64 protein-coding genes, 1 riboswitch and 2 other annotated features (1 of these 67 running past the window's edge) are annotated in these 57,671 nt (G+C 36.3%); of the genes, 5 read left to right on the plus strand and 59 right to left on the minus strand.

The annotated features are described in order from the left end of the window. The 46 genes from PI85_RS24590 to comGA all read right to left on the minus strand — a co-directional run. Positions 1–501, minus strand: a 501-nt coding sequence (locus PI85_RS24590) for a hypothetical protein (RefSeq protein ID WP_200886550.1), incomplete at its 3' end; no start/stop codon positions are given. Between the two features lie 980 nt (positions 502–1,481). Then, a complete protein-coding gene (locus PI85_RS03800; protein WP_144422571.1) occupies positions 1,482–2,147 on the minus strand; it encodes an endonuclease V in 666 nt (221 codons plus the stop codon). A gap of 36 nt (positions 2,148–2,183) precedes the next feature. Next, positions 2,184–2,636, minus strand: coding sequence for a toxin-antitoxin system YwqK family antitoxin (locus PI85_RS03805; protein ID WP_052323442.1), 453 nt, complete (start codon positions 2,634–2,636; stop codon positions 2,184–2,186). Between the two features lies 1 nt (position 2,637). Further along, on the minus strand, positions 2,638–3,228 hold the full coding sequence (locus PI85_RS03810; protein WP_042737444.1) for a YwqJ-related putative deaminase: 591 nt from the start codon (positions 3,226–3,228) through the stop codon (positions 2,638–2,640). Then, positions 3,201–3,512, minus strand: a complete 312-nt coding sequence (locus PI85_RS24595; RefSeq protein ID WP_200886551.1) for a hypothetical protein — start codon at positions 3,510–3,512, stop codon at positions 3,201–3,203. The genes PI85_RS03810 and PI85_RS24595 overlap by 28 nt, the downstream gene beginning before the upstream one ends. A gap of 606 nt (positions 3,513–4,118) precedes the next feature. After that, positions 4,119–4,616 carry a DUF2247 family protein gene (locus PI85_RS03820; protein ID WP_036127019.1) on the minus strand — a complete coding sequence of 166 codons (498 nt, stop codon included), beginning with the start codon at positions 4,614–4,616 and terminating at the stop codon, positions 4,119–4,121. 13 nt (positions 4,617–4,629) lie between these two features. After that, a complete protein-coding gene (locus PI85_RS03825) occupies positions 4,630–5,469 on the minus strand; it encodes a hypothetical protein (RefSeq protein WP_036127022.1) in 840 nt (279 codons plus the stop codon). Positions 5,470–5,861: 392 nt separating this feature from the next. Further along, positions 5,862–6,314 carry a hypothetical protein gene (locus tag PI85_RS03830; RefSeq protein ID WP_036127025.1) on the minus strand — a complete coding sequence of 151 codons (453 nt, stop codon included), beginning with the start codon at positions 6,312–6,314 and terminating at the stop codon, positions 5,862–5,864. A gap of 24 nt (positions 6,315–6,338) precedes the next feature. Further along, a complete protein-coding gene (locus PI85_RS03835) occupies positions 6,339–7,316 on the minus strand; it encodes a hypothetical protein (RefSeq protein WP_036127026.1) in 978 nt (325 codons plus the stop codon). Positions 7,317–7,357: 41 nt separating this feature from the next. Continuing rightward, the gene (gene cdiI, locus PI85_RS03840; protein WP_036127029.1) at positions 7,358–7,726 is read right to left on the minus strand and encodes a ribonuclease toxin immunity protein CdiI; all 369 of its coding nucleotides are present in this window, start codon (positions 7,724–7,726) and stop codon (positions 7,358–7,360) included. An 11-nt stretch (positions 7,727–7,737) separates the two neighbouring features. Beyond that, a complete protein-coding gene (locus PI85_RS03845) occupies positions 7,738–8,118 on the minus strand; it encodes a CdiA family toxin C-terminal domain-containing protein (RefSeq protein ID WP_042737443.1) in 381 nt (126 codons plus the stop codon). Further along, positions 8,108–8,467 (minus strand): hypothetical protein, encoded by a 360-nt coding sequence (locus PI85_RS03850; protein WP_144422570.1) that lies wholly within the window; start codon positions 8,465–8,467, stop codon positions 8,108–8,110. The genes PI85_RS03845 and PI85_RS03850 overlap by 11 nt, the downstream gene beginning before the upstream one ends. Positions 8,468–8,472: 5 nt before the next feature. After that, positions 8,473–8,751 (minus strand): hypothetical protein, encoded by a 279-nt coding sequence (locus tag PI85_RS24505; RefSeq protein WP_036127031.1) that lies wholly within the window; start codon positions 8,749–8,751, stop codon positions 8,473–8,475. A gap of 872 nt (positions 8,752–9,623) precedes the next feature. After that, positions 9,624–10,007: a ribonuclease toxin immunity protein CdiI gene (cdiI, locus tag PI85_RS03860; protein ID WP_036127033.1), complete on the minus strand. Its 384-nt coding sequence runs from the start codon at positions 10,005–10,007 to the stop codon at positions 9,624–9,626. Positions 10,008–10,737: 730 nt separating this feature from the next. After that, positions 10,738–10,935, minus strand: a complete 198-nt coding sequence (locus PI85_RS24185; RefSeq protein ID WP_152607451.1) for a hypothetical protein — start codon at positions 10,933–10,935, stop codon at positions 10,738–10,740. A gap of 369 nt (positions 10,936–11,304) precedes the next feature. After that, on the minus strand, positions 11,305–11,982 hold the full coding sequence (locus PI85_RS03865) for an endonuclease V (protein ID WP_036127034.1): 678 nt from the start codon (positions 11,980–11,982) through the stop codon (positions 11,305–11,307). A 20-nt stretch (positions 11,983–12,002) separates the two neighbouring features. Continuing rightward, positions 12,003–12,431 (minus strand): toxin-antitoxin system YwqK family antitoxin, encoded by a 429-nt coding sequence (locus PI85_RS03870; protein ID WP_036127036.1) that lies wholly within the window; start codon positions 12,429–12,431, stop codon positions 12,003–12,005. Further along, positions 12,421–13,863 carry a YwqJ-related putative deaminase gene (locus PI85_RS23790; RefSeq protein WP_082011542.1) on the minus strand — a complete coding sequence of 481 codons (1,443 nt, stop codon included), beginning with the start codon at positions 13,861–13,863 and terminating at the stop codon, positions 12,421–12,423. The genes PI85_RS03870 and PI85_RS23790 overlap by 11 nt, the downstream gene beginning before the upstream one ends. Further along, positions 13,863–15,392, minus strand: a complete 1,530-nt coding sequence (locus PI85_RS03880; RefSeq protein ID WP_036127038.1) for a contractile injection system protein, VgrG/Pvc8 family — start codon at positions 15,390–15,392, stop codon at positions 13,863–13,865. The genes PI85_RS23790 and PI85_RS03880 overlap by 1 nt, the downstream gene beginning before the upstream one ends. A 33-nt stretch (positions 15,393–15,425) precedes the next feature. After that, positions 15,426–15,833 carry a DUF4280 domain-containing protein gene (locus tag PI85_RS03885; RefSeq protein WP_008180110.1) on the minus strand — a complete coding sequence of 136 codons (408 nt, stop codon included), beginning with the start codon at positions 15,831–15,833 and terminating at the stop codon, positions 15,426–15,428. A 107-nt stretch (positions 15,834–15,940) separates the two neighbouring features. Further along, positions 15,941–16,498, minus strand: a complete 558-nt coding sequence (locus PI85_RS03890) for a hypothetical protein (protein WP_036127040.1) — start codon at positions 16,496–16,498, stop codon at positions 15,941–15,943. A gap of 24 nt (positions 16,499–16,522) precedes the next feature. Further along, positions 16,523–17,653, minus strand: coding sequence for a pentapeptide repeat-containing protein (locus tag PI85_RS03895; RefSeq protein ID WP_036127041.1), 1,131 nt, complete (start codon positions 17,651–17,653; stop codon positions 16,523–16,525). 31 nt (positions 17,654–17,684) lie between these two features. Next, positions 17,685–19,109 (minus strand): hypothetical protein, encoded by a 1,425-nt coding sequence (locus PI85_RS03900; protein ID WP_036127042.1) that lies wholly within the window; start codon positions 19,107–19,109, stop codon positions 17,685–17,687. Next, positions 19,106–19,783: a hypothetical protein gene (locus PI85_RS03905; RefSeq protein ID WP_235318447.1), complete on the minus strand. Its 678-nt coding sequence runs from the start codon at positions 19,781–19,783 to the stop codon at positions 19,106–19,108. Before PI85_RS03905 ends, PI85_RS03900 begins: the two co-directional genes overlap by 4 nt. 49 nt (positions 19,784–19,832) lie before the next feature. After that, positions 19,833–20,618, minus strand: coding sequence for a hypothetical protein (locus tag PI85_RS03910; RefSeq protein ID WP_036127046.1), 786 nt, complete (start codon positions 20,616–20,618; stop codon positions 19,833–19,835). A gap of 38 nt (positions 20,619–20,656) precedes the next feature. Next, on the minus strand, positions 20,657–23,245 hold the full coding sequence (locus PI85_RS03915) for a molecular chaperone (protein WP_042737514.1): 2,589 nt from the start codon (positions 23,243–23,245) through the stop codon (positions 20,657–20,659). An 82-nt stretch (positions 23,246–23,327) separates the two neighbouring features. Continuing rightward, positions 23,328–24,023, minus strand: a complete 696-nt coding sequence (locus PI85_RS03920; RefSeq protein ID WP_036127049.1) for a hypothetical protein — start codon at positions 24,021–24,023, stop codon at positions 23,328–23,330. Beyond that, positions 24,014–25,291 (minus strand): normocyte-binding protein, encoded by a 1,278-nt coding sequence (locus tag PI85_RS03925; protein WP_235318448.1) that lies wholly within the window; start codon positions 25,289–25,291, stop codon positions 24,014–24,016. Before PI85_RS03925 ends, PI85_RS03920 begins: the two co-directional genes overlap by 10 nt. A gap of 37 nt (positions 25,292–25,328) precedes the next feature. Beyond that, positions 25,329–26,939 carry a serine/threonine protein phosphatase gene (locus PI85_RS03930; protein WP_235318449.1) on the minus strand — a complete coding sequence of 537 codons (1,611 nt, stop codon included), beginning with the start codon at positions 26,937–26,939 and terminating at the stop codon, positions 25,329–25,331. Positions 26,940–26,965: 26 nt separating this feature from the next. Then, positions 26,966–27,805 (minus strand): PP2C family serine/threonine-protein phosphatase, encoded by an 840-nt coding sequence (locus PI85_RS03935; RefSeq protein ID WP_036127051.1) that lies wholly within the window; start codon positions 27,803–27,805, stop codon positions 26,966–26,968. A gap of 6 nt (positions 27,806–27,811) precedes the next feature. Beyond that, entirely contained in the window at positions 27,812–28,339 is a 528-nt protein-coding gene (locus PI85_RS03940; RefSeq protein WP_036127052.1) for an FHA domain-containing protein, read from the minus strand. 35 nt (positions 28,340–28,374) lie between these two features. Next, positions 28,375–28,950: an FHA domain-containing protein gene (locus PI85_RS03945; RefSeq protein ID WP_008181065.1), complete on the minus strand. Its 576-nt coding sequence runs from the start codon at positions 28,948–28,950 to the stop codon at positions 28,375–28,377. Between the two features lie 32 nt (positions 28,951–28,982). After that, positions 28,983–29,417, minus strand: a complete 435-nt coding sequence (locus PI85_RS03950; protein ID WP_036127054.1) for a DnaJ domain-containing protein — start codon at positions 29,415–29,417, stop codon at positions 28,983–28,985. 91 nt (positions 29,418–29,508) lie between these two features. Next, positions 29,509–29,934 carry a hypothetical protein gene (locus PI85_RS03955; RefSeq protein ID WP_008181062.1) on the minus strand — a complete coding sequence of 142 codons (426 nt, stop codon included), beginning with the start codon at positions 29,932–29,934 and terminating at the stop codon, positions 29,509–29,511. 227 nt (positions 29,935–30,161) lie between these two features. Then, the gene (locus tag PI85_RS03960; protein WP_036127056.1) at positions 30,162–32,330 is read right to left on the minus strand and encodes a hypothetical protein; all 2,169 of its coding nucleotides are present in this window, start codon (positions 32,328–32,330) and stop codon (positions 30,162–30,164) included. A gap of 575 nt (positions 32,331–32,905) precedes the next feature. After that, positions 32,906–33,829 (minus strand): serine/threonine-protein kinase, encoded by a 924-nt coding sequence (locus PI85_RS03965; protein WP_036127058.1) that lies wholly within the window; start codon positions 33,827–33,829, stop codon positions 32,906–32,908. A gap of 93 nt (positions 33,830–33,922) precedes the next feature. Then, entirely contained in the window at positions 33,923–35,386 is a 1,464-nt protein-coding gene (gene gcvPB, locus PI85_RS03970) for an aminomethyl-transferring glycine dehydrogenase subunit GcvPB (protein ID WP_036127060.1), read from the minus strand. After that, on the minus strand, positions 35,379–36,725 hold the full coding sequence (gene gcvPA / locus PI85_RS03975) for an aminomethyl-transferring glycine dehydrogenase subunit GcvPA (RefSeq protein WP_036127061.1): 1,347 nt from the start codon (positions 36,723–36,725) through the stop codon (positions 35,379–35,381). Before gcvPA ends, gcvPB begins: the two co-directional genes overlap by 8 nt. A gap of 25 nt (positions 36,726–36,750) precedes the next feature. Next, positions 36,751–37,854 (minus strand): glycine cleavage system aminomethyltransferase GcvT, encoded by a 1,104-nt coding sequence (gcvT, locus tag PI85_RS03980; RefSeq protein ID WP_036127063.1) that lies wholly within the window; start codon positions 37,852–37,854, stop codon positions 36,751–36,753. Positions 37,855–38,119: 265 nt separating this feature from the next. Then, positions 38,120–38,213: riboswitch (glycine riboswitch) on the minus strand. Positions 38,214–38,357: 144 nt separating this feature from the next. Beyond that, the gene (locus tag PI85_RS03985; protein WP_025116055.1) at positions 38,358–38,873 is read right to left on the minus strand and encodes a shikimate kinase; all 516 of its coding nucleotides are present in this window, start codon (positions 38,871–38,873) and stop codon (positions 38,358–38,360) included. Between the two features lie 198 nt (positions 38,874–39,071). Next, the gene (gene comGF / locus PI85_RS03995; RefSeq protein WP_036127065.1) at positions 39,072–39,500 is read right to left on the minus strand and encodes a competence type IV pilus minor pilin ComGF; all 429 of its coding nucleotides are present in this window, start codon (positions 39,498–39,500) and stop codon (positions 39,072–39,074) included. Beyond that, positions 39,493–39,810, minus strand: a complete 318-nt coding sequence (locus PI85_RS04000) for a hypothetical protein (protein WP_036127066.1) — start codon at positions 39,808–39,810, stop codon at positions 39,493–39,495. Before PI85_RS04000 ends, comGF begins: the two co-directional genes overlap by 8 nt. Then, on the minus strand, positions 39,803–40,243 hold the full coding sequence (gene comGD / locus PI85_RS04005; RefSeq protein WP_036127068.1) for a competence type IV pilus minor pilin ComGD: 441 nt from the start codon (positions 40,241–40,243) through the stop codon (positions 39,803–39,805). The genes PI85_RS04000 and comGD overlap by 8 nt, the downstream gene beginning before the upstream one ends. Beyond that, the gene (gene comGC / locus PI85_RS04010) at positions 40,243–40,575 is read right to left on the minus strand and encodes a competence type IV pilus major pilin ComGC (protein ID WP_036127070.1); all 333 of its coding nucleotides are present in this window, start codon (positions 40,573–40,575) and stop codon (positions 40,243–40,245) included. The genes comGD and comGC overlap by 1 nt, the downstream gene beginning before the upstream one ends. 1 nt (position 40,576) lies before the next feature. Beyond that, a complete protein-coding gene (gene comGB / locus PI85_RS04015; protein ID WP_036127072.1) occupies positions 40,577–41,659 on the minus strand; it encodes a competence type IV pilus assembly protein ComGB in 1,083 nt (360 codons plus the stop codon). Beyond that, on the minus strand, positions 41,634–42,653 hold the full coding sequence (comGA, locus tag PI85_RS04020) for a competence type IV pilus ATPase ComGA (RefSeq protein WP_036127075.1): 1,020 nt from the start codon (positions 42,651–42,653) through the stop codon (positions 41,634–41,636). Before comGA ends, comGB begins: the two co-directional genes overlap by 26 nt. Before the next feature lie 324 nt (positions 42,654–42,977). On the opposite strand from comGA, the gene PI85_RS04025 reads away from it, so the two are divergent. Together PI85_RS04025 and PI85_RS04030 are read left to right on the plus strand one after the other, a co-directional pair. Continuing rightward, positions 42,978–43,688: a metalloregulator ArsR/SmtB family transcription factor gene (locus PI85_RS04025; RefSeq protein ID WP_036127077.1), complete on the plus strand. Its 711-nt coding sequence runs from the start codon at positions 42,978–42,980 to the stop codon at positions 43,686–43,688. 117 nt (positions 43,689–43,805) lie between these two features. After that, on the plus strand, positions 43,806–44,048 hold the full coding sequence (locus PI85_RS04030) for a DUF2626 family protein (protein WP_004231035.1): 243 nt from the start codon (positions 43,806–43,808) through the stop codon (positions 44,046–44,048). 46 nt (positions 44,049–44,094) lie between these two features. Here the strand turns inward: PI85_RS04030 and PI85_RS04035 are convergent, their stop codons facing one another. After that, complete coding sequence (locus PI85_RS04035) at positions 44,095–44,739, minus strand: MBL fold metallo-hydrolase (RefSeq protein ID WP_036127079.1); 645 nt, start codon at positions 44,737–44,739, stop codon at positions 44,095–44,097. A gap of 169 nt (positions 44,740–44,908) precedes the next feature. On the opposite strand from PI85_RS04035, the gene PI85_RS04040 reads away from it, so the two are divergent. Next, positions 44,909–45,088 carry a DUF2759 domain-containing protein gene (locus tag PI85_RS04040; RefSeq protein ID WP_008181026.1) on the plus strand — a complete coding sequence of 60 codons (180 nt, stop codon included), beginning with the start codon at positions 44,909–44,911 and terminating at the stop codon, positions 45,086–45,088. Between the two features lie 66 nt (positions 45,089–45,154). Here PI85_RS04040 and tyrS read toward each other — a convergent pair whose 3' ends face one another. From tyrS to rpmG, 5 genes are all read right to left on the minus strand, one after another. Then, the gene (tyrS, locus tag PI85_RS04045) at positions 45,155–46,369 is read right to left on the minus strand and encodes a tyrosine--tRNA ligase (RefSeq protein ID WP_036127080.1); all 1,215 of its coding nucleotides are present in this window, start codon (positions 46,367–46,369) and stop codon (positions 45,155–45,157) included. Between the two features lie 125 nt (positions 46,370–46,494). Continuing rightward, positions 46,495–46,736 (minus strand) — a binding site (T-box leader). A 128-nt stretch (positions 46,737–46,864) separates the two neighbouring features. Beyond that, complete coding sequence (locus PI85_RS04050) at positions 46,865–48,760, minus strand: LTA synthase family protein (RefSeq protein ID WP_036128121.1); 1,896 nt, start codon at positions 48,758–48,760, stop codon at positions 46,865–46,867. A gap of 279 nt (positions 48,761–49,039) precedes the next feature. After that, positions 49,040–49,249, minus strand: a complete 210-nt coding sequence (locus tag PI85_RS04055) for a YqgQ family protein (protein ID WP_036127081.1) — start codon at positions 49,247–49,249, stop codon at positions 49,040–49,042. Continuing rightward, on the minus strand, positions 49,242–49,835 hold the full coding sequence (locus PI85_RS04060; protein WP_036127083.1) for a 5-formyltetrahydrofolate cyclo-ligase: 594 nt from the start codon (positions 49,833–49,835) through the stop codon (positions 49,242–49,244). Before PI85_RS04060 ends, PI85_RS04055 begins: the two co-directional genes overlap by 8 nt. 87 nt (positions 49,836–49,922) lie before the next feature. Then, entirely contained in the window at positions 49,923–50,072 is a 150-nt protein-coding gene (gene rpmG, locus PI85_RS23795) for a 50S ribosomal protein L33 (RefSeq protein ID WP_008408521.1), read from the minus strand. 149 nt (positions 50,073–50,221) lie between these two features. Here rpmG and PI85_RS04065 point away from each other — a divergent pair, with 149 nt between their 5' ends. Next, positions 50,222–50,674, plus strand: coding sequence for a hypothetical protein (locus PI85_RS04065; RefSeq protein WP_235318450.1), 453 nt, complete (start codon positions 50,222–50,224; stop codon positions 50,672–50,674). Positions 50,675–50,677: 3 nt separating this feature from the next. Continuing rightward, positions 50,678–51,163, plus strand: coding sequence for a hypothetical protein (locus PI85_RS04070; RefSeq protein WP_036127087.1), 486 nt, complete (start codon positions 50,678–50,680; stop codon positions 51,161–51,163). Positions 51,164–51,210: 47 nt separating this feature from the next. Here the strand turns inward: PI85_RS04070 and PI85_RS04075 are convergent, their stop codons facing one another. The 7 genes from PI85_RS04075 to pstA all read right to left on the minus strand — a co-directional run. Continuing rightward, positions 51,211–51,783 carry an aminodeoxychorismate/anthranilate synthase component II gene (locus PI85_RS04075; protein WP_036127089.1) on the minus strand — a complete coding sequence of 191 codons (573 nt, stop codon included), beginning with the start codon at positions 51,781–51,783 and terminating at the stop codon, positions 51,211–51,213. Continuing rightward, positions 51,780–53,165 carry an anthranilate synthase component I gene (gene trpE / locus PI85_RS04080; RefSeq protein WP_036127091.1) on the minus strand — a complete coding sequence of 462 codons (1,386 nt, stop codon included), beginning with the start codon at positions 53,163–53,165 and terminating at the stop codon, positions 51,780–51,782. The genes PI85_RS04075 and trpE overlap by 4 nt, the downstream gene beginning before the upstream one ends. Positions 53,166–53,231: 66 nt before the next feature. Then, positions 53,232–53,440 (minus strand) — a binding site (T-box leader). Positions 53,441–53,479: 39 nt separating this feature from the next. Next, the gene (locus PI85_RS04085; RefSeq protein WP_036127092.1) at positions 53,480–54,550 is read right to left on the minus strand and encodes a mechanosensitive ion channel family protein; all 1,071 of its coding nucleotides are present in this window, start codon (positions 54,548–54,550) and stop codon (positions 53,480–53,482) included. Between the two features lie 74 nt (positions 54,551–54,624). After that, the gene (locus PI85_RS04090) at positions 54,625–55,497 is read right to left on the minus strand and encodes a hypothetical protein (RefSeq protein WP_036127093.1); all 873 of its coding nucleotides are present in this window, start codon (positions 55,495–55,497) and stop codon (positions 54,625–54,627) included. A gap of 173 nt (positions 55,498–55,670) precedes the next feature. Continuing rightward, a complete protein-coding gene (gene phoU / locus PI85_RS04095; RefSeq protein WP_036127094.1) occupies positions 55,671–56,330 on the minus strand; it encodes a phosphate signaling complex protein PhoU in 660 nt (219 codons plus the stop codon). A 13-nt stretch (positions 56,331–56,343) separates the two neighbouring features. Continuing rightward, on the minus strand, positions 56,344–57,177 hold the full coding sequence (gene pstB / locus PI85_RS04100; protein WP_008178335.1) for a phosphate ABC transporter ATP-binding protein PstB: 834 nt from the start codon (positions 57,175–57,177) through the stop codon (positions 56,344–56,346). Positions 57,178–57,189: 12 nt separating this feature from the next. Next, positions 57,190–57,671, minus strand: partial view of a phosphate ABC transporter permease PstA gene (gene pstA, locus PI85_RS04105; RefSeq protein WP_036127097.1) — the 3' portion only. 397 nt of this gene lie beyond the right edge of the window; 482 of the gene's 879 nt are visible here — the last part of the coding sequence; the start codon falls outside the window, past its right edge; the stop codon is at positions 57,190–57,192.

A 57,671-nucleotide genomic window follows, 5' to 3' on the forward strand; every position in this document is an offset into this window, starting at 1 on the left:
TAATCCTACTTGGAGCGTATTCAACATATTTTTAGGTTTTACAGCATTTTTCACTGCTTTGGTCGTTGCTTGTGCAGCTTTTTTCACGACTGGTAGTACCTTTTCCTTCACTACCTGCTTCGTTTGTTTGACAGCTGCCTTTACCTGTTGCTTGGCTTTTGTCACAGCCGCCTTTGCTTTTTTCACAACCTTTTTCGTGGTCAGGACCGCTTTTTTAATGGCCTTCTTCGCCCGTTTCACCAATTTACTCTTGGATAAACTATTTTTCAGTTTGCGGGCCTTGGTAAAGAATTTTCCCCACTTTTTCTTCTTCTTTTTTTTCTTCTTTTTCTTCTTTTTACTCGATTTCTTTTGTTTTTTCTTTGTGGAGCTTTTCTTTTTGGAGGATTTTTTTGAGCTCTTCCCTTTCGATCCTCCGCTCTTGCCTTTTTTCGCTCCACTTGGGGAGCCTACTTTCGGAATCATTCCCAGTAAGCTTCCTGCTAATCCTAATAGACCCATTAGGCATCACCCCCACCAACAGGGATCATCCCCATCATGTCTAGGGCGGAATCGAGGTCTGCTTCCTCTTCCTGTGAAGCGACTGACACATCTCTTTAAAATGTCAGTAATGTTCTGGTCTTATTTCAATCTTTAGGGTATGTAAGTGTCCTTCCGTTTCTCTTAAAATATATATGAATGTATACATCGTCACTTTTCCGCATGTGTAATTTATAGCTAAATGTTCCACTATAAATCTTCATTTTCACTTTATATTTCTGCTACAACCATATAAACACGTAAAAATGTCGAATGTGGTACATCCTTATAATCAACAACAAACTTATCTATCCAAACCTCTATTTCCATCGCCTGTTCTTCTCCTTGTATGCAAGTACTTGTATAAAATTTAACACTTAGTACACTAATTAAATAATCGTAATCTTTGTAAGTGTAAATACAAAAATGCACTTGTCGCCTGTTATAGGCAATCAAGTGCTTTAAGATTATAGATTTTCTAAGTTTATTAATATGTGCAAGTTTTATAAGCTAATTTTATATTGACAGTATGACATCTTTATACTACTTGGCAAGTGTAACGTTTAAATCCTTTAGTTTGTTTATTCTCATGTGTTTGTTGCTTACGACATCCATAAAGTGGTCCTTGTAAGTAATATGTCATCTCGCCTATTTTTCAAACTTTTCTTCACAGACCACTGTTTACATAGTACTCCTTGATGGTCCAGCCTTCATGAGTTTTTGAATCAAATATCAGCTTACTTTTTTAGCACAAACTTCTTTGAGTTAAGAAAAAAACCCTGAGAGGCAGGAAGCCTATCAAGGTTATCTCGAAGACATGAAGCCATTTTTTTGTGTAAAACTAAAATCGATAGCTATAAACAGTCAAGGGTTTTGTCAACACTAAATTATATCTCGATACAATTACACTATCGTTATAGTTATCGCATAATATTGAATACAACTTATGGTCTTTCCATAGCCTATTCCTCAATTTCTCTCTCCTTTAATTGCTTTCTTATTTTATGTGTTTCTAAATCTGCTAATCTAACAGGAATAGGTAAACGACTCTCATTATTAATACAGTTCATAACAACTTCAGTACTTGTATCCAAGTCAATCCAGTTCCCACAAGAAACAAAAATAGGTTTAACATTTTTTGTTGTTCTCAATGTTCGACCATAGACTTCATTATTTATTATAATATCGCTGTAAGAGCCTCTTTGATTCTCTGGCATAATAAAATCTACATCCTGGATTTTAAGATAACTTTTTGCCACCCCAATAGTTGGTTTATTTAAAAAGAATGAGGCATGAGTAGCAATACCCATGTGACGATAATGTAAATAACCATTGCCATCAAACATATATATATCTGGTTGCTTCGTTAGTTTTTTAACTGCCTCTATTACTAAAGGCAATTCTCGAAATGCAAGGAAACCCGGAATATAAGGAATTAGTATTTCCCCATAACTGTACACTTTTTCGACAATTCCCTTTGTACTACAATCAATGATTACAATACAGCATGCACCGTACTTCCTTTCATTTATATCCCAGTAAGATAAATCTACTCCTGCAATAATTTGTATATTTTTTATATGAAAATTATTTTCTAATTTAATTCTAGAAAATAATTCACTTTGAATTTCGTAAGCTCCTGTATTAGTTTATTTCCACTAAAATTATTCATTATCATCACATTTAGTGAGTCGAGTAATTAGTTCTAATTCATCTTTTGTCGGTGTATTTTTTTGTTCAATTATATTTCCTTGCTTATCCCATTCAGTATACTTTAAACACACACCAAACTTAAACTCTCCTTCATATTTGAGTTCTTCACTTTCATACCAAATTTTTCTTATGCCTCTTGTTTGCCCTTTTATCATATAATCTGTGGATTTCACTTTTCCATTATAGTGAAAATTAATATAATAACCTTCTTTAAAACCATTTTTATAATAACAGTAATATGCTATATTACCATTATCGTGTAATTCATAAGCTAAACCTGTAAAAGGTTTCCCCCCTTCCTCTTCTGGGTTATCTAGCACTTCATCACTGTATGAGGTAAACCATAATCCCTCATCAAAATCTATACCATGTTCTAATACAAATTCTTTACTTAGTACATCCATCTTATTTTCCAACTTTTTTCACCTCTAAACTAAATTCAAATCCTTCAGTAATAAAATTACAATGTGGACAGGTTGGCATCATCATACCAGCTGGTTTTAATTTTTTACCCGACCTTACGACATGAGTAATAAAATCCGTTGGCTTTGCGTTTGGATTTGCAAGTAATGCCTCATTCAAAGAGTATACCTCTGCATGGGATCCTGCTCCATATGTAAATTTATAACCATCTTTAACACTACTAGGCATATTATATATCCTATCTCCAATAGTTGGGTGCAATGTAACTGGAATATCACTGTGAGTGTTGTTAATTCCAAAGTAATATTTTTCGGTTGTTTTATCAAATGTCCCTGCGACCGCTGGACCCATTTCATTTTTAGTTAACCCTAATGTATTTAGTCTTTCAACTTCTTTCTCCACAGCTCCACGTAAATTAATTCTCTGATTTAATTCTTGTGGAGTAAATCGGCCATATTTATTGTGCAAGTACTCTATTCTACTTAAATTATCCGCACCCTTACTAGTATTACTACTCGAACTGCTGCTATTAGTCTTACCACTTGTTACTCCAGTCGGTTTTGTACTAGACACCCTTTAACTCCCAACACTGAGGTGGCTACGCCAAAAGTATCTAACCAATGCTCTTTCGATAGTGGGTCTTTCGGGTTCACCGAACCTTTTACCATGTCCGTCAAGCCTGATGTTGCATAATTTAAAAAATCAGATGGTGAATTGAACATCTTATCTTTTCTACTTTTTGCACCCGACCAAATGCCATCTACTGCACCTAATGTAAGATAATTTGCAAAATCATATGGGGAGTTAAGTGCTTTATCTTTTCTAGTATCTAAACCATTTTTTGAAATCTTCACCAATTTCCTTGAAGCTATTGAATGACTTAACAACTGGATTTTTGATTTCCTTCGCAACCGTTTTGACAGTCGATTTCAGGCCATCTGGAGTGACAGTTGATTCTGCACTTAAGACCTTGCGTTTATCTGCAATTTTTGTGATTGGTTCACCATCACTGCCGATAACTCTCGTTTTTCTGTGCTCATCTAATAGGGCTATCGGATTATTGGAATATGTGCATGGACAAACGAATATTACTGGGAAATTTGCAGATTTCTTATATTACAAACGATTAGATAAATCGATAAAAAGTGCCTCTTCTAATACATTAAGAAAATTGGTAGAGAAAAGATAAAAAACGAAGAAAAAGATAAGTAATTCTATCCTTATAACACAATAAAAGAAGTCAATAGCCACTTCGTTCTCCTGACGTCGCTATTGACTTCTTTTATTGGGCATGTTGCTCTGTCAGTGCCCGAGGAACTCACAAAATAGCAAATACCTAACTATTCCTCAACCACTTACTACCTTAACATGCCCAACGTTTGTGTTATCCAATTATCTTGTTCTTTTAAATTCTTTTTCCTTTACCCTCAGAATCTATCAAAATAGCAATTACATATTATACTTTAACTGCCGAATCTCAGTTGTTGTTCATCCAAATACTCTTTCCATTTTGTTAATAGATATTCTTCTCCAAAATTAGACTCATTTTCATTAAGTGGAGGTGGCATATAACCAATGATTTTCGATATCACCACAGGATAGTCAAAATCAGCATAAATTCTTTCTACCATTTCTAACGAATTAGGAAATTGTTCTTTATTATCAAAAATCCATTCCAAAAGTACATACAACAATTTCTCTTTTAATTCATCTTCATTAATATCCACCCTATCAACTAATTCCTCGATATAAGGATTAATAGATTCTCCTGTAAAAAGTGATGCTATTTCAAAAACTTGCGGTCTAGAATCATTACTTTTTCCAACCTCTGAAATTGCATATTCTATAGCAAAATCATTATTAAAAAAACTTTTTTCAATACCGTATAGTACAAAATCCCAAGTTACTTTTACAAAATCGGAAACAAATTTATATTTAAGTTTAATGTTATAGGTATTCAATTAATATCCTCCTTTAGGCACTATTAATAAACCTTTGGTGTGTAACTTTTCCTTCAGGGGTCAAAATATATTCATATATTCCTGAATTCCCATCTAGCTCACCTTTAGTTTGTAGTAATGTTCTATTGATTCCGTCTCCACCTTTAATATTAAAAACCTTGCCAGAAGCTAATTGCTCTTCACTTAGGAAGAAGCTAGCTGCGCGATGTATATTATCTTCCTTAAGTCCAGATCCAATACGTTCCGCATTAATACTTTCTTTTGCTGCATACTCAGCACGTAACTTTTCAAATTTTGCAACGTTCTCAGCTCCACTGGCTCCCTTACCAACATTACCCGTACCCTTATCATGCTTCTTCACATACTCGCCTAGTTGATCGATTTCTTTTTGGGTTGTCTTTGCATCCTTTGCCTTTTTGCTATTATTGGCAAGATCGTAGGTTTCTTCTATTCCTTTTTCCCAATCTCTTAAGGCTTCTAATGCATCCTTTCCTTTTTTCGCCTTCCCAACAGGGTTAATTAATGAGAGTGCTGCTTCAAATTGTTCGCCTATTGGAGCCTTTGCATCAGATAATTTGAGATAATCCTCAATAAACATGGAGTAGGTCATTTTAGAGCCTGCCATTAAATATGGATATAAACCGTCTGGAGTGGCAGTTGATTCAGCACTTAATACCTTTCGCTTATCCATAAGCGTTGTGATCGGCTCACCATCACTGCCGATAACTCTCGTTTTTCTGTGCTCATCTAATAGGGCTTTTAGTTCGGCTTCACTTGTTATCCTGTTTTTATCCCCTGACGAAGTTTTTACCTTTGTAATTGAACTATTCGTTGGTCTCAAGCTTTTTAGCATAGGGTAACACTCTTTTATAGGACTGCCTTTATAACATGTTGATTTTGTAAATGTGAGCTTTATTTAACACCTGTACTGTAAAGCAGATATTCTCACAGTAAATATGGGTTGTCTTTTTATTTAACCATGAAAAAACCTTGAAAGGTGGTTAGCCAATCAAGGTTATAATTAATATATCGAAAAGTTTATTTTGCTCTTACTTCAATTGCTCATCACTTCTAACCCTATACATAATTGTTGTGAACAGAAAAATCCACTTTCTAGCATCGATACCTACTAGAACATTTGGTCGTTTTGGCGTCCAAGCAACAATTCCACCTTTAAGCTATCTTCTTATTTCCACAAACAATATTCTTTCTGGATATACTAAATCGTTAAGACTATAAACAAAACTATTCATACAACTGTATATATCTTTCTCGTAAAGGTACATTTTCATTCACCAGTAATTCATCTTGAAGGAGTTCTTTTTTGTTTGCTAGAATCGAAATGAACAATGCATAATAATCACCTGTAGTTGGAAATGAAAATAATCCATACCCTTTAGAAGAAATAATTTTGTTCACTTCTCTTATTTTTTCTTGTAAAAACTCATACTCATATTCGCCAAGTTGCCCAAGTTCTTTTTGTGAAGCTAACTCGATATCATATTTACTTTCATAATCTAAGATAAAGTTCACTATTTCATAGCCTTCTTCCCCTCTAAAATCAAGATAGAGAAACCTTTTAGTGGACATCCCATGTTCTAATATCCATTGATAAATATCTTCCTTTTTGTCTAAATCATTTAGTCCCCTCAATTCACTCTCATCAAAGATTATAGACACTATATCTTTAAATCCCAATTACGATTTCCCCCTAAAATGCTTTTAATTTTGAAAAAGTTCTCCATGTTGATTAGGAATATAGTCTGGATAATTTTTTCGATAAAAGCTATCGATAATTTTCAATAAAGGATCCCAGTCAGAGTAAGGTTCAGGATCCATTATTTGTATTTTAGCTTCTGGCGTATTCATTAAGAAATCATTGAATTCTTCAGGGATAGGTAATCCATTTTTCTTCCTCACAAAAAGTAAAAACAAAATTTCGTATGGGTAAAATCCATAACCAAAATCTCCAAATTCGATAGATTCCCCTAGCTCTGAAGCAAGTGCCATATGGAATATAGACATTTTGTTAATTAAAGGCTCTATTTCTTCTAATTTAGTTGTTGACCATTGTTTTAATACCTCACTATAAATTTCTAACTCCTCGGGTATTAAGCCATATTCTAAATTAGTTTCTTTCAGCTGCTCTCTCACTACAACATTTAAGTTTTGATTTGTCCCCAAAAAATTTTTTTCTTTAAATTGGAGGTATAACTCTAAAAGGAACCATGTATGTTTATTAAAATTATTCGCATTTATCCAACGACTTTCTAAATGCTCTTCAATAAATTTAAATAATATATCCTCCTCTTTCTCCCAAACAAACATTGTAAAATGAATTAAGGTCATAATAACGTCTTGAAAGGAATATTCCAAAGACATTTTAGGATATTTACTTTTATAAAGGTCTTGCCCCATACATTGATGAAAAATAATCATCATTATTTTTTTTAGTTCGTGAGAATTTTCTTGATGATTTACTAATACATTCTGTTTCCATTTTGCCAAATAATATGATTTTATTGTTTCTAAATTTATTAATAGAATATGATCCTTTTCAACTTCATTGAGCTCTATAATATGGGTACTTTCCTTTAAACTATCCATATACTCTTCTTCTACTTCCTCAAATTTTATTCCCTTGACAAAATTTTCACAATATCTATTGTATGATAATTCTAATTTTTTAGGGTTTATCAATATATTCACCTCGTTTTATATGAAAGCTTTATTATTCATTACTAATCTATATTTTTCCTCATATTATCTAAGTACATTTCAATTTCTTGATCATACTGTGGATTCTTCTCAATATACTTTTCTCCTGCTATTTTAAAGTAATGATAAAGGAGTTTATAGCTTAGAATTATTGACTCATTCCCAAGTTCAATTTCAATACCATTAAATTTTTCTTCATAAAGAGTCTTATCATATTCATCTAAGTCACTCCAAAAAGTAAATCCACCAAAATCTATTCCAAAACCAATCCTATTACTCAAACATCTTGTAGCGTCTTTAAATGACCCGACAACATAACAAGCATTAATTAAATCTTCCACTAGTGAGTGTTCTATACTAATCAAATCATTGGAATCTAGTAGTTTATCCATTCATCTTCCTCCTATGGTGTAGGTGTTGTTGGGAATAACGATGTAATTTTACCATTTTCAAAATACCCCACCCATGTTACTCCTTTTGAATCAACTCCAGTCCAAACGCGCGGTAAGACCTCTGTTGATTCTTTTGCTAAAGCATTGTTAGCAGCTTCTATCCCTCTCTCAATAAATTCTTTATCTGAAATTACGTTTGGATCATATATGGTTTTTTTATTAGTCTTTTGATTATAGTTACCAGTGGGTTGTCTTGTTTTAGCATCCAATTCAGCAACGCTATACTGAATCTGCTTAACCCCTAATACTTCACTTCCATTTACATCATAAACTTTATTCTCACTTATAACTTTAACATCATTTTTAAAAAACTCGTTGCTGTTATGTGGCACCCACGATTCCTTTTTTATTTGGGTGTGGTTTTCCATTAGAATCTATTAGCTCTCTATATTTTATATGATTTTCCAATTCTGGTGTTGATTTTAGTCTACTAGGTATACTTGTACCAATTTCACCCGTACCCTTATCCTCAACAGGCTTTTTATTCGAGCCATTTTGTGATGGTTGGGTATTAGACGGTTTCGGACTTGGAGTTGTTATGTTTCTTCCAACTGTTCCTGTATCCTCTGTGTATCTAACGTCTCCACCTGCTCCTGCTAACTCATACCGCTGTGGTGGTCGCACCATCTGACGCAGTTGCTGTTTGACTTCGGCTACTTTGGATTGTATCTGGGTTTTCACGTTCACTACTTGCTTTTTGACTTGTCTACTACACTTCCTACTGGACCTTTCAGCGCTTTTTGAACACCTTCAGTGACACTCTTAACTACCCCGGCACCTTTATTTACTAATTTTCCGCCTGTTGCCGCCCAGCCCGCAAACGGAATCATCGCGCCAAAGGAAAGGGCCGCATTGACCTTGTCACCTCTGGCCAGATAAATAATGCCATTCACGCCGTCGGCTATTTCACCGACACCTGGTATTAACCCTACAAGATTTAATCCTACTTGGAGCGTATCTAACATATTTTTAGGTGTTACAGTACTTACTACGGCTTTGCCTAATGCTCTGGCCTTGTCTCAATCCTAAAGGTATGTAAGTGACCTTCTGTTTCTCTAAAGTTTTATAATATAGATGAATATATACATCGTCACTTTTCCGCATGTGTAGTTCATAGCTATATGTTCCAATATAAATCTTCATTTTCACTCTATCGAAACCTCTATTTCCATAGCCTGTTCTTCCCACTTATAAAGAATTTAACCCTTAGTACACTAATTAAATAATCGTAATTTTTTCAATTTACCTATTTAAATATGTAAAAAGCACTTGTCGCCTGTTATAGACAATCAAGTGCTTTAAGTGTATAAATTTTCTAAGTTTATTAATATTTGCAAGTTTTATAAGTTAGTTTAGTATTGACAGTATGACATCTTTTTTACCACATGGCAAGTGTAACGTTTAAACCCTTTAGCTTGTTTAATCTTGTGTGTTTGTTGCTTATGCCATCCATAAGTGGTTCTTGTAAATAAATTGTCATCTCGCTTACTTCTCACGCTTTTTATCATCGGGTAACACTCTTGATGGTACTGCCTTCATGACATATTGATTTTGTAAATGTGGGAGCTTTATTTAACACCTACACTGTAAACCACAAATTCTCACAGTAAATATGGGTTGTCTTCCTAAAGTCGTTTGTTTTAACCATAACAAAAAACCTTGAAAGATAGTTAGCCTATCAAGGTGATAGTTAAATATTCAAAAAATAATTTTATTCCTACTCCAAATTTAACATTTAACCCAAATAATACTTTTTCTCACATATATGCTAGTACTTTTGATTAATCTAAAATCTGGTAAATGTGTCTTGAAATATCTATTTCTTCTCCATCTTAAATTATGATAAATTTAAAATTTCTTTTAGTTCTTTTATGGAAACTTCAACTCTTGTTCGATCTTGAGGTCGTCTTGTTAAATAGTCTTCCCCAGCCTCTGTTAAATATTGAAAAAATACATTTTCATCTACAATAGCATTTTCCTCAACTTCAGCCATAGGAGGTTGTATACTGAAGTTAACACCAGTTTCACCAAAATACCCCTCTTCTCCTGGCTGATATTCATTTGCAAAAATACAACATACTAGATCAATCCCAAAACCTTGTTTGTTTTTGAAATTTTCAATCGCTTCCATAAACTTCCTATCACCTATTATTTTGTAATATAGACGCATCAACTCAACTTTTTCTGAAAATTCTTCAATAATAAAAACTTCCTCACTCATAACAAACACTCCTTTAACATTTAATCTAGAACTGGGAAGAAATTCGAAATCTCACCTGTATTTTTGTCTTTAAAGCCCATAAATTTCAATTGTTTCCCATTTACATTGACATACCCTTCTACCATATTACTTGGTGACCTATCTCCACCTTAAATTATCCTATTATTACCAATACCTTCTTCCATTGCTTCCCTACCCAACTTTAATATCTGTTCATCAGAAAAAATCTTTGGGTCATATACTGTCTTAGGATTCTTATACTCTTTCCACTGTCCAATAAAGTTACCTTTTCCACCATTTTCTTTACTCAATCCATCATAAACAGGAAGCTTATATTTTACCTCATAAATTCCTGAAATATCAGGATGAGGCGTTTTAGTAACAGCTTGATTAATATCCTTAACTTGATTACCAAAGTTATCTAAAATAAACTTCTCAAAGTTCTCAAGTCTGTGACCACCTTATATTCCAATGTTTGGTTTTGCAAGCTCTCTACTTCGATTAAATGTGTATCATGACCCTTTTTAAAAGTAACACCTTTACCCGTTACCCTTATCCTCAGCGGGCTTTTTATTCGAGCCATTTTGTGATGGTTGGGTATTAGGTGGTTTCGGACTTGGAGTTTTTGTGTTTCTTCCTACTATATCCTCTATACCTCTGACGTTTACATCTGCTCCTGCTAACTCCATTTCTGGTGGTCGCAGCTGACGCAGTTGCTGTTTTACTTCGGCTACTTTTGAGTTGTACCTGTTTTTTTACGTTCTCTACTTGCTTGTTGACTTTTTTCGGTCACACGGCCTACTAGACCGTTATTAGCGTTTTGAACACCTTCACTGATACCCTTCGCTGCATTGCCCACCACTAGAATCATAGCGGGCCGCATTGACCTTGTCGCCTCTGACCGCATAAATAACGACTTTCGTGCCATCTGCTATTTAGCCCGAACTTTTATTTTCCAAAATAAATCTGAATTTTCACTCTATCTTTCTTCACTCCAACATATCAACATATAAAAATACCGAATGTGTACATCCTTATAATCAAAAACAAACCTATCTATCTAAACCTCTATTTCCATTGCTAGCTCTTCCCCTTGTATGCTAATAGTTATATAAAATTTAATACTTAGTACACTAATTAAATAATTGTATTCTTTTCAACTTACGTATTTAAACGTGCAAAAAAGCACTTGTCGCCTGTCATAGACAATCAAGTGCTTTAAGTTCATATATTTTCTATCTTTATTCATACTACCTCTATTTTCTCAACTAATAGTAAAATAGATACTAAAATTAATCTATTGAGTATATTTTCTTCTACTCGCATGAGTAGCTAAATCTGCATAACGTGTCGTAATTGGTAATCGGCTATTTTTTTCTACAAAATGTAGAGTTATTTTTATTGAAGTCTCCAAATCGATCCAGTTGCCGCAAGAAATAAAAATAGGCTTTACATCCTTTCTTGTTCTCAATACCGCCCCATATACATCTCCATCAACCTCTATATAAGTAAAATCACCCATTTCATTTTTAGGCATTTTGAAATCCGTATCTTTTATCTTCAAATAACTTTTTGCAACACCTATCGTAGGCTTATTTAAATAAAATGAAGCATGGGTAGCAATTCCCATATTCCTATAATGAAGATAGCCATTCCCATCAAACATATAAAGATCCGGTTTACATTGCAGCTTTTTCGTTGCTTCCATTATCAAAGGAAGTTCCCGAAAAGCCAGATATCCTGAAATATATGGCACATCTATTTTTCCCCAATATTCTACTTCTTCTATGATTTGTTTTGTAATATAATCTATTACGACAATACAACAAACCCCATAATCTACTTTTCCCTCTGTCCAATATGCAATATCAATTCCAGCTACCATATGAATATCTGCTAACTCAAAATTATTTTTTAATGAAATCTTAGATATCCATTTTTCTTGTTCTCTTTTAAACAGTTCTTCGTTTTTCATTATTCACCCAATTTTTTAACCTAAGTTAGGTCAGATTCCATTGATTCTTTCTTTTCTTCTAATATATTGCCTTGTACATCATATTTTTTAAAGCTCACTAATCTACCTAAAACTCTATATTCAACTAATTTTAAAACGCCATTTTCATAAAACTCTTTTTGTTTACCTTCTAAAGTATTTTTGTCCAAATGTTTAATTTCTTTAACTTGTCCATTCGGATAAAAATGAACCATCTCCCCATCTTTAATCCCACTCTTAACCATATAATAGCCAGCTAAATTACCATTTTCATAACAGTCATAGATTATACCAGTAAAAAGATGTTCATTATTATCTTTATCATATTCCACTATAAAGGAATCATAATCATCTCCTCCATATCCAAAATTTTCTCCAAATATCATACCATTTTTCATAACGTATTCTCTACTTAATATTTTATCTTCCAACTTTAGACACCTCCGATATTACTTCAAATCCATCTAATAAATACGAACAATGTGGACAACATTTGAACATAACCCCACCAGGCATATTCTTATTAATTCCTGTTCTTATTACATTTACAGTCAAATCTTCTATTTTAGCACTTGGATTCATCTTCAGCGCTTCATTTACAGCTAAAACTTCAGCGTGTGAGCCTGCACCTTTACTGCGCTGACTATAAGAATCAAATACTTCTTTTGGCATATTGTCAAGTCGATTACGAAGTAACGGAACTAGCTCTGGAACTGTACCATCGATAGTATTTATCGCATGATAATATTCCCCAGTTTTTTTATCATATACTCCTGCAAGTGCTGGTCCCATTTTACCTTTACCAAAATTAGGTTCACCATTATATATTTGTTTTTGCCTTTCCAATTCATTCCTTGTCTCACCACGTAAATTAATTCGTTGATTAATTTGTTCAGATGTAAGCTTACCATACTTATCATATAGTTTATCCAAGTGATCTGCATATTTTCCTCTTTGAAGTTTTTCAACTTCACCAGTACCCTTATTACTATTACTACTCGAACTGCTGCTATTAGTCTTACCACTTGTTACTCCATTCGGTTTTGTACTAGACACCCCTTTAACTCCCAACACTGACGTGGCTACGCCAAAACTATCTAACCAATGCTCTTTCGATAGTGGGTCTTTCGGGTTCACCGAACCTTTTACCATGTCCGTTAAGCCTGATGTTGCGTAATTTAAAAAATCAGATGGTGAATTGAACATCTTATCTTTTCTACTTTTTGCACCCGACCAAATGCCATCTACTGCACCTAGTGTAAGATAATTTGCAAAATCATATGGGGAGTTAAGTGCTTTATCTTTTCTAGTATCTAAACCGTCTTTGAAATCTTTACCAATTTCCTTGAAGCTATTGAATGACTTAACAACTGGATTTTTGATTTCCTTCGCAACCGTTTTGGCAGTTGATTTCGTTTTAATGGCTATTTCCTTCGTTGTTTGTTTAACTTCTTTTACGATTTGTTTTGTTTGCTGGTAGACCTCTTTTGTTTTCGCTGCAGTTTGTTTATAAACTTCCTTGGTTTTACTTACAGTTTGTTTATAAGCTTTTTTAGTTGCTAATACAGCACTTTTTACTACTTTTTTAAATTGCTTCGCTATTTTACTTTTACTTACTTTATTATAGAGCTTCCGGGCCTTGGTAAAGAATTTCCCCCACTTTTTCTTTTTCTTCTTGCGTTTTTTCTTTTTCTTCTTTTTACTCGATTTCTTTTGTTTTTTCTTGGTGGAGCTTTTCTTTTTGGAGGATTTCTTGGAGCTCTTCCCTTTCGATCCTCCGCTCTTTCCTTTTTTCGCTCCACTTGGGGAGCCTACTTTTGGAATCATCCCCAGTAAGCTTCCTGCTAATCCTAATAGACCCATTAGGCATCACCCCCACCAACAGGGATCATCCCCATCATGTCTAAGGCGGAATCGAGGTCTGCTTCCTCTTCCTGTGAGGCGACTGATACAGGGGATTTGATGGACCCTTCCATCGTGACCGCCTGTCCCTGGATATCCGTAATGCCGTCAAACACTATACTACTGGAGCCGCAGGTGAATCGCATGGATTCGGCTGCACTCATGGACACTCGCTTCCCTGCGAAGGTGATCGTGTCATTCGCTTTGACTAGCAGGGAGGGCTTACTATGCACGGTGATGCCGCTGTCCTGATGAAGCTGCAGAAAAACAGCTCCCTCCTTGGCTGTAAATGTCACGGATTGTGGATCTAGCTTCATGTCCTTCCCTTTTGGCGTACCCCAGTAAGACGTTTTCGAATCAGCCGTTTTCGGGTTGGCCCCGCCACCTTTTCGTACACTGTGGCGAACAATCGCAGCTTCCTCTCGATGTGTCGGGAAGGTAAGATGAACATGATCGCCCTCCTCTGGCGGACTGTAAAAACCACTATGTCCTTCTGCTGTATATGGCGTAGCCAGTGGGAACCAGGTAGCTTCTTCCTTTTTTTGTGCCTCATCTATGCTGAGATGTACTTGTACCTGATCCTTTTTGACCTCTAATACCTTTCCTTCAATCGCAGTACCTGATAGGAACGGAATACTTCGTCTATCTTGACGTATGCCTTTTTTGAACAGTAAATGATACTCATAGGTAAGAATGCCTTGCTTCATTCGGGCGATGGATTTGGCTACGACAAGCTCCTTGCCTTGGAGCTGCACACGATCACCTAGCTTCAAAGTCTTTTTAGACTCGATCACATAGGCGACGGTATCCCGCTCCTCTATTGGCTGATCGATGTCATTGTGCTTACTATGTAAAAACTTAGAGCGATCCTTTAAAATCTCATAATTTGCCACTGATAGCTTTTCCATTCGTCCTTCAGGTAGCCCAAACCAGAATTTCGGCTTATCCGCATCCACTGCAGGGATTAGCACTGTCCGAAAATGGGACGCCATACGTTGTAAAAATTGCCAATCCGTCTCTTTATATTGTAATATAAACTGCTTGAGAGGAGTAGCCTTCGACACGGTATCAATGACATCTGCACCTGCATAGTCTTTTAAAACCTTTTTTATCATTGCCTGATAAGTCATTTTATTATGCTGAAAGGATCGGTACTTTTGTTTACAGTCTAGGGTGAACGTCGATGATACAGCCTCTAGCTCAATTTGATATACACCCCTCACTATACGTACAGCCATTTCTGTAACCTGTCCTTTAAAAAGTGTGCGTATTCGTTGCCCTTTACTTTTTTGAAATAGCTCTATTCGATCTGACGGACTAGCAAGTCGCATACAACTGTCTTTCTTTTCAGCAGGAATGAATCCCTTTATAGTTAACCTTGCGTGGTCATTCACTGCCTGTGCTAACGTGAGATGATGCAACGTCTGGACTTCATAGGGGGATACGAGTTCAAGCTCACCGTATCCGATTACTTCCTCGTATGTGTTCACATGAATTCCCTTCTTTCTTCAAGGGACAATGGATTATTCTTGTCCATCATCTTCTACTTTTATCGTTCCACAATACATACACATATTAATAGATTGACTAATTAACGCTGGATGATTTTCAATTAATTGATCATTCTTGCCATTAATCCAGGGCATTGTGATGACAGGTGTACAGGGCATTGGCTTTAAAACACCATTATTGTCAGCAGTGGCTGCCGCAACTATTGGATTTGCTAATGTTTGGCATAAGCCAAATGGTTGAATATTGTCATGAGGCTTATAATCCATCGTATTCATCTGTGCCTTATTTTTCGTATAAACACCATGGCTGACTGGCATTTTTAATATACTTGTTTGATCACCTTGTGAGCAGGATAATTTGGCACCAGCTACCACATAGCTCCGTTGGTCGCCGCCCTTTGTCTGTAATTCTTCTGACATCAAAAAACCATCCTTTCTATACGTAAGCTGTTGTAACTTTTACTAAACATAGTTGACGATGGATATAGAAAACAATTATTTCCTCTTTAGTTTTTTGTCTTTTCAAACTATTTTCCTACTGCGAAAATGTCGTTCCATCTTCCTTCAGTTTGTATTTTCCGTAATCGTATTCCCCTAAAATCTCTGCGCAGAATGCTCTCTGCTAATTCAATATTAACTACTATATAGTTTTCTTTAATTCCCTCAATTTGAAAGATGGGATAAAGGGCTGCTAAGTGCTCGTCTATTACTAGCTTTTTTAATGTTCCATCCAGATGAAATTCAGTTTGAGCAGAGAGACAAGGAACTTTTGGAGGAATAACTAGCCAATATAATGTTTGCATTACTTTAGGCATATCCATGAGAACAACCGCTTTGAATGGCATTGATGGTTCGTATTTTTCCACTAATTGTTTAACAGCATCAGAAAAGAGCATGATTGGCTTTTCAATCAAATCTGTATACACCATCTCGCCTTTCTCTAATACAGGAAATTGGCGTTCGAGCTCCTCTAATTCTTCCATTCTTTCAATTGTTAGTAGCTCTTTTTTTATTACTTGGGCTATACCAACAGGCTCGACAGCATTTGAGATGCGTTCATCCTGAGATAGAATAAAATAGTTCATTTCTCTTCTCCTTTTTCATCATGTCTACTTCCAAATGACACTTGCTGACTGGAATGGATCTAGCTTTAAATATTGCTGAGCCTCCTTAGAAAACATGGCCTTTTCTAAATTGGCCCCTGCAAAATTCGTATTCCTTACATTTGCTCCAATAAAGCTGGCCCCTCGTAAATTTGCTAGCTCAAAATTAGCGCCTTCTAAATTCGCATTTGTAAAACGAAGCGGTAAATAGCCTGGTGATGCCCATTTTTGGCGATCTAGCAAGCCACTCGCTCCCTGTACCTGTTGAAGATTGGCTCCCTGTAACTGACTATTGCTAAAATCCGCCTCATGGATTGCGCTGAAACTCAAATCTGTGTCCATTAGCTGACTTTCCCGAAAATTGGCGCCTATCAACAGACATTCACGCATTTGACAGTTGGTTAAATTGGTTTTCTGAAAAAAGGCATAGCGCATATCCAAGCCCTCATACGTTCCGTCAGCTAAGCGTAATTGATTAAATACCTCATATGGATATTCATCCTCTAGCTTTTCTTCTAGCCAAGCTTTTATTTCATCACTATCCTTCGATGAAAAGTCCTCGCTATAAACTACTTCGTTCATATCCATAAACTCACCAATACGGATTTCGACAGCTACATCCCGCTCCAGTGCTAAATACTCTGGGCATCTGATGATGTCGGGAAGCGCATATCTAGCAAGACTTATTAAATATTGATGAAAATGACCGGCGTCCTGAAGTCTAATGCGATCAATATCTGCTTGCGTAATTGCTCCCATAAATGTTTTACTATACAAACTTAGCTCTTGGATGTATTGCTCTAAATAATGATGCACCCAGCTAGCATCATAGGTAGTTAAAAGAGGTTGTAGGTCAAAGAACCATTCGTCATCCGTAGCCTCTACTAAATAGTGCGGATTTCTCTCCAATAGCTCTGTGCGTAGCATCGAAAATGTAATATGGGCAATTGGTCCTTTCTGGTGAAGCGATTGCTGCTGGGCTAGTTGCTGACATACCTTTTGAAAGGACGACCTAAAATCCTCGGCTAGTTGATCTTTGGAGGCTTGGAAAAAATCCTCGAGCAGCAAAAGATAGTTCAACCTTCTTTTTTCTACTTCTGTGTCATAAAAATGCTGTAAAATTTCCTGTGCCTGCATTTGTGACTCCTTCTTTCTCTTTTGTTCATCTTTAATTGGCTTTTACTTCTTTTCCAAAAATTTGCACACTGCCATTCATAGTAATTTTACTTTCTTTGCATTGTAATGAAATTTCCTCTTCTGCAGACAAAAGAATTTTTTTGCTAGCATTCACTGTAATATCTGCTTCGGATATAAGCTTAATCTCTTTTTTGCTATAAATTTCAATACCGCTTGCTTCATTTAAACGAATAAAAATGTCGCCATCCTGTGCGGTAATGAGAATTTCTGTTGGACTTAATTTAATCTCTTTACCAAAGGCTGTCCGGTAATATTTCGTCGAAGGATCGTCTAGCTTATTAGTGGCCGTTGTATCCAAGTTTTTTCGTACGGAGGTACTAGCAATCGCCTCTTCCTCACGGTGAGAAGGAAAATAGATGTGGACAAAATCATTGATTTCCGGCATACAATACCAGCCACTATGTCCCTCAGCTGTATAACCTGTTGAGTAAAGGAACCAATGTGCCTTGCCCTTATCCTGCTTGTCATCAATGGCTAAATGTACCTTAATATGATCCTTGGCGACTTCTAACACTTTTCCTTCTAAGGACAAGCCGGAAATAGTAGTGTTAAATAGCTCACTTTTTTTCATGCCATTTTTCGTTGACAGTGTATAGTAATGCTTCAGCAAGCCATCCTTCATGGTCGTATTTGCTTCATATATATATAGAGTTTGTTTATTAAATGTAACGTAATCTCCTATCTGAAGGACCTTGTCACTTTCCACCTCATAGTAAAGGAAATCATGCTCTCCCATACCTTCATTACCATTCTCTGTATATACAAGATAGTCTGCTAATTTTTTTCTGGTCGTGTAATGATAATCTTCTAGCTTTCCTTTAGCACTTCCAGCTGGAACACCAAAATGGAACTTTGGCTTGTCAAAGGTAGCGGCAGGAACGAGCCCTGTATTAAAACGAGAGGCCAGTCTTTTTAAAAATTCCCAATCAGTCTCGTAATATTGAAGGGTAAACTTTTCTAATTTAGCACCCTTTGTAGCTTCATCAATAATGTCTAGACCCGGGTAAAAAGGATTTAACAGTTTGAATAATGCCTTATAGGTCATTTCCTTATCCTGATAGGAGCGATTTTTCTTTTTAATATCTAGCTGATGGGTACTAGAAGCCGCTTCGACTTCGATATAATAGATGCCACGCACCGAGGTAACCTTCACATTTAAAATAACACCTTTAAATAATGGAGAAGGGACACCGAGGTGGTTAAGCTGGTTTACTTCAATGGCAGATCGTGCCTCGGTCATTTCGACATATGTATCTCTCGCCTCTTCAGGCACAATCCCAGTAAAACGTAACATAGCATGTTCGTTCATTTTTTTTGTAAGGCTGAGCTCTTGAATGCTGACAAGCTCAAATGGCGATATTTTTATATGATGATAAGCCGTCACTGCACCACTCATAGCAATGTCCCTCCTTTTTCTTCACTTGAAGTGAATTGTAAGGATTCCATCATGGCTCTTGCGATAGGGCGCCAAGTGTCAAGATCATCCTCCATACAATTGAAGGTGCCAATAAGTGCTCGCCCTTCGACAGAGGCAAAGAACATTAAATTAAAAATTTCTCCATCAATGGCAGGTGTAATGACCTCTAAAAAGGCTACTGTTTTTGCGTCGATCGTCAGAACCTCTGTATCTAGCCAATCTGCTGACGGCTGAGCTTGTTCAAGGATGTCCATCATATTTTCTTGAAATCCAGCGACTCCCTCCTCGTTTAATCGATGTGGTGTCAAATTGAAGGCAAGATTGATTGATGAGGATGTATCTGTAAAAATTAGGTTTGGTCTACGCTCAGATGGGTACTTTAAGGACGCTAGTTCAGCAGACATAATAGAAAAAAGTTTTGGCATTCGTATTTTCATTTTGCCATCCAATAATGATTGCTCTATCACCTGTACTTCTTCATCATCAATGGTGATAACATGTTGGTAAATATCGACTTCTTGTAGATCTTCCTGTTCGTCTTGTTCAGGCTCCTGTTCCACTTGTAATGCCGCTTGTTGCTGGGCTAACTCATGTCGTTCCTGATCTCTCATTTCATTTCTTAATGCAATAATCTTTTCATCTAAAAATTTCATCCCACTCACCTTCCGCTTCTTCAACGTATTTTCATCAACTACTTTTCAACTAATCAACGATCATTCGCTTTGGTCGACCTGGACTAGGCATTGGACTAGCCCCAGTTCCACGACCACCATTTTTGGCTTCACCTAATATACGGTTTAAATATTTGTGAATTTGACTATTGGAAAATGGTTGAAACTCTAGCTCTAACCGATTACTTATGTACATTTCAATGACATCTCGCTGTACTCGTTCTTCATCTAAACACGCTAAGGCAAATATTATGTCATAAGTATTGGTTGGACGACTTTTTAATAATTCCTTCGCAAAACACTGTAAAACCTTAGGATGATAGGTACTTTTTTGTACACCTGCATATTCACAGTGGAGATAATTAACGGTATTGTATTCAGTGGTATAATCCGAGAAATCAATGGGCTCTGATCGCAGTTTTGCGCCTACTTTTAATTTAAAACGTACTATTTCCATTTCATTTGCGGCAAGATACATGGAGTTATCAAGAACAATGGTCGTTGTAAATTGGGTGAAATCTAAATGATTTACCTCTTCAGCAAAACGTACTTTTACTATCATTTCATTGCCCGTTGCTTCATAGGGAAGCTCATAGCTCCTATGTAGCATATAGAGTCTTTTATTATGTTTCATGATGCCCTTGGTCAGAATAATGCTTGTATCTGTTACATGAATATGACAACCCGCTATAATGCCGTTTGAGTATTCCTCGAAATAGAGATCTAAAAATTCCCTCGGGAAATCCCGCAGATTCTCTAGCATTTCCAGCTTTAAAATTCTTCCTTTTTGAAAATGTGGATATTGATTCGTAAACATCTGTTATTCTCCTCTTTTATTTTTTAGCAGATGCCTACTTACTTTAATCCATCAAAGAAATCTAACTCTGATAGATCTGTTTCAAAGGCAAAGAATTCCTTGCTGCCAATAAACAGCTGCTCCTCTTTCCTAGCCACTGGTACTACATGGAAGCCCCAATGATCCTCTCCTGCGAAGACGAAAAATTTCACTTCACCATTGGCTATTGAATCAGTCTCGTCCTGTGGAATTTTATTGGAATAGAACGACACAATACTCTCATAAAGCACTGGAACAAAATTTTCCTGCCTATTGAAATAGGTGTACTTTTGGGTTGTCTGATGATCACTTCCAGTTAGGAAAAATTCGACCTCTGTGACTCCCCATGGGCGTGAAATAGTTCCATGAATTTGATTCAATCGTTCTAAGCTACTGATAAGAAGTTTTTCTTGCCTGTTATGTGTAAATGCACTAACAGAATAAGGTACTATAGGAGCATTATTCGTAACGGTCGTTTCAATCATGCCAATTTTTTTCGCATTTAAGTAACGCAATGCTCCTCTTAAGCAGGCAAGCTTTAATTCTGGCACTTTTCCTACATTTTCAGCCTTTTGCCTAAACTCAATGCTACGGCCTGGCACAAATTCTTTTAAAGCCTCTCGGAAGGCATCAATTTTACAGGATTGTCCAGTCAGCTTAATAATGGAATATTCACCAAGCATGCCACTTTCATAAAACTCCTCTAAAAATTCGCGTACAATATCATAAATATCTGCTTTTATAAGATGATTGATTTCTTTAATATTGAAAAAAACATTTGGATAATCGTAAACATCTTTAAATTGATGATGCTCTAATAGTGATAAGCACCAGCGATCTACTGTTGTGATATTCAAATCACTATCCTGCTGTGTATCGCTTTCGGAATAAAAGCGGCTTCTCAAAATACCCGTTTTGCGGAAAAATTCCTTCTTCATTTCCTCTGCCATTTCCCATAAAAAATAATGATTATTGCGAACTCTTAGATACTCATCACGTGTCCGATTTTCATATTCCTTAAAGCGTGTAGGAATGATAGATTCAGCATCCTCAAATGCTTTTTCGAATTGCTGGTAGACGGCCTCTACGCCATAATCATCTACATATCGGTAAATATCTTTTCCGGGGATATCAATTAACGCATCAATGTCATACGCATTTTTCCCTCGGCTATAATAGTTCGCAAAAACAATTTTCATAAATTGGAAGATGCGATATGTAATATTATTACCTCCAAAATTGGTATCACCATTTTCATAGGTTGTATGAATATCAATTTTGTAGGAAATGTGGCCGTCCTCTATGCGAAACTTACAGGAAGAGAGGTCTGTCGTTCCCCCACCACAATCAATAACAAGTGCTTTGTATTCCTTACTATCCATAAAGCTTTGATTCTCTATTTGATTGGCGATCGTGTTATATAAAACGGACATTCCTTCATCAAGAGCATGCTCTGTTTCAATTTGATATTCAGGTAATATGGCCTGAAACATATCTAAAAATTGAGTTTTCAGCTTGACAGGACTTGAAATATGCAAATGTTTAAATCGACACTTAAATTGGTGCTCAGCCATACGTATGATATAAAGTAAAAATTCTCTTATGATTTGACTACGCGGGACAAGTGCTGTATTGCCATTTGCATCCATCACTTCTTCTAATTTTGCATAATTACTAACCCAACGCTTGATTCCCTGAAATTTAGTAGCCAAGGAGGTATAACTATTTTTTTTCATCACTTTAAGCGCTTCATAGCCAAAATGGTAGCTTACATGCTCTGTGTTCGAGCAATCTGCTACTGAAAGCACTGTGGGCACTACTTCAATCCATTCGTTTTGATGAAGTGCGTCTGGGAATTGTACAAAATTAATGCTATTCAGTTCAATCCTCTTGTTTAAAAGGTCATGGCTACAAGGAGATGCGACATAATCACTATCCAAAAAAACACCGGCTGTTGTATTTGTTGTACCAAAATCAATCGCAAGGATAGCATTTGTAGTTTCTAATTGCTTCATCTCTAAATCTGGTATCGGTACTTTGTAGTAATGTAAATTTGTTGGTGGTAGCGGGATTTCCTGATAGTACGTTTTATACATATACTCGGAATCTTGCTTCCGTAAAAAGATAAAGCTATAGTTTTTATTTTTTGTCTCACGTATGCCAAGTGCTTGATCCGCAGTTAAATAATAACTTTGTGGTCTTTCATCATCCTTTACAATATTTAAAATTCCACATAACTCTAGCTGCTCATTCACAAGTAATACATTGGATTCCACTAGAAACCCACCTGTTTCAACTACATATTGATCGGGTTTATCTATTTTCATACCTTTATAGACATTCATTTTGGCGGGGATTTTAATATCCCCATTATCAGAAAGCGGCGTCTTTAAATATTTTTGCAAAGCCTCTTCTACTCTTTCAAAGCCCCCATCTTGGTTCTCTTTTATGAGAAGATGTTCCTCAGCCCCACGATATCTTACAATCTTTTCAATTAATTCGTCCCTTGTCAGCGTATTAATTAAACCTGTAATGAGCTTTTCCTTATAACAAATATTTCTAAGCTGAAAGGTTGTCATTTCCATTAGCTCTACACGTGTATAGGTCATATATTTTTTTTCTGAATAACGCTTATTCAAATTCAATTTATACGAGTATTTGGTCGTCACCTATAGCCCTCCCTTGCTCTCTTTAATAAAGAGCTATTCGATCTAGCATCATAGTCTGTTCTATCCCCATAATGCCAAAATGGTATTGCCAATAAACTTCTATATGGTAGCCAACTGGCAGAAAAATCTCTTGAATGAGCTCAACCTTTTTACTATTTTTTTCTGTCTTTTTTTGCTGAATGTAAAGAAGTAACTCATCTTTTTCCTCGGACTTAACATAAATGAAACAATTATTAAAAATATTTATCAGCGTGTCTTTGATCAGGTATATTTCCTCGCCTGTTTGATAGAGTCTAAGCATGTTTAATGCCACAATTTCTTGTTCCTTTTTAGAAAAAAGCTTAATATGATCGCGAACCCGTTTTCCAAATACATTTGCCTGAATATCCCTCAGGATAAAACGAATATAAAATTCTTTTTTATTCATACCTTGCATGCGATCAATCTCAGCTAAAAAGTGTAAGGTTATATCTAATAGGCAGTCTCTAAACTCTTGATCTGATGTATGATCAGGATGAAACAGGTCTTTAAAGATCTGAAAATAACGATAATAAGGATTTACTTCAACATGCTGCTCTACTACCTGTGAATTTAATAGCTGTGGACTAAGCTCCATATACGGTGAATAGATTTTAGCTAGGTGAAAGTAAATATCCTTTGTTTGAAAGCCTTCATCTTCTGTTTTAATTAGTAAATCCCAAATGTAATTCATAGCCATTTACCCACACATTTATATTCCATAAAATGTCTTTGTATTTCAGCAATAAGGAAGCTTAATACATCATTCGCAATAAAGTCTCTATCTTGCTTTGCTATGAATTGCAATAGCATTGTTTTTTTATAACTGTTGCCTTCTTGTCTATCCATTAAAAATGGTTGAACAAGGTTATGACTACCTACTGGTTCGTATTCCTCGAAAACATCAATTTTTACTAGTTCAAGCATATTTGCTGCCTCAAAGGAATTTATCAGTCGAATAATTTCACCTTTTGTAGAAACGTTTTGATTATTTTTATAAGAAAGCTTGTGCATAAAATAGTCATTACGTCTATTTGAAACTAGCGCAAAATTTAATTTGCCAATTTGTTCCTGCTCTACTTTAGCTATTTTTAATAATCGCCATTCCCCCGATTGCTCTAGTGGCGATACAATTGTCAGTTCATGGTCTGAACGTTTTACATACCTAACATTTTCCTCTTCCGTATCAATGACATAGCCATGTTGGTTACCCGTTTTTCGTAATGATAAGACATGCTCAAAATTGACTCTATCTATAGCCGGGAATGGAAAACCACTATTCTTCACCACATGGGGTTGAATATTCCAAAGGGGCACCATGTTCAATCGTTTGTATTGCTCATATTCCTCTAAATCAATCGTCACTTCTTCTATTTCCACATCTTCATGTAACGGCGGACAGTCTACAACGATGACATCCAGAAATTTATGAACAAATGGATGATTAATCGTTTTCCAAGGAAGGCCATTTATTTGAAAAATAGAGTACAGCTTTTCGATTTCCTTTACATAACGATTATTCTTTATCAAGCCAACTTGAATCTCAACCTGACCCTCAGACGTCTTTAAACTACCTCTAAATATTCTTGGCTGTGCAAGTAAATGTTGAATCACATCCGAATTACACGCTAAAAATATAGTCATGAGCATCGCCGGTTCATGCTTTTTAATGGACCCAAGAAGCTTATCCGTGTATATTTTTTTCTCCTCTACATCTGTTGGACATATTGGAAATAAACAATCATGGATGGGATCGACATCCTCCCTAGGAAGCAATGTTGCATAGATATCGTATTTATTCTCTATATCATCCATCTCATTGAAAATACGCTCCTCAAGCTTGCGGTTCATATCCTCTTGATAGTCGATAAGATTTACAAAGACACCACTTACAATATCCTTTAGTAATTGACGTTGCTCTAAATCTTCTATTTTTCGTAAACGTTCGAACATAAGCTCTTTTAACAATTTACTTTCCTTCTTTCATAAGCCTAAAATTTGAATGCTAACTTGCATCTGGTGCTTCATCAATTGGTAAGTCTGCCTCGTTCGGGATAGCATTTTCCGGTGCTTGTCCTTGTGGAATAGGATTCAATTTATCATTTACATTCATAATTTTTCTCTCTAGCCCTAAAACCTTTGCCAATAATTCTGTTTCCTGATAAATTTCTTGAGCAAGCGTATAGGATTCTATTGCTTTTGCGTATTCCTGACGAGCATAGCTCTGATCGCCATTCTTTTCTAATCCTTCTGCCTTTAATTCTTTTTGGGTCTTTTCTAATTCTTTTATTTTCTCCTCTGTGTCCTCTATTTTTGTTTTAATCTGTGGCTCGCCAGTAAAAGAAATAGCCAGTGCTTTTTTTCTAGCCTTTTGGTAGATGGCTAAAGCACCATTATAATCCTCAGCCTCAAAGCGAAAATCAGCATCCTTGATGGCGTCAACAATCTCAACGATGGAATCCATATTTTCAATTCTTTGCACTACCTCTCCCTTGCCGAATCCATTAATGAGCTTTCCTTCTTTTTTTGCTTTTTCATAGTGTTCCAACGCCTCAGCAAATTTTCCAGTTTCCGCTGATTGATCCCCATTGATAAGCAGTTGTGTCACTCTTAATTTTCTAGCTAGTAAATTTCTATGTATAGGATCTTTCAATTTCTTTGCCGCATTTCGGCCCTCACTATATGCAAGAAGCGCTTCATCATAATTTCCATCCTGAAAATATTGATTGCCGCTCTTTTCATGATCCTTCATTTCTACTGATAGCTCAGCAATTTTTTTAGCTTGTTTTGCTTGATAAAAAATGGTGCTACCACCTACAACCAACGCTACTACTAATGCAGCAGCAATCATTTTTATATACTTTTTCTTGTTTTTATTTGTTTCCTGATAAACTTTATTAACAAATACTGCAGCAACCGTATAGTTTTCTACCACTTTTCTTTGTCTACTTAACAAAATTTCTTCCAATAAATCGGTATATTGTTCTGAATCCTTTACACCTTCAAGTGCATCGGCCATCTCAATCTCACTAACATCCTCCCAGAATCCTGCCGTACAAAGTAATAAGGCATCCCCATCCATGAGCTTCATTTTCTTAGACACAAATGGTTGAAAATCATTTGGCTTCCCAAGATAATTTAGCAAATTCCCTCTCTCTTCATGCTGGCTAATATCTAAGGATCGATTTCGATTGTTGACAATTTCCTGTGCTAAACTTTGGTCTGTGCTTTTGTAGGTTAATGTGCCATTACGGAAATGATACAGTCGTGAATTTCCCGCTACTGCCACAATCATCTTTGAGTAATCTGAAACAACTATGACAACACTAGCCTTCAACCTTACACGTAAACTTTGCGCTTGAAGTATATTTTGTGCATGCTTGAGATATTTTTTGATACTTCTTCTCGACATAGTTGGTTTTTCCATAAAACGTTCCAAAATAGCCTTTACCGCAAGCTCGGCACTGCTAATTTCCTGATCCGCATCTAAGCCCTTTATGGCTACCCAACAAGCAACATCATCAAGTTCTGTATACGCAAAGTAGTCTTTATTTTGCAGAAAGGACCCGGCTTCAGATAGAAAACTAGTTTTAAAGTCACAATTTTCCTTTCTCATAAGTCTCCTCCTTCTCTATTCCACCGTCACCATATTTTTTCCAAAATCAAGATGGTCGCATTGTCTTGATTCTTTAGGCGTTTTTGTTCAACGGCTTTTATAATGTTTTGTGCTAAATCATAGGGTGGAGCTTGCTGAGAGAGGATTTTTTCCATTTCAACCTCTGTTAAAGCATCATAGATTCCATCACTAAATAGGCAAACCTTGTCTCCTTTATGTAGTTGAATAGGATTATTTCCGGTATCTAGATTTTTAAAGCCTGCATATCCCAAATAATTTATTAATCGCTTTTTCAACGGATTTTCCTGCACTTCAAGTTGCGAAATTTCACCCGCAATATAACGTTCAGTTAATACCGATTCAAAAATATGTTTTTGGTTAATCCCTAAAAATTCACCGTTTCTAAAAATCGTGATAACACTATCACCTACCGCACCCCAATGTAGGTAGCCATCGTTATCAATAATGGCAGTGACTAATGTTGTTCCTCCATTGGAGCCATTCAAGTTTTCTACAATCATATGATTACTAGACATAGCTGCTTTCTTTAAAAAATCTTGTAGCTGATTGAGGCTACCAAGCTTTTTAAATTCTTCTATAAATGTGGTCACTGCGATCGTACTGGCCATGCGACCATTGGCTAACCCACTAATCCCATCTGCAAGCACCGCCATTGTGCCATGTGCCGTCTCAGCAGTTGAGAAATAATCATCCTGTTCATCCCGCCTTCCTATCGTTTGACCATTGCCGATGTAAATTTTCCCTTTTTCCATTTTTTGAGCAAGGATACCTCGTATGATAAGTAAAAAAATAAGTACAACAATAAAAATTAATGCAATTATGTAAGGTACTAGCTTATGGTCCATTCGTCATCATTCCTCACTTTGATTGTTTTCCCATTCAAAGTGGACGCCACAAAGTGGAATAAATAAAAACATACTTCTCCCTAACTGAATAACATCATAGGCTGCTAATTCAGTTGGTGTATAAACCGCTTCATTATTTAGATAGGCTAGTCCTGACGCATCTCCAGGTAGCAAGTAAAAATTCCGTTTTTTAGGATCATATACAATGACTGCATGATTACGTTTAGAGATGGAATTGTCTCCAGCAATTCGAATATGCATGTCTTCTGCCCTACCGATAAAATTCTTTTCCGATAAGATCCGATAATCTCTCCCCATTTGTGGTCCTTCAATACAAACCAACCATCCTGTAACAGGATCAATCCCATCCATTTCTCCTAAATAAGGTAATGTTTTATCATCTGCTTCAGCGACAGGTGTGGATGGACTATTTTGTCTTTGCTCCTGCTCCACCATAACATTACAGTACGGGCAAATATTACGATGTCTCCTTGAACTAAACATATGACCATTTGTACATCTAATTAAACTCATTCCAAAATCCCCCATCTATGTTGCGAATTTTTTCTCTATTTCACCAAAATTCGCGTATTTGCTATGTATATCGTATCTCCATTACCTAGTGGGTATGGAATCTCTTGTTTTAATCTATTTTTCACACGCTTATGCGCCTTTTTTAAACCTACACCATTAACAGAATCAATATCCTCTACATACCAAATACCAGCTACACAGTTGAGGACCGCATGTTCATAATTAACAAGAGATTCATATTCTGTTCCACTTAAATCAATATCTGCCTTATATTCAGCTGAGCTTTTTCCTATAAGTAATGAAATTTGATCACCAAGCTCCCATTCATCCACTTCCATCCCACTTTCATTAAGGAGAACAAGCTTAGAAATGTCCTTATTTGTCATAGTTTGAGTAATTGCTTTCGCCTCGTATTTGAGAGAACCATAAATAATAGCAAGAATGACCATTACTGTGCCAATAACAAATTTTAAAAGAACCTCCTGATTCATAACAAAAACATATAAAATGAAAAAGAAGGCAATGGTGACAATAATGATATCGATAATTTTTATAAGCATTTTTTTTCTTGCATTTTCACTGTAAGCTTCAGTTGGATATTGATCATACATGTAATCACACTTCCTCACTTTTTACCATTTGATTATTTATTAAAAAAGCGCTCAAATAAATCCGTTGTGTCAAGGGGATTTTTCTTCGCATTTTTATGTAGAGTTGAGGACATTTCTTTTGTTTTCGGATTGAAGCCAAAAAAGTGTTCAAAGTTTTTTTCAATATTATTTATATTAAAATCTGGTTTTTTGTCTGGAGATTGATGTCCATTAGAATGTCTTTCATCCGTTTGCTTTGATTGCCAGCCTGTACCTGGATCATCGAGACTAGCATCATAGGGCTCTCTCAATGCCGGATCTTTCAGTACTTTATAGGCTTCTGTAGCTTTCAAGAAAATTTCTTCTGATTCTTTGTTTCCCCCACTTACATCAGGATGGTGCTTTTTGGATAGCTTCCGATAAGCGAGCTTTATTTGATCTTGTGTGGCATTTCTACTAACACCTAAAATTTCATAATGTGTTTTCATCTTTTCAACCCCAATTTAGGATTATTAAAAATTATCTAAGGAACTAAATAAGTTCCTTAGATAATTAGAAGAGTTTTATCAAGCTACAACCTTAGACAGCGTAGCCACCCTCGATTTTTGCCAAGTCTGTTTTGTCTTTCTTTTGTTTAATGAATAAGTAGAATTCACCAATACCTTCTGTATCACCATATCTTTCTGTATAATCCACAACAAAAGCATTTGGGAAGTGAATTTTTCTTACTACTTGATCCGCTGAGATAACCTCTAGTGTTACTTTACGGTAACAATCTGCCTTTTCAGCAGGTACTAATGACCATAATCCTAATTTCATCGTATCATCAGAATTATCACCATCAGTAGCAGTTAGAATTTTACCTTTTACCTTTAAAGTTGCTCCAACATCTGTAGAGCGGGCATTAGAATCGTTTGGCGTATCTGTCTCATACTCGACAGTCATAATGCTTTCTAACCCTAATTCAATTGCTTCTGATCCTTCTACTTTTAATACAAAACCCATTTTTAGTTCCTCCTAATTTGTGTTGAATGACTCCCATCTTCTTTGATGAATTAAGTTTAAGCATAGCTATCTCATTTCACAGAGCAACGTGTTAAAACAAGCATTGTGAAATATGTAATTTTTCATCTGGATGATGTTAGTCGATTCATATTTATGTTAAAAGATTTATTATTTAATAAATCTTAAACATCCTACGTAAATTTGTAATGATTGAAATAAATAAATTGTTAGGCTTTAACAGCGCTTGTCCCTTTAGTAATAGTGACTTCAAGATTTTTGACATTCCCATTAAACACAAGATCAATTTGACATAGACTTGTTTTCTCATCAATGATGTAACCGATATCGTCTCCATCATGGATAATAGAGTTTACATGTCCTTTATCATTTAGCCACTTACTTTTTTGACTGCTTGGATTATTACTAAAGAAACGAACAATATTTTCATGTTTAAAGTCTCCTGATTGGAAACGAAGGATTCTTTCAATATACGTACTAACTTGAGTTTTGTAGATTGAATCAAACCCATCCTCTTCCATTGCTAGGCTTCTTGCTTTATAGACAGTTATACGTCTAATATCTTTATCCTGTAGTTGAGCATTTTCAGAAGAGAATACAAAACCAAAGCTTCTGCTATTGATAGCATCCTTAATATTATTCGTAAAACCAGAAATCTCTTTTGCCATAGTTGTTACTGCTCGTAGTGAATTATCTCCGGCTTCAATATCGAATCGAACTCCCGGATAATTTCGTTTTACATTTCTAAATGATTCTTTTAAATACTCTGGACATTGATAGGCCGATACGATACCTGCTGCAACATAGCTAGCATCCACATAAACGCCTTCAATCCATAGTTTTAAAATATCTTCTTTCTCTTTTGATAAACGTGCTCCATTTTCAGTAGTATGCATACGTGTATCAATCACGACTCCTGATTTATCTTTAGGAATAATCGTAAAGTTTGGTAAACATGGTATAGCAAACTCGCTATAATCCTTTCTAACTAGTACAGAGCATTTATCGATTAGACGATCAATACCAGCTGTTGCAATCCCATTGAAGGTTGTTTCTTCTTCAGCCATAAAGTTAAAGAAAATTTGCACCTTGTAATCTTTTATAGTGTCCAAGAGAATGGATAGTGATTCCATCGTATTACCCTCTTGCTTGGTCACTTTATCGTTTCCTTTGAATCTAGATCGACTCACTTTCATTTTTCCAGATGCTTCAAGTTCAAGGGCTGGTACAATTCCATACCATACCGTATCTGTAAAGTCGTTTTTCGAGTTCACAGTGTTTAAGTAAGTACGTAATCTCGGTAGGTTATTACTTTTTACCAGCATATCTAACTTCGTGTTAGTGACGATTAATGAAGGTTGCATACCTTTGTTTTTAGTTGCATATTGATCAAAATACATTTTGATCCCTAATAATTTTTCAACTAAAGGTTTAACCGTTTTGACAAATTCATCCTTTGCATCCTTATAGAATTCAAGATATGTATTGTAGTTTTGAACTTCTGTTTCTACATCAAATTCAGCTTTAATTGCTGGAAGCGGCGAGAATGTTCTGACGACTAAATCTTTCACATAAGAAGATGGTGATTCAGTTATCGCTTCGTAATCTTCCTCAAATACAGTACTTAAGCCATAATTACTATTTTCCTCAATGACCATTAATTCTGCACTATTTGTTTGTGGTGCCTCAATGATTTTTAATTCACCATTGTCACCAATTGAAAGAGTACCTATTTGTAACTTTTCAGATTCTCCTTCATCTTGACTAGCACCCAATAATAATCTTGTTTTAATATCCTCAATTGCTAACGGTAACATCGCCATCACATTGTTATAGTTTCTACTAGCTACTTCAAACATAAGATTAAGCTTGTCACCTGTATCTAATTTCTTAGGGTCGCCTTCATCTAGCTTGTCATATTCACCATACAGGTAATGAATCTCTTTACGTACTTGACGAATGTCATCCATGACTTTTTTAGGAGAAATCATATCAAGTAAATTTTCAAATTTAAAATCTACATTGGCAATTCCTTGACTTCTTTTTGTATCAATGAGCGTAAATAGCATTTTTAAAAAATCATTATTTTGGTCAATTGCTATTTCAGAAATACAATCATCTTGAATTCCTTCTGGCTTTTTTAAGGTATACATGACTTTTTGATTTGCGGCATTGTAAAATGAGTAAACCGTGGGAGAAAACTTATCTAAAAATTCATCGAAACTTTTTACAAGAAGACTTTGATTAATTTCTTTAATTTTTTCATCACTTAGACTATCAATTCCTTTGACATCTCCAACGAGCGTAATTAAATCCAATTTCTCAGGATTTATTTCTTCAAAGAGCATAGTTCGGTTTGTTTGATTAATAATCTCCATTCATTTGGCTGTATAATTCTACAGCCATCCCTCCTTTAAAACGAATTCGAGTTGTCATAAACATTAGTAAGTAAATGAAAGATAAGAGCAAAAGGATTACAGCGTTGGATATTGTACAACCACTTCAAATGCTATTGTTTTATGAATCTATTCTCACAGTCATTCACAAAGTAATATAGAACAATAAAACATAGTAGTAAAAATATACCAACAATAAACAAAGCTATGTAGTGAAATTGAAATTAATTTATAAGAATCGCTGTCCAACTTTATGCATCTTTCATACAAACTTAACGAATGATTAATGTATCACAAAGGTAACTATACAATATCTAAAATCAATGTCAATATTTTCTATAGAATATATTGTCATCAAAAACATTTATAGGGTTGTTTAGTAAAAATATTACATGGTAATAATTATGATATTTTATAGACAATTTATGGCTTTTATAATATTTTTTTATAAAAAAAACAGCTTATTGTCCTAAATACCTTAGGTCATAAGCTGTTTTTTAAAAGTTACAATATATAGTTAAAATGGATAAATAGTATGAAACGAATAGTAAATTTGGTCATTTAGAATCAAATAACTTAAAATAGTTCTTTTTACATTTGAACTTTATTTCAATAATAATCATGTATTTAATAAATTTTAGGGAAGAACATCTTTTTTTAGTCTCTATCCGCAATCCCCACATAATAGTAGATGACATAAAAATGCTCACTTTTTCATTATATTTTCTAACATTTTCAATTTTATCCTCAATTACCCTCTGTGAAATATCTAATGGTATTTCATTCGTTAAAGCATAGTATAAGGTTGCCATCAAGCTATAAATATCCGTATAAATATCTTGCTCTCCTTGCATGGAATACTGTTCAAGGGGAGAATAGCCTGGACTAGTAAATATCGGATATTTCATCCCTGTCTTATAATAAACGGCAGATCCAAAATCTAATAAATAGGGTTGTCCCTTAGCATCAATCATAATATTACTAGGTTTTATATCCCGATGTATGATTCCCTTTCCATGTAAATAAGTAATCGCTTCTATTAAGGGTAAAAATATATCTTGATAGAGAAGATGTCTCTCACTCAATGAAAATCGTTGTATATATTGCTCTAATAAAACCCCTTCATAATAATCTGTGACTATATATATGGAACCATTTTCAAAAAAATGATGTCGATATGTAACAATATGTTGATGGTTCAGACACTGTAACATTAACGCCTCATTCAAAAACCTTGCTTTTAATTCCTCAAATTTCCTCTTTGTAGAAGGTAAACGATTGATGACAGACTTATTATCCAAATCTCGTAAAGCTATCTCTAATGGGAAAAACTCCTTTATGATAATTTCTTCTCCGGTGCTTATGTATTCAGCGATATAAACAAATGATAATTTGCTCATAGCAAGAAGCCGTTTGATGCTGTATGTATTATTTAATAGATTGTTTGTTGGTAAACTCAATTCCGCTGATGTTGTTTGCATGTCAATCCCTCCTTCCACAATCCATCTAAGGGAAATTATAACAAAAAACTCATATAAAAACCGCCCACTAAAAAAGTGAGCGGTTTGTCAATTTTAAGCTTTTTGATAACGTAGTACAGGTGTACGAGCCGCACGTGTTTCGTCTAGGCGAGAAACAACTGTAGTATGTGGCGCTTCTTGAACGATGGATGGATTTTCCTCCGCTTCCTTCGCAATTTGAATCATCACATCGCAGAATGCGTCTAATGTTTCTTTAGATTCTGTTTCTGTTGGCTCAATCATTAACGCCTCTTCCACATTTAATGGGAAGTATGTTGTTGGTGGATGGTAGCCAAAGTCTAACAGACGTTTTGCGATATCTAGTGTACGAACGCCTAATTTCTTTTGGCGATGACCAGATAAAACAAATTCATGTTTACAGTGATGGTTATATGGAAGATCGTAGAATGGCTCTAAACGACGCATCATATAGTTGGCATTTAATACAGCATATTCTGTTACAGCTTTCAGGCCATCCGGACCCATTGTACGGATGTACGTATAGGCACGGACATTGATACCAAAGTTACCATAGTATGGTTTTACTCGTCCGATAGATTGTGGACGGTTGTAATCGAAATGGTATGCACCTTCTTCTGTTCTTACAAGTACTGGTTTTGGTAGGTATGGAATTAAATCAGCTTTTACACCTACTGGACCTGAACCTGGACCACCACCACCGTGTGGACCTGTAAATGTTTTATGCAGATTTAAATGTACACAGTCAAAGCCCATATCGCCAGGACGTGCTTTACTCATAACAGCATTTAAGTTGGCACCATCATAGTACACTTTACCGCCAACAGAGTGGATAAGCTCCGCCATTTCGATGATATTTTCCTCAAATAAACCAAGTGTATTCGGGTTTGTTAACATTAAGGCAGCCGTGTCAGGACCTACTACTTTGCGAAGGTCTTCAATATCAACTAAACCAGTTTCATCTGATTTAACTGTAATTGTTTCAAAGCCTGCTACTGTTGCTGAAGCTGGGTTAGTTCCGTGAGCAGAGTCAGGAACGATAACTTTGTTACGGTGACCTTCTCCATTTGCTTCATGGAAAGCGCGGATCATCATTAATGCTGTCCACTCTCCATGTGCCCCTGCTGCTGGCTGTAATGTCACTTCATCCATACCAGTAATTTCTACTAATGACGTTTGAAGATCATAAAGAAGCTCCATAGCACCTTGTGCTGTTGACTCATCTTGTAGTGGGTGCACATTGGCAAAGCCAGAAAGACGAGCTACCGCTTCATTAATTTTTGGATTATACTTCATCGTACAAGAGCCAAGTGGGTAGAAGCCAGAGTCTACACCATGATTTCTACGAGAAAGTGCTGTGTAGTGACGCATGATATCAAGCTCAGATACTTCAGGTAATTCTGCTGCCTCTGTACGTACTAAATTAGCAGGTAGTATATCTGCTAGATCTACTTCAGGTACATCAAGCGCTTCTAAACTATAGCCAACGCGACCTTCTTTTGAAATTTCAAAAATGAGTGTTTGATTTTCGTTATGCATGAAGAGCCCCCATTTCTGCAACTAGTGCATCAATTTCTTCTTTTGTGCGTAATTCAGTCACAGCAATTAGCACATGATTTTTAAGAGAGTCATAATTTTGACCTAAAGGATATCCACCAATAATACCTTTTTCAATTAAGCCTTTATTGATTTCCTTCATACATTTATTTGTTTTCACTACGATTTCATTAAAATGTGCACCTTGGAATGCTACTGTAAAGCCTGCTGCTTCAAAGGCATTTTTTGCATAACGTGTTTTCGCAATATTTTGTGTAGCCATTTCGCGAATACCTTGTTTCCCTAGAGCTGTCATCGCTACAGAAGCTGCAAGCGCAAGAAGTGCTTGGTTCGAACAAATATTAGAAGTGGCTTTATCGCGACGGATATGTTGTTCACGTGCTTGTAGTGTTAATACATAACCACGACGTCCTTCACCATCTACTGTTTCACCAACAAGACGACCTGGCACCTTACGCATTAATTTAGTTGTCACTGCAAAGAAACCACAGTGTGGACCACCAAATGCTTCAGAGATACCGAAAACTTGTGCATCACCTACACAAATATCAGCTCCTAGTTTACCTGGAGGAGTTAAAATACCTAGGGCAAGTGGGTTAGACGATACTACGAATAAGCTTTTTGCTTCATGCGCAATATCACCAATTACTTGAATATCCTCAACTTGACCAAAGAAGTTTGGATATTGAGCAATAACTGCTGCCGTATTGTCGTCAATTAGCTCTTTTAAAGCTGCAATATCAGTCACACCATCTTTATGTGGAATTGTAACGATTTCTATAGATTGACCATAGGCATATGTAGCCACAACATCACGATATTCTGGGTGTACCGTTTCAGAGACTAAAATTTTCTTACGACGTGTATGTCCAGCTGCCAACATTCCTGCTTCAGCCAATGCTGTACCACCGTCATACATAGAAGAGTTAGCAAGATCCATACCCGTAAGCTCTGCAATCATTGTTTGGAATTCAAAAATAGCTTGAAGCTCACCTTGTGAAATTTCAGGTTGATAGGGTGTATAAGCTGTATAAAACTCTGAGCGAGAAATAACATGATCCACGATCACGGGCTTGTAGTGGTTATAAACGCCTGCACCTAAAAACGATGCATTCGCATTTGTGTCTTTGTTTTTACCAGCAAGTGCCGTTAACTCTTTTAATAAAGCAGATTCCGATTTTGCTGCCTTGATGTCATAAAGTCCTTTAAAACGTACTTTCTCTGGAATATCCTCGAATAATTCATCAACTGAGGATACACCGATTACGTCTAACATTTCTTTTTGATCTTGCTCCGTCATTGGTAAATAACGATGTTTCATAAATGTAGGTCCCTCTTTTCAGCTATTATTTTGAACGCTTGTAAAACGGTGTTTCAACTGTAATTACTTTTAGTTGCTTACCACGGATTTCAATTTCTAATTCATTTCCGATAGTTGTGAATTGACTGTCAATTAACGCGTGACCAACATTACGTTTTGAGGAAGGAAGCTGTGTTCCTGTTGTAACTTCACCAATTTCCTGACCATCTTTAAATACTTTATAGCCATGGCGTGGAATCCCTTTATCGATCATTTCAATGCCGACTAGTTTGCGTGGAAGACCATTTTCCTTCTGAGCTACTAATGCATCATGACCAATAAAATCTTCTTTATTTAATTTCACAGCAAAGCCAATACCTGCTTCTAGAGGAGAAATGGTTGCTGATAATTCTTGACCGTAAAGTGGCAGACCCGCTTCAAAACGTAGTGTATCTCGACATCCTAGACCTGCAGGAACAACACCTTTGTCTTGACCAGCATCCAAAATTTTACCCCATAGCGCTTTAATATCTTCTGGTGCTCCATATAATTCGAAGCCATCTTCTCCTGTGTATCCACTACGAGAAACTAACACTTTATGTCCTGCAACTTCTACATTCTCTTGGAATCGGAAAAATTTAATGGCACTTACATCAGTTGAAGTTAGGGATTGAAGAACTTCCTCTGCTAAAGGTCCTTGTAGGGCAATTTGTGCATAGGCTTCCGATTGATTGTCAATCGTCACATCATATTGATGTTGATTTTCCAGCATCCAATCATAGTCTTTTTCGATATTTGCTGCATTCACGCATAATAAATAGTGTTGATCTGCTAGCTTATACGTTAGTAAATCATCGACAACACCGCCGTCCTCATAACACATTGCTGTGTATTGTGCCTGACCAGTAGCTATTTTTGAAACATCATTGGATAAAAGATTTTGTAAAAAATCTAATGTATCGGGACCGGTTACTAAAATTTCACCCATATGGGATACATCAAATAATCCCGCACGATTACGTACTGCATCATGTTCATCTTTAATAGAGGAGAATTGAACTGGTAATTCCCATCCACCGAAGTCAACCGTCTTAGCACCGTATTTCGCATATTCTTCAAATAGAGGTGTACGTTTTAATTCATTCGTCATTCTTTTTTGCCCCCTTATTGTTAGTTACATTTTTACTGGTAGTAGTTCGTCTGCTTTTTGTATGGGTACAATCATGACTTAGCAAAGTAATAAGGTTCACGGCGTACCTAAAGACATAAAAAAAGACAGACGAACCCCTTTTCGGGATTCTCTGTCCTTGCACCTGAAAGTTACACCAGACTAACTCGCATGGTTGATACTGCCAATTAGTCGGCTTTCCCCTTTGGTGGCTGCTATTGTTATACTACAGCTCTCTCCAGAGTTGCGTCTTATACGAGTCCTTTTACCTGAGAGATTCATAGCCATTGCTACTTGCTCCTTCGGTGGCGTTTAATTACGCTCTCTCCCCGTATAATCATCCGCCCAAGATACATCTTGGTACTATTTAGTATTCAATGAACATTTAGTTACTTATTTGTCTATATCCTAACATTAAATGCATTGAAAAGGCAATCATTTTTTAAAAGATAATAAAATACGAACATTAATAGACTTTATATCCTTCATCGTTCGTTTTTAAGTCTTTTTACTTGGAACACCAAATACTCTAAAATTTGACGAATGGTTCTGCCCTCTGTCAGGACCTGAATATGCCCTGCATCACGATAAAACTTCCTTCTGTAATGATACAGACTTTCTAGCTCCTCTTTTGTCGAGCTTTGTACGATCGGTCTGTTAGGATCATGCTGAACTCGTTTATAAATATCCTCAAACGAAGCATCTAAAAAAAATACTAAGCCACTACGTCTCATAATTTTTCGATTTTCAGCATTCATCGCAACTCCACCGCCCGTAGAAATAATACAAGCCTCATCGCGGAAACTTTTCAAAAATTCTGTTTCTATTTTTCGAAAATGGGCCTCTCCGTACTTTTCAAAAATCTGCGGGATGGACATTCCTTGCTGTCTCACTATTTCATGATCCATATCATAATATGGCATCTTTAATAAAAAGCTTAAACGTCTTCCTAAAGCACTCTTTCCACTACCCATAAAACCAACTAAATATATTTTTCGCAATTCGAATCACCTTCTTATAACTACGATTCTACACTGTCTGACAAAATTTGTCCCAATAAATTTATCGTAGCTTGAACATTCAATTTTTCGAGCCCATCATATGTTTGAAATTGCATTTCATATGACATACAATACGCAAGAAGAAAAGTAGTTACAAGAAATAATAATGCAATTGCGATTAAAAAAATAGCCCCACTGTCATTTTTCAATAATTGGCACATAGAAGGTTCGCTCCTTTTGCATACCACTAGGCATTTCCACCGCTACCGTCAGCATATTTCCGCTATAAGTGAACTGACATTTATTGATGCCATTTAGCATGGGAACATGTCCTCCATTTACTTGTTCACGAATGGTATTACGATAGCAATCAATATAATGGATAGATTCTGTGGTCTGGAAAGTGATTCTTTTGTGATCATCCCGCACGGAGAACGTTAAAATATCCTTTAACCCTTTATTTAAATCATACACAAACAGCTCCCATTTTGACTGCTCATCCGTTTGCATAGTTGAGGTCATTTCAGCATACCACAGCATAATTAGGACAAAAAGATGAGAAATAAGCACAAACACAATTAATTGAAACATTGCTTCTAGTAAGGTATAGCCCTTCTCATTATTCATGGACATTTCCTGTAAGGGAAATACATTTTTGGCGTGGCTTGAGTATGTTGTGAAAACGAACACAAATTTCTTCACCATTAAACACCCATTGATACTCAACCTGTTCAATAATTCTTGTGCCCTCAGTTTGTTGAACAGCTTGAAATAATTTCAGGCCCTCATACGCTGTTTCAGCTGCAATCATTTCCATTTTTTTATTCATAAGATTCGTTTTCATCGTATAGGTAATAGGCAATAAGGAGCTGCAAAGTAACATCAAGATGCCCATTGCCAAAATCGTTTCAATAAAAGAATAGCCTGACTCATTCAATTCTCGCTCTCCCTCGCCCTAATGTAATGATTACTTTTTTCTTTCCCTGTTGCGTTTGAAACGCGATAGTACCAGCTGACCTGACATTGCCATTAACATTATAAACAATCGTATAAATAGAGCTCTCATCAGGCAAAAATTCGACTCCTTTAGGGAATGGTCGTTCATATAAATTGGAAAAAGCATCTTTTTGAATAACGTAGCGCCTTGTAGAGCTTTCAAATTTCATCGCGATATACTGTCGCTGGTTCATGCTATAGGTTTGAATATACTGAATGTCTAGTTGAACTTGAGTAAAAAAACGATCTAATTCCTTTGACTCCGCTAATTGTAAAGAGAATTTGCTAACAATGGCTGTTAAACTCATAACAAGAAATAAAACAATCAGCATTTCGAGGATCGTAAAGCCCCATTCATTTTGTCGTTCTCTCATTAACCATTCGTACCTGCACCGACATTTGCTAAACGTACCTCTCCCTTAGTCGTAATAACTATTTCTTCTTTATTAGGAAAAGTTGTTTCATTTTCTTTCAAATAGCCTTCTTTCACTAAATCCTCTAAAGTTGGATATGCCATAAAATCCACTCTATAGGCTTCTACTTGCCCCTGTACCATATTAATATAGGCAGCACAGCCCTTCTCATCAATCGTAGCGAAGTGCTTCGTAACATTTGGAATTGTAATTAAAATAAGGATGGAAATGATTAACAAAACAATGAGCATTTCGATTAAAGTAAAACCATTTTGTTGTTTAATATGTTTCATCTTAGTCCTCCAAAACTAAATCAATCATATGATAAATTGGTAATAGTAAACTGACATAGGCCGCTAAAATACATATAGCAATTACAATAAAGAAGCTTGGTTGGATGAAGGCGAGCACCTTCTGCAATAGTTGTTCCTGTTTTTCCAGTAATAGTTCGCTGTATAATGTAAGTTCCTTCCCTAAGTAGCCACTCTGTTCTCCATGTTCTACGAAGGTAGCAAAATCCTTATGAAAAAAAGACATCATTTGTACGGCTTGAGTCAATGACTCTCCAAAGATTACCCTTTCTTTAATACGCAGAGACAGATGCTGTAGAAACGGTTGAAAGGATTGTTCTTCTAGAATTTGAAGGCTAGCCTGCAATGAAAACCCACTGTGCAGCAAACTTCCTAAATAGGCAGCAAATTGTCTTGTCCATGAGAGTCGAATATAGATTTTAAAAAGTGGGATTTTTAATAGTATTGATAGTCGTCGGGGAATGGGCTGGCGTTTGAGATAGAAGTGTAAAACCAATAAACTGACTATTACAATCGAAGCTGTTACCATCACCAAATCGGGGACATGCAGTAATAGTTTAGATAGCGCCACAATTGTCTTCTCACCTTCAATCGAGCGACTTGATACCATCTTTTCAATATTAGGTAAGAAAATCGTTCGAAATACAAAGAATAGCAACAATAAAAATAAAATTAGCATGACAGGATATACAAGCAATTTAATTAACTTTTTCTTTGTTTGCTCACCGACAATCATTTGCATTGCCACACCTTTTAATACTTCAAGCAAATGCCCATTGTTTTCTGCCACTTTGATCGCTACTAAATGATGTTTAGCCAACTGCAATGTTTCCAAAATGCTTGTTACACCTTCACCTTGCCTAAGTTTTTCATCAATTTGTTGCTGAATTTCCTCATGAACATCTATATGATGAGGGAGTAGCATTGAGATAGCCTGTGGAAATAAGTAGCCCTCCTGCATTAATACAGATAAACGTTGAATAAATTGCGCTTGCTCTTTTACACGCCATTTGGTAGCTCTGTTGTAATATAATTGAAATTTAGCGATGTATGTTTGTAACTGCATAATGGCTCTCCACAAATTCTTTTTGTCCCTTTAAGGTTAATTCGTATGGTAGCTGAAAATCCCCCTTATTTAAAATAGCGGAAATGGCCTGATTGAGATGAATATCCGATAAAATTTCGTACAACGCAAGACGATCATCTTGTAAGGCTGATGAATGAAAAAGGATTTGAGCAACAATACCAATGATCGTTTGCCGAAGCTCATCTATCGACACCCCTAAGTCCATTAAACGGTAAAGACAGCTAATCGAATCCTTCGCATGGATGGTTGAAACAACTAAATGGCCCGTCAAGCTTGCCTCGATGGCAATTTTTGCTGTTTCCTTATCTCGAATTTCCCCAATCATGATCACATCAGGTGAATGTCGCAAAATAGCTTTTAACCCCGTAGCGTATGTAACACCTGCTCGTTCATTCACTTGAATTTGAAGTAAATTGGCTTGGTTATTCTCTACTGGGTCTTCCAAGGAAATTACATGTCTATTTAATTCGGTAGAACAATAATGGATTAAAGAATAAAGTGAAGTGGACTTACCAGATCCTGTCGCCCCTGTAAAAAACAAAAGGCCCTGACGATTCTGTACTAGTTCCATTAATTTGTGGGCGGAGCTTTTAAAAAAACATAAGGAAGTTAGTGGAAAAGAATGATTTTGGAGAAGTAAGCGGATAATGAGGCTTTCTTTTAAAAATACGGAAGGCAGTGTAGATACTCGAAAGGCATATGACTGTTGCTCCATCGCCTTTTGGAATGAGCCGCTTTGAGGTTTACGACGCTCACTTATATCTAATTGCGCCAGAAACTTATAATAGGATATCATCCGGTCCGCCAAATCGTTTGGTAGTTCACCCGCATGAAGAAGCTTGTCATACTTCCGAAAATAGATCCGATAATTTAAATTGCTTGGCACCAATAATAAATCAGTTGCACCAAAATGATAGGCTTTTAGTAAAAGTTGCTCACATTTTTGTTCAACGACCATTTCAAAATTCTGCATATATGCACCCTCTTCTAGTTCATTCGAATATGACCGCGTATTCGTTATTTCCTAGTATAAATAGGATCTTCCTACGAAGAAAGCCCTTTTCTGAAAATAAAAATTTGTTATAAAATTTCCTATCATTCATGTTTTTTGCTATAAAAATGTGGATAAAGTGCAATTTCCCACTAAAACAGAAGATAAATACATGAAAAAATTAATATTTATGCTGAAATGAACTGTATCTTTTTCAATAATGGAATATAATAGAATGAACATGATTATTTTCCTAACACTTGGTAGACGAACATAATTTTATAAAAAACTAATGAGGTGAAGCATATGATCCATCCATTGAAAATTACCAGCACTTTAGCTGATGAAACAAGATACTCTATTTATGAGTACATATTGCAAGAGAAAAAAACAGTGACCGTCCAACATATTGCTGATCAGTTTGGCATCCATCCAAATGTTGCTCGACTTCATTTAACAAAGCTTTCAGAAATTAATATTATTTCCGCAGACTATGTGAAAACGGGTAAAGGTGGTCGACCTGGCCGCGTGTATAAGGCTTCAGAAAAAGGTGTATCATTAACTTTCCCAAGACGTGACGAAGATCGTTTGCTGAAATGGACGATTCAATTAGTGGAAGAGCTTGGACCATCTGTCTTAGAAAAATGTCAGGAAATTAGCTATCAAGACGGTTATCAGCAAATGAAACAAAATATAACCGCTGAATTGACAATCAATCATTCCCTTTCCTTCGACGAGAAGCTTCAACTATTAACTGACAATGCCGCATTAATTGGCTATGTTCCACAAATTCAACAAACAGAGCGTGGCAAAAAGGTGATATTCTCCATTTTTAATTGTCCATTCCAAGAGCAACTTACAACATATTCGGATATTGTCTGCTCATTACATGAATCCTATTTAAAAGGGCAGTTAGATGCGTTATTTTCAAGCAATGAATTTGTGCAAATTGAGAGTATGATACATAATTGCGATTTATGTAAATATGAAATTAACGTGACAGAAATCGATAGCTAGTTAAAAAATCCATTCGTTTGTCACAAAGACGGAGAAGTTCCAGTTTACAGACACCTTTCCTATCATTTATAATGAGTAAGAGATTATTGTGTCGTGGGCAAAAGGAGGGGAAATTTCATGGATAATATGTATAAAGTTATGGCATTCTGGACAGGTATTTTTGCCGTTATGTTCTACCTTGGTGGTATGAACGAGGTATCGCTATTATTCTTAGGTAATACAGGTTTATTCTTATTATTAGGCTTCTTAAACCTTTCAGAACGTATGTACATGTACATTTTCGGAGCATATTTAACTGTATTCTTCGCTGGCTTCACGTACTATACAACATTCATTCACGTACCTGGTGGCGGTCATTAATACACTAAAAAAGCGTATCTCATTAACGAGATACGCTTTTTTTATTTTAAAATCCATTTAAAAACGGGTTTGTTTCCATTTCTGCACTGACAGTTGTATAATTTCCATGACCCGGATAGATGATTGTATCCTCAGGTAATGTTAATAATTTGTCATGAATAGATGCTAATAATATTTTGGTGGACCCACCAATTAAATCCGTCCGTCCTACACCTTGTTCAAATAATGTGTCTCCCACAATCGCAAAGCCATCATTTTCAAATACATAGGAAATGCTACCAGGTGAATGTCCTGGTGTAAATACAGCTTGAAACACAAAGTTGCTTATTTCAAATTGTTGCTCTTTTTTAATGATCGTGTCTTGATCTGGTGCAGCTACCCTATAGTCTGGTAATGCAGCATATTTACTAGAGCCATTCTTTTCTGAATCTCCTAGCCAGCTAACCTCTTTTTCATGAATCCATACAGGTATATTAAACGCTTCCCGTAAGGCATCCACTGCACCAATATGGTCAAAATGTGCATGCGTTAAAAAAATGGCTAACGGTTTTAAACCATTGCTACGGATTGTTTTAATAAGACGCTCCGCTTCTTCACCTGGATCAAATACGATACATTCTTTGTCTTTATTCGATACGATATAGCAATTCGTTTGGACTGGACCAAGAGAAAAACTACGTACGTTCATCATAGATATCACCTCATTTCTCTATTATACAGGCTTTGCCACAATTTGACGATAAATGTTCATAGTTTGCACTATATTAGTTCTCGACAAAAACAGGTAGAACGATTACAATTAAGGAGGAATATTGTTTACGACATTCATTTTCTGATGTCGAAAGGAGTGTCTATTTTTAATGAACTTATTAATGGTTATTTTTGGTCTAGTTTCAATTTTTGCTGTATATGGTACATTCCAAGCAATTAAAGAAAAGAACCTTTTAAGCGTTGTTTTCAACTTATTAAGTGCTGTCGTGTTTGGATGGTTTGTCATCATGACAATCGTTCATGGCGGGTATCCACCAAAATTACACTAAAATTTAGACAGAAAAAAGAGCAGTCTCTATGTGAGATTGCTCTTTTTTCTTGGACATCATCCCATTTTACTTATTCAATTTTAGAAATCTCTTCTTACCAATTTGCAGGACATCCTCATTCATTAATACTTGAGATAGATCATCCACAGCAATTTTTTCTCCATTTAATGAAACCCCATTTTGTTTAATGAGCCTTATAAAATCACTTTTACTTTGAATAAATTGGATAGAAATTAATTGTGGAATGATATCCTCTATTCTTTCTTTATCAATTTCAAGTAGCAATACAGGAATGTTAGCAGGAATCATCTTCTTCTGGAAAGCAGCTTCAAAATAAGATTTTGCATCCATCGTAGCTTCATGACCATGATATAAAGCTGTCACTATTTCTGCTAATTGTAGTTTTATATCACGTGGGTTCTCTCCGCTTTGTAGCCTTTCTTGAACAGCTTGCACTTGAAGTGGATGCTCATCTGTCGCTAATTCAAAATATTTGATAATGAGCGAATCTGGTAGTTCCATAATTTTTTTAAACATAACTTCAGGCGCTTCATTGACACCAATATAATTCCCCAAGCTTTTACTCATTTTTTCAATACCATCTAATCCTTCAAGTAATGGCATAAAAATAGCAATTTGTTTTTCTAGCCCTCGATGCCTTTGTAACGTGCGTCCCATGAGAATATTAAACGTTTGATCGGTTCCCCCTAATTCAATATCAGCCTTTAATTCTACAGAATCATACGCCTGCATGAGAGGGTAGAAAAATTCATGTAAGCCAATTGGTATATGGTGATGGTACCGCTTTTGGAAGTCTTCACGCTCCAAAATACGGGCAACAGATGTAGTAGCAGCCAACTGGATGACTTCTTCAAACGTTAATTTTGCTAACCATTCACTATTGAAACGAACAGTCGTTTTTCCCTCGTCCAACACTTTAAAAATTTGCTCACAATACGTTTTGGCATTTTCCTTCACCAATTCGTCACTTAACGCTACACGTCCCTTAGATTTCCCGGTAGGATCGCCAATACGGCCCGTAAAATCACCAATGACAATGACTGCATGATGCCCTAGGTCCTGCAGCTGTTTAATTTTTCGCAATACGACTGCATGGCCTAAATGAATATCTGGTGCAGATGGATCGAGCCCCAATTTAATCGTTAAGGGCTTTTGCTCTTGAATTGAGTGCTCCAATTTTTTTAGTAGCTCGGGTTCATCAACAATTTTGTCAGTCCCCTTTTTAATAATGGCTAACTGCTCCTTTGGTGTTAAAAACATACAAAACATCTCCTTGTAATATTAAAAAGTTAATATTGCAAGATCTATAAGAGTTCTTGACAGGACTGCTGTCGTCCAATTTGGCACTAGACGTCCAGATGCAAAAAACGCCCTTAGGAATAAATCCTAAGGACGTTAATGAACGTGGTACCACCTTTTTTCGAGAGCTACTCAAATAGCACACCTCCATTAGTACAGCCGCAGCGATACTATTGCAATGATTACGGATGCAAACCCGTCGTAGCCTACTAAAATTTCGGTACGCAGCTCCAAGATGTATTCACTTTAATATCCCTTGCGCCTCTCAACGACCGGCTACTCTCTGTCAGTTTTTATTAAAGTTACTTGTTCTTTTCCATGCCTTTAACTCTTATACTCCGAAATGTGAAAAACAAATCTTCGTTATGCAGATATTTACACTAATTATAATCACTTCAACAAATTTGTCAATTGTGCAATGTAAAAGAGAGATCTCATGGTGAGATCTCTCTTTGTTTACTTAACGGATTCTTGTTTTAAATTACCTGTCTTTTCATCATAGAAACGAAGAAGGTCTCCATTGATGATGGCGTCAGAATTTTCGAGCTCCATTGTTGCACGATCAGCGTATGGCTGACATGGCTCCCCATCTATTTCTTCACCAGTTGATTTATCATAGCAAGCCTCTCCCGCATACACATATTTATCTGTGATAAAGCGTCCGTCACGGAACACTACAAAGTCTTCATGTTCTGGAGAGAATAAATCCGCACCCATTTGCATATCTTTTGACGTTTCAATGCCAAGTAGGTGTAAAATTGTTGGACGTAAATCCATTTGTCCTGCCATTTCAGTCATCTCTTTACCATCGTCAGATCCTGGGATATGGATGAATAAAGGTACTTCCTGTAGCAATGCATTATCAAACGGTGTAATTTGTTCTTTTCCTAAATATTGTGCCATCGCTTTATTATGGTTTTCTGAAATACCGTAGTGGTCACCATACATAACGATAATAGAATTATCATAAACACCTTGATCTTTCAATTGTTGGAAGAAATCTTTTAAAGCTTCATCCATATAGCGTACCGTTTGGAAGTAACGATTTAATGTACCTGAATTTGAATCATATTCAGGAATCATAATATCTTCCGGATCCAATGTAAATGGATAGTGATTCGTTAATGTAATAAGTCTTGAGTAGAATGGCTGTGGCATATCTTTCATTAATGCTGCAGATTGCTCTAAGAATGGCGTATCTTTCATTCCCCAGTTCACTGCTTGCCCTTCTTCTACTGTATACGAATCGATATCATAGAACTTATTGATTTTTAAAGATTGATACATGATGTCGCGGTTCCAGAATGATTTATTATTCGGGTGCATGACATTTGTAAAGTATCCATTTTCCCCAAGGCGTTCTGCCATTGAGTTATACGTATTTCCACCATGTGTGAAGAATACTGCTCCACGTCCTAAACCAAATAGTGAATTTTCTACGATAAACTCAGAGTCAGAAGTTTTTCCTAGACCTGTTTGGTGATAGAAGTTACTGAAATAATACGTATCTTTATCTTTTGTTAAAGAGTTTAAGAATGGCGTAACCTCATGACCATTCATGTCATTGTTAATGACAAAGTTTTGTAAAGACTCCATAGACACAACAATTAAGTTACGGCCTTTATATTTCCCAAACATTTCTGGGTTGACTGCTGCCTGATTTGAGCGAACATAGTTGTTTACTTCAACTAATTCACTACCGTCCGCTAACGCACGTTGGGCAGAGGATTTTGTTTGAATATAAATATCATACAAATGGTAATTGTACGTACCAATGTTTTTTACAAGTAATTCGCGGTCAAAACTACGTGTTAATAATTGTGGACGCTCTGTTTCAGCTAAACCTAAGTTTAAGAATGACATAGCGATTGCCAGCACAAAAAATGCACGGCGGAATTCCACATTAACTTTAAACGAATTTTTCATTTTTGGTATAAATTTATTCGCTAAGATTAAAATAAGTACATCAACAAAATACAATACATCCCATGGCTCTATTATGGCAGCTACAGAAGTTCCTAAGTCACTAAAGTTACTTGTTTGGAATAATACAGGTAGTGTAATAAAGTCATTGTAGAAACGATAGAACGCTACATTTCCATAAAGGACTATTGATAAAATAATACTGACTGTAATTAAATAACGATTTCTAGCCTTTGGTGATTTAAAGAAAAGTGCTAAACCATACGTAAATAGCAAGAAACTTAATGGGTTAATAAACAAAATAAATTGTTGCATTGCATTTTCAATTTTCATCTCAAAGCTCGTGTGGTAAACAATGACCGTTTTGATCCAAGTTGCTATAATTGCTAGTATCATAAATGAATGTTTAGGCCACTTTATTGATCTCATTCCTAACATCCTCCCTACTTCCTTACAAAAAAATAATAATTTTTTACATTTTGTTACGGAAACAAAATATATCTTAATCCATTTTTTACAGATAATCAACACATATCTTTTGGAAATTTTACTCTCCTCGCTCGTATATGCACCAGATATCTATATATACGTTTTACATTGTAAAAAGTTTCGTAAAAACATAAAAACAGCGGAAATCCACTGTTTTTAAGAATATTACATACATGTTACATTAATTTTACAATACCCCAATACATTATATTTCAAACATTACTTTTTATTCTCTTTCATACGGAGTTTTGTTGTTTCTTGTCGAATTAGTAATAATGCCATTTGGTAATCTTTTATGTCTAGTACATTCGCTTTATAGAGCTCTTTTATTTCATCCTCCATTAACATCAAATCGCCAATAGGGTCCCGTGTATAAATAAAAGTACCATAAGTTTTCAAGAGTTCATAAATATCTAACATTTTATCCATTTTCGTTCGCTCCTCGATGTGCTAGACAGTCAATACGTTCTGTCGGTGTCACTATGATGTCTACAGGGCAATCATGTTCTTCAGTAGGAACACGATTAACGATCTGCTCGTCAAAAAGTAATGACATCAATTTACCCTTTTTATAGTTTAATACATAGCGATCATAATAACCACCGCCATACCCTATTCGATAGCCTAACCGATCAAAAACAACCCCTGGTACTAAGATGATGTCCATCTCATTTGCGTCAACTAACTCACATCGTTCGGGAATAGGCTCACGCAAATGCATATATACTGTTTCAAGCTGAGCAAATGATTCAATGGCGTAAAATGTCATTTCTCTTGTTTTGGGGTGGCACTTTGGCACAGCGACCTTTTTCCCAAGCTGCCATAGTTCTTCAATTAAATGAATGGTGTCGACTTCTGGCTGATTCGAAATGGTAATGCCGATCGTATTTGCTTCTATTATATATGGCTCCTGTAGCACCCTTTGCACTACAGCTTTAGATTGTCTGCGATAAACTTCTTCATTCATTATCGCAAGTGTTTCTCGTACCTTGTTCCGTAATGTTGTTTTATCCATGCAGGCTACCTCCTATATAGTAAAACCTCAATCATTCATAAAAATGTAGAAAGCCAAAACCACTTGTGGTTTTGGCTTAATGAGCGATTACTTAGTTTCACGGTGAAGAGTGTATTTCTTCTCGCGAGAGCAATATTTTTTAAGTTCAAGACGCTCTGGATTGTTACGCTTGTTCTTTTTAGAAATGTAGTTACGTTCGCCGCAATCTGTGCAAGCTAAAGTAATGTTTACGCGCATCATTAACCCTCCCACTCTATATCAAGAATTTAAATTTGAGCATGATTTATACGACTAACCTATTATAACACAAACTGAAAAAAAATCTACCTTCATTTCATATTAAGTTTGCATATGGTAAAATATCTTATAATTACATACTACACGAGGTGAAGCTATTGGATTTATCCATCATACTAATGAGTTTCGGGATTCTTTTGATTATAGTATCGTTCTTTTTCAAAAATAGCTCGAAAAAAGTCGAGAAGGATGTCGAAGAATTATCTATCTCCATATTCCAAGAAACGAATAATTTAAAGCGCCGTTTAAAAATTGTAGAGGAAGAGCTACTATTAGAACCAGAGTTTCAAGTAAAAACAAAATCAACACCTAGTCCTAGTATACAAAACCCTAAAGTTCAACAAGTTATGCAAGCTGTCCAACAAGCCGCACAAGCTTCAAAAGTAGCACCTAATCCATCACAAGCAAAGCCGATTCATCAAATAATCGTAAGTCAGGTGCTGGAATTGAATAAACAAGGACTTTCTGTAGGAGATATTAGTATCCGTTCAAATTTAACAGAAGAACAAGTTCGTCAAGTGATTGCAAATGGGGGTCGTTAATTTATGAACAAGTCTTCCATCCGCTCATTTGGCGTAGCCATTTTCCTAGTCGGTGCCATACTTGCTCTTGCAAGCCGCTTCGATGTGAACATTGGGCTCCCTGAAAAAGATTCTTCCAATCAGCAGCAAGTTGAAGAATTGCAAAATAAGCTCAATCAGGCCAATCAAGAAATTGCTGCGTTAAAAAAACAAGTTAAACAAGTACATACTACTGAAGAAACTACTGCTACTAATTCTTCAGAACCGTCTGTTAAAGAAGATACCAATGCGGATGATACAACAATGACATTGCAAATATATAGTGGGATTACACCATATATTGTGGCCCAAAAGCTAGAGGACGGTGGCATTATTTCTAACAGCGTAGAAATGGAGTTACTACTCGCAAACGCAAAATATGCACGAAGCTTGCAAATTGGGTCCTACGAAGTCAATTCTTCCATGTCTTTAGAGGAAATTGCGAAGTTAATTACAGGTAAAAAACAATAAGAAAAGCTGTCGCCTCATCCAAATTAAGGAGGCGACAGCCTTTTTATTTAAGCAATACTTTCAAAGAAGGCTTGCATCATCCTACTTCCTTCTTTTGTGCCGATTGATTCAGGATGAAATTGCAGACCGTAAAGTGGATATTTTTTGTGTTGGATAGCCATAATCTCCTCGTCATCACTCGCTGTTGCGATAATGTTAAAATCACTGTGTAATGAAGGTTCTTCAATAACTAGGGAATGATACCGCATTACTTGAATAACTCCATCTAAATGTGCAAATAAACCTGTTGGTTCATATTGTAGAGGTGACAACTTGCCGTGCATGATCGTTTGTGCCTGCACGATGTTTGCTCCAAATGCGTACCCAATGGATTGATGTCCAAGACAAATCCCTAATATAGGAAAACTTTGATATAGCTCCTTAATAACATTAACCGTGATACCTGCTTCGGCTGGTGTTCCTGGTCCGGGTGATAAAACAATAGCTTCTGGTGCCATTTTTTGAATTTCTTCTATTGTAATAGCATCATTCCTCACGACTTTAACGTCTTTCCCAAGCATACTTATTTGTTGAAATAGATTGTAAGTAAAAGAATCATAATTATCAATTATTAAAATCATTTTTTCACCTCCAGTAGTGCTCGAGCTTTATTAAGTGTTTCTTCATATTCAGATAATGGGACCGAATCGTGAACAATACCTGCTCCTGCCTGTACATGAGCTTTCTCATCTTTAATGATCATGGTACGAATAGCAAGGGCTAAATCCATATCGCCTGTCGTCGAAATATATCCAACAGCTCCCGCATAGACGCCACGCTTTACAGGCTCTAATTCATTTATAAGCTGCATCGCACGAATCTTTGGTGCTCCTGACACTGTACCCGCAGGTAAGCAAGCACGAAGGACATCCAAAACATGGAGATTATCTCGGAGGTCCGCTAATACCTCAGACACAATATGCATGACATATTTATAGCGTTCAATATTCATGAATTTCTTCAGCTTTACAGAACCCACTTTTGCAATTCGGCCAAGATCATTGCGGCCTAAATCCACTAGCATACGATGTTCCGCCACTTCTTTTTCATCCTCCAATAGGGCATTTGCAATGGCTTCATCCTGCTCCATTGTCTCACCACGAGGCTTGGTGCCTGCGATTGGATTTGTCGTCACCTGCCGATTTTTAACCTTTACTAGGCTTTCTGGAGATGTTCCTAAAATAATATAGGATCCATAATCCATGTAGAACATATATGGAGAGGGATTGGATGTGCGTAATTGGCGATACAGCGCAAAAGGGGAGCCTGTAAACGAGGCTGAGAAGCGCTGTGATAGCACAATTTGGAAAATATCCCCTTTTAATATATGCTGCTTTGCACGCTCCACTAATGTGACAAATTGCTCTTTTGAAATCATTGGCTTAAAATCAAGACTATCTACCTTCACGGCATCAAATGTTGTCCCCATATAAAGCTGCTGCTCCATCATTGAAATAGCCGCTTCCATTTCCTCTAAGGAACGCCCTTCTTTAAATAAATCTATTGAAGCCAATGTAAGTTCCTGTGTCACATGATCAAATACAATAAATGTATCATAGAACAAAACATGAACATCCGGCATGGCTAATTCATCCTGTAAATATTCCCCTATTTTTTCTGTATAAAAAGCTGTTTCATATCCAAAGAAACCAATGGCGCCTCCAAAAAAGTGGAATGGATAAGTTTCTTCATGGAATGGCATCACTTGCTTTAAATAATTGAGCACATTCCCATTCGATTTTTCCTTTTCCTCCCCTTTAAGAAAGGTGTACGCATCATTATTTCCTTTTAATTCAGCCACTGGATCCACTGCAATAAAGGAGTAACGTCCACTTTCCTCATGCTTAGCTGACGATTCGAACAACATTTTATGCTGCCCTCTCAATGATTGATAGACAGAAATAGGGGTCATCATATCTCCCTGTAATACTTTCATGGCATACTTTCTAAGCTCAACTGTCATTCTCTTCTCTCCTTCTCTATGCTCTGCTCTTCTACACCAAATGCATATAAAAAGGCCTTTCCATCACAAAAGGACGGAAAAGCCGTGGTGCCACCTTCATTGGTCTACTAAGAAGACCCTCTCTAAGCCTTATAACGTAGGCATACGCTAATCCATACTGTTATTCAGGATTAGAGCTCCGAAGTCCATTCACCATTTATTTGTGCTAGTTTCCACCAACCACTAGCTCTCTATGACAAATACTAATAGCTACTACTCTTCATCAGCGCTGATTGCTAGATTATATTGTAATGCAAACTATCTTACAATTCAATTTATTTTTTCTTTCTTGGTTCCTCATCCTCATCTGGGGATGCTAAAGTAATGGATAGCTCCTCCACGATTTGGCGTATAGCAAAGAAGATTTCCTGGCGTACTCCTAGCATGACGGCTGTATCATTTGTAGCAACGAAGAAACGAATAAGCACACGATAACTATCATGATGAAATTCATCAATATAAACATGGATCATGTCTTTCTCTGTGTTAGCATGTAAATAAATTTCCTTATGAATAGCCGTTAAGGCACTGCGTAATATGTCTTCTTCATTTGTAGCAGCTACATATAAAAATTGTTCGCATTTACGCTTTTCTCGTCTCGATAAGTTGTAAATAGGACGATTAACCAAATAAGAGTTCGGCACATAGACAAGCCCTTTATCTCCTGTTTGAATTAACGTACTGCGAAGATTAATATCCTCAATGGTTCCTTCAATTTTTTGATCTTCGGTGGCAATCCAATCCCCAATTTGAAAGGGATTGTCAAGCGCCACGGACATACCGCCAAACACATGGGCTAATGTATCGCGAATCCCAAAAGCAATCGCTACTCCTGTTAAGCCAATCCCTGTTAAAAAGCCATTCAGATTAAAGTTCCAAAATGAGGCAATTGTAAACATGGCAAAAATCATAATGAGTACTTTACCAATTCGTAGGAAAAAAGGTAATAGTACATTTTGGTCCTCTTCACTTGTTAATTGAAGTGGCTGCTTTGTATAGAAATTTAAAACATCATATACGCCCTTAAAAGCAAAAAACACCATAATAGACAGTACAAAATTTTTCGTTGATTTATGCGTAAATAAAGGAACTTCTATTAAATAAGATAAGCTTAGCACAATGACTGCCGTCATAAATGCATAGCCAATGGCTTTACTAAATTGTGCAAGCACATTTGCTTGGAAATTTCGCTGACGATTTTTTAAAAAGATGACCAGACGATTAATTATTTTTTTTATGATGAATCGTTGAATCAGCCAGCCAACTATACAAATAATGATTGCTATTAAAACATCCATCCAAGTAGGGACTGTAAATTTAGGTAAAATCCAATGTAATGAATCCATGTATATCTCCTTTTAATACCTATGTATCTCCAATAAAAAGGAGCTGCCCTTCCGTAAAGGTTAGCCCCTTTCTGTTATTGTATTGCATCATCCGCAAAAAAAGCCTTATTGGCAAACCAAAATTGTTGTTTATTAAAATTATCTTCATGCATTGCAATGACAGAAAACTCAGCAAGGTATTTTCGCTTCATTTCCTCTAGCATCGCTTTTGCTTGCTTACTAACAAGATGCTGTCCATCTATAGGAGTGCCCTCTGTAAATATAATGACTTCCGCTTCAGAGCCAAGTTGATTTTCATGCAGTAATGATCTGACAAACTGTAGAACAGGTAAAAGCTCAGCTTCACCTTTAGCTTTATATTCAATAAAGCTCTTAAAATCCGCTAAATTTAAATGACCATTTTCAAAGCGATAGTGAACATCGATTTGCTGATCATAAGGGATAATATATAGATCGCGATTTTCACGATGGGCATTCATAAATAATGGTAATATCATGCTTTTACACAGCTCAGAATAAGCTTCCATCCCGGTCGTCTGCTCTAAACAAATAATCATGGGCCCAGGATCCTGTTTATAGTCATGAAAGGGTACATAAAAAATATTGCCACTCTTTGTTGTTTGCTGTTTGAGCTTTTGACGTCTCAGCTCTGACCATTTCCGTTCGTAATATAAACGCTGCTCCTTACCATTAGCCATTCTCTCAACCTTCTCGATAGCAGGAATATTTTCACGAATTTCATGCAGAATGTCTGCCAATTCTAGTGCAAATGCTGCCATATTTCGTAATGGTTCACTCTTGAAAAAATAGTCGATAAAATAATGTTGTTCCCTATTACTTAATTCCTCAAGATGTAAGTTTTCGTAGAGAAAACGTAAATAATTACGTTGTTCTAGTGACAAATCTTGATCGAACTTTTCTATGAGCGATTTTATCGGGTCTTTCACGAAGCAGCACCTCCTAAGCACCACATTTTTTTGGATATTGTCTATAGTATAACCAAAAAATTTTTTTGACAATACAAAACACTCGCTATATAGACGCCACATAAAAACACAATGTTGCTGCTGCTAATCATTTTTTTCAAAAGAAAAGAAGAGCTAGCAAGTAGCTCTTCTGCCTAATTATTTAATTCATAATGCTTGCCTTTCACTAAGTAAAAAAGGTGTTCAGCGATATTAGTAGCATGATCGGCAGAACGCTCTAAATAGCGGCAAATAAATGTTAGATGGGTAATTTGAGAAATATGTGCGGGGTCTTCAACGCCTGCTCGTAGCAAGAGTGTAACCGTAGCTCCATATAAATCATCCACATAATCATCTAGTTCAGCAATTTCCTTAGCACGAACAGTATCTTCCTCTGTAAAGGCCTTCATGATGCTCTCTAGCATTTCTACAGTTTTATTGCACATTGTTTGTAGATTTGTCATAGGGAACACAATCGGTTCTTTTCCAATTCGAATCGCTTCTTTAGCGATATTCACCGCATAATCGCCCACTCTTTCCATATCTGCTGCAGCTTTTACCAGGACCATGAGACGACGTAAATCGGTTGCTACAGGTTGTTGCTTAGCAATCATAAGGATTACATGGTCATTTATTTCTTCTTCAAGCCGGTTTATGATTAAATCGTCTTCAAGTATTTTCAAAGCTTTTTCTAAATTCTGTTCCACTAACGCCTCAAAGGACGTTTTTAAGGCGAAAATACTGCTATTGGCAAGTGCTATAAATTGCCCCTGAACTTCTTTTAACTCCTGTTCAAAACGTTCACGTACTACCATCGATTGCTCCTCCTTAGCCGAAACGTCCTGAAATATAATCTTCCGTACGTTGATCTGATGGTGTTTGGAAGATGATATCTGTTTTATCGTATTCTACAACTTCTCCACTCAGGAAGAACGCTGTACGATCAGAGATACGAGCAGCTTGCTGCATATTATGGGTCACAATGATAATGGAATAGTCTTTTTTCAACTCTTGCACAAGCTCTTCCACTTTTAGTGTAGAAATAGGGTCTAATGCAGATGTTGGCTCATCCATTAAAATGACATCTGGTTCAATTGCTAAGCATCTTGCAATACAAATACGCTGTTGCTGACCACCAGATAAACCGTAGGCATTTTGATTTAAACGATCTTTGACCTCATCCCAAATGGCAGCCCCTCTCAGAGACTTTTCAACTATTTCATCTAAAATCTTTTTATTTTTAATGCCATGAATTCTTGGTCCGTACGCAATATTATCATAAATAGATTTTGGGAACGGATTGGGCTTTTGGAACACCATTCCTACGCGTGTTCTTAATTCCTCTACCGTATAGTTTTTATTTAAAATATTACGCTCACGGTATAAAATTTCCCCAGATGTACGAACGCTAGGAACAAGCTCTACCATTCTGTTTAATGTTTTTAAATACGTAGATTTACCACAGCCAGAAGGCCCGATAATTGCCGTTACTTCATTTTCATAAATACTTAAATTAATATCTTTTAGGCCTTGATGATCACCGTACCATAAATTCAAGTTACGTGTATCATAAACAATATTTTTCGCTATATCAGCGGAAGATTTCGTCGTCGCTTGATTCAATTTGACAATTGTTTTTTCCTCTTTAAAATCCAGTACCATAAGGTCACCTCATTAATAACGTTTTTGGAATTTATTTCGAATAAAGATGGCAATAGAGTTCATCAATAAAAGAACAGTCATAAGTACTAAAATACCAGCTGCGGCCACATACTGAAATGCTTCTTGCGGACGTTTTGCCCAATCATAGATTTGCATCGGTAGGGCAGTGAATTGGCTTAGTAAACCATTCGGTAAAAATTGTAGAATGACTGGAATTCCGATGACAACAAGTGGCGCTGTCTCCCCAATGGCACGGGACATAGCCAAAATACTTCCTGTCAAAATACCAGGAATAGCGGCTGGAAGAACCACTCGTAAAATCGTTTGCCATTTTGTTGCGCCCATCCCATATGAAGCTTCACGTTGTTCATTGGGTACTGCACGAATGGCCTCTTGTGCCGCTACAATAATGACAGGTAAAATTAATAAACTCATTGTTAAGCCAGCAGCTAAAACACTTTTGCCTAGTCCCATCATGCGTACAAAAATAGTTA

Source organism: Lysinibacillus sp. A1 (genome assembly GCF_000801965.1).
GTDB classification, from domain to species: domain Bacteria; phylum Bacillota; class Bacilli; order Bacillales_A; family Planococcaceae; genus Lysinibacillus; species Lysinibacillus fusiformis.

Coding starts and splice junctions, on each gene's coding strand:
- PI85_RS04085 (WP_036127092.1), bottom strand. CDS start 54,550: ATGGATTCATTACATTGGATTTTACCTAAATTTACAGTCCCTACTTGG.
- PI85_RS03920 (WP_036127049.1), bottom strand. CDS start 24,023: ATGGCTATGAATTACATTTGGGATTTACTAATTAAAACAGAAGATGAA.
- PI85_RS03950 (WP_036127054.1), bottom strand. CDS start 29,417: ATGAAAACACATTATGAAATTTTAGGTGTTAGTAGAAATGCCACACAA.
- PI85_RS03890 (WP_036127040.1), bottom strand. CDS start 16,498: ATGAACTATTTTATTCTATCTCAGGATGAACGCATCTCAAATGCTGTC.
- comGF (WP_036127065.1), bottom strand. CDS start 39,500: ATGAATAATGAGAAGGGCTATACCTTACTAGAAGCAATGTTTCAATTA.
- PI85_RS03935 (WP_036127051.1), bottom strand. CDS start 27,805: ATGGACCATAAGCTAGTACCTTACATAATTGCATTAATTTTTATTGTT.
- comGB (WP_036127072.1), bottom strand. CDS start 41,659: ATGCAGTTACAAACATACATCGCTAAATTTCAATTATATTACAACAGA.
- PI85_RS04035 (WP_036127079.1), bottom strand. CDS start 44,739: ATGATGAACGTACGTAGTTTTTCTCTTGGTCCAGTCCAAACGAATTGC.
- PI85_RS03895 (WP_036127041.1), bottom strand. CDS start 17,653: ATGCAGGCACAGGAAATTTTACAGCATTTTTATGACACAGAAGTAGAA.
- rpmG (WP_008408521.1), bottom strand. CDS start 50,072: ATGCGCGTAAACATTACTTTAGCTTGCACAGATTGCGGCGAACGTAAC.
- PI85_RS24505 (WP_036127031.1), bottom strand. CDS start 8,751: ATGTTAGATACGCTCCAAGTAGGATTAAATCTTGTAGGGTTAATACCA.
- PI85_RS03885 (WP_008180110.1), bottom strand. CDS start 15,833: ATGTCAGAAGAATTACAGACAAAGGGCGGCGACCAACGGAGCTATGTG.
- PI85_RS03955 (WP_008181062.1), bottom strand. CDS start 29,934: ATGGGTTTTGTATTAAAAGTAGAAGGATCAGAAGCAATTGAATTAGGG.
- PI85_RS04060 (WP_036127083.1), bottom strand. CDS start 49,835: ATGGATAAAACAACATTACGGAACAAGGTACGAGAAACACTTGCGATA.
- PI85_RS03805 (WP_052323442.1), bottom strand. CDS start 2,636: ATGGATGTACTAAGTAAAGAATTTGTATTAGAACATGGTATAGATTTT.
- comGD (WP_036127068.1), bottom strand. CDS start 40,243: ATGAGAGAACGACAAAATGAATGGGGCTTTACGATCCTCGAAATGCTG.
- PI85_RS03940 (WP_036127052.1), bottom strand. CDS start 28,339: ATGAGTTTAATTAGATGTACAAATGGTCATATGTTTAGTTCAAGGAGA.
- cdiI (WP_036127029.1), bottom strand. CDS start 7,726: ATGGATAAACTACTAGATTCCAATGATTTGATTAGTATAGAACACTCA.
- PI85_RS03915 (WP_042737514.1), bottom strand. CDS start 23,245: ATGACCTATACACGTGTAGAGCTAATGGAAATGACAACCTTTCAGCTT.
- PI85_RS03905 (WP_235318447.1), bottom strand. CDS start 19,783: ATGAAATTTTTAGATGAAAAGATTATTGCATTAAGAAATGAAATGAGA.
- PI85_RS03945 (WP_008181065.1), bottom strand. CDS start 28,950: ATGTATGATCAATATCCAACTGAAGCTTACAGTGAAAATGCAAGAAAA.
- PI85_RS04070 (WP_036127087.1), top strand. CDS start 50,678: ATGAACAAGTCTTCCATCCGCTCATTTGGCGTAGCCATTTTCCTAGTC.
- PI85_RS04030 (WP_004231035.1), top strand. CDS start 43,806: ATGGATAATATGTATAAAGTTATGGCATTCTGGACAGGTATTTTTGCC.
- pstB (WP_008178335.1), bottom strand. CDS start 57,177: ATGGTACTGGATTTTAAAGAGGAAAAAACAATTGTCAAATTGAATCAA.
- PI85_RS04025 (WP_036127077.1), top strand. CDS start 42,978: ATGATCCATCCATTGAAAATTACCAGCACTTTAGCTGATGAAACAAGA.
- PI85_RS23790 (WP_082011542.1), bottom strand. CDS start 13,863: ATGGGTCTATTAGGATTAGCAGGAAGCTTACTGGGGATGATTCCAAAA.
- PI85_RS03825 (WP_036127022.1), bottom strand. CDS start 5,469: ATGCTAAAAAGCTTGAGACCAACGAATAGTTCAATTACAAAGGTAAAA.
- gcvT (WP_036127063.1), bottom strand. CDS start 37,854: ATGACGAATGAATTAAAACGTACACCTCTATTTGAAGAATATGCGAAA.
- PI85_RS04040 (WP_008181026.1), top strand. CDS start 44,909: ATGAACTTATTAATGGTTATTTTTGGTCTAGTTTCAATTTTTGCTGTA.
- trpE (WP_036127091.1), bottom strand. CDS start 53,165: ATGACAGTTGAGCTTAGAAAGTATGCCATGAAAGTATTACAGGGAGAT.
- comGA (WP_036127075.1), bottom strand. CDS start 42,653: ATGCAGAATTTTGAAATGGTCGTTGAACAAAAATGTGAGCAACTTTTA.
- PI85_RS04050 (WP_036128121.1), bottom strand. CDS start 48,760: ATGAGATCAATAAAGTGGCCTAAACATTCATTTATGATACTAGCAATT.
- PI85_RS03865 (WP_036127034.1), bottom strand. CDS start 11,982: ATGAAAAACGAAGAACTGTTTAAAAGAGAACAAGAAAAATGGATATCT.
- PI85_RS03900 (WP_036127042.1), bottom strand. CDS start 19,109: ATGAGTGGTGCAGTGACGGCTTATCATCATATAAAAATATCGCCATTT.
- PI85_RS03910 (WP_036127046.1), bottom strand. CDS start 20,618: ATGTTTACGAATCAATATCCACATTTTCAAAAAGGAAGAATTTTAAAG.
- PI85_RS03960 (WP_036127056.1), bottom strand. CDS start 32,330: ATGGAGATTATTAATCAAACAAACCGAACTATGCTCTTTGAAGAAATA.
- PI85_RS03930 (WP_235318449.1), bottom strand. CDS start 26,939: ATGAGAAAGGAAAATTGTGACTTTAAAACTAGTTTTCTATCTGAAGCC.
- gcvPB (WP_036127060.1), bottom strand. CDS start 35,386: ATGCATAACGAAAATCAAACACTCATTTTTGAAATTTCAAAAGAAGGT.
- comGC (WP_036127070.1), bottom strand. CDS start 40,575: ATGAAACATATTAAACAACAAAATGGTTTTACTTTAATCGAAATGCTC.
- gcvPA (WP_036127061.1), bottom strand. CDS start 36,725: ATGAAACATCGTTATTTACCAATGACGGAGCAAGATCAAAAAGAAATG.
- phoU (WP_036127094.1), bottom strand. CDS start 56,330: ATGGTAGTACGTGAACGTTTTGAACAGGAGTTAAAAGAAGTTCAGGGG.
- cdiI (WP_036127033.1), bottom strand. CDS start 10,007: ATGAGTGAGGAAGTTTTTATTATTGAAGAATTTTCAGAAAAAGTTGAG.
- PI85_RS04055 (WP_036127081.1), bottom strand. CDS start 49,249: ATGGATAAAATGTTAGATATTTATGAACTCTTGAAAACTTATGGTACT.
- PI85_RS04075 (WP_036127089.1), bottom strand. CDS start 51,783: ATGATTTTAATAATTGATAATTATGATTCTTTTACTTACAATCTATTT.
- PI85_RS24185 (WP_152607451.1), bottom strand. CDS start 10,935: ATGGCACGAAAGTCGTTATTTATGCGGTCAGAGGCGACAAGGTCAATG.
- PI85_RS03965 (WP_036127058.1), bottom strand. CDS start 33,829: ATGCAAACAACATCAGCGGAATTGAGTTTACCAACAAACAATCTATTA.
- tyrS (WP_036127080.1), bottom strand. CDS start 46,369: ATGTTTTTAACACCAAAGGAGCAGTTAGCCATTATTAAAAAGGGGACT.